This window comes from Stenotrophomonas sp. IS26, from assembly GCF_054188265.1.
The window spans coordinates 1-57671 of record NZ_JBSZJV010000006.1 but is presented as its reverse complement, the minus strand read 5'-3'; the positions used below and the strand labels follow the sequence as shown (position 1 = coordinate 57671).

Annotated in this window: 44 protein-coding genes (1 of these 44 running past the window's edge); 26 read left to right on the top strand and 18 right to left on the bottom strand. The window is 68.0% G+C overall.

The genetic code is table 11. The annotated features are described in order from the left end of the window. From ACW6W5_RS07525 to ACW6W5_RS07510, 4 genes are all read left to right on the top strand, one after another. Positions 1-272: the final stretch of a hybrid sensor histidine kinase/response regulator gene (locus ACW6W5_RS07525; RefSeq protein WP_152151964.1), read on the top strand. The gene continues 3277 nt to the left of window position 1, outside the view; the window shows 272 of its 3549 coding nt (coding positions 3278-3549); its start codon lies off the left edge, out of view; it ends in the stop codon at positions 270-272. Positions 273-491: 219 nt separating this feature from the next. Next, positions 492-3968, top strand: coding sequence for an ATP-binding protein (locus tag ACW6W5_RS07520; protein WP_193222765.1), 3477 nt, complete (start codon positions 492-494; stop codon positions 3966-3968). After that, positions 3965-7489: a two-component regulator propeller domain-containing protein gene (locus tag ACW6W5_RS07515; RefSeq protein ID WP_193222766.1), complete on the top strand. Its 3525-nt coding sequence runs from the start codon at positions 3965-3967 to the stop codon at positions 7487-7489. The genes ACW6W5_RS07520 and ACW6W5_RS07515 overlap by 4 nt, the downstream gene beginning before the upstream one ends. Before the next feature lie 26 nt (positions 7490-7515). Beyond that, positions 7516-11046 (top strand): hybrid sensor histidine kinase/response regulator, encoded by a 3531-nt coding sequence (locus ACW6W5_RS07510; RefSeq protein WP_226956604.1) that lies wholly within the window; start codon positions 7516-7518, stop codon positions 11044-11046. Between the two features lie 50 nt (positions 11047-11096). On the opposite strand, the gene mdtD is transcribed toward ACW6W5_RS07510, so the two are convergent. The 6 genes from mdtD to ACW6W5_RS07480 all read right to left on the bottom strand — a co-directional run bounded on the left by mdtD (position 11097) and on the right by ACW6W5_RS07480 (position 16142). Next, positions 11097-12500: a multidrug transporter subunit MdtD gene (gene mdtD / locus ACW6W5_RS07505; protein ID WP_152151972.1), complete on the bottom strand. Its 1404-nt coding sequence runs from the start codon at positions 12498-12500 to the stop codon at positions 11097-11099. Between the two features lie 57 nt (positions 12501-12557). Then, positions 12558-12797 (bottom strand): hypothetical protein, encoded by a 240-nt coding sequence (locus ACW6W5_RS07500; RefSeq protein WP_458233637.1) that lies wholly within the window; start codon positions 12795-12797, stop codon positions 12558-12560. Between the two features lie 239 nt (positions 12798-13036). Next, entirely contained in the window at positions 13037-14110 is a 1074-nt protein-coding gene (gene hemE / locus ACW6W5_RS07495; RefSeq protein ID WP_152151974.1) for a uroporphyrinogen decarboxylase, read from the bottom strand. Between the two features lie 61 nt (positions 14111-14171). After that, positions 14172-14423 carry a WGR domain-containing protein gene (locus ACW6W5_RS07490; RefSeq protein ID WP_121038917.1) on the bottom strand — a complete coding sequence of 84 codons (252 nt, stop codon included), beginning with the start codon at positions 14421-14423 and terminating at the stop codon, positions 14172-14174. Positions 14424-14493: 70 nt separating this feature from the next. After that, the gene (gene aroB, locus ACW6W5_RS07485; protein WP_152151976.1) at positions 14494-15603 is read right to left on the bottom strand and encodes a 3-dehydroquinate synthase; all 1110 of its coding nucleotides are present in this window, start codon (positions 15601-15603) and stop codon (positions 14494-14496) included. Then, positions 15600-16142, bottom strand: coding sequence for a shikimate kinase (locus tag ACW6W5_RS07480; protein ID WP_121038911.1), 543 nt, complete (start codon positions 16140-16142; stop codon positions 15600-15602). Before ACW6W5_RS07480 ends, aroB begins: the two co-directional genes overlap by 4 nt. Positions 16143-16237: 95 nt before the next feature. Between ACW6W5_RS07480 and ACW6W5_RS07475 the strand changes: the two genes are divergently transcribed. Beyond that, positions 16238-16441 (top strand): dodecin family protein, encoded by a 204-nt coding sequence (locus ACW6W5_RS07475; protein ID WP_123730473.1) that lies wholly within the window; start codon positions 16238-16240, stop codon positions 16439-16441. Positions 16442-16468: 27 nt separating this feature from the next. On the opposite strand, the gene ACW6W5_RS07470 is transcribed toward ACW6W5_RS07475, so the two are convergent. Beyond that, positions 16469-17296, bottom strand: a complete 828-nt coding sequence (locus ACW6W5_RS07470) for a kinase (protein WP_152151978.1) — start codon at positions 17294-17296, stop codon at positions 16469-16471. 41 nt (positions 17297-17337) lie between these two features. On the opposite strand from ACW6W5_RS07470, the gene pdxH reads away from it, so the two are divergent. After that, positions 17338-17937 carry a pyridoxamine 5'-phosphate oxidase gene (gene pdxH, locus ACW6W5_RS07465; RefSeq protein WP_121038902.1) on the top strand — a complete coding sequence of 200 codons (600 nt, stop codon included), beginning with the start codon at positions 17338-17340 and terminating at the stop codon, positions 17935-17937. A 1-nt stretch (position 17938) separates the two neighbouring features. On the opposite strand, the gene prpR is transcribed toward pdxH, so the two are convergent. After that, positions 17939-19555, bottom strand: coding sequence for a propionate catabolism operon regulatory protein PrpR (prpR, locus tag ACW6W5_RS07460; protein ID WP_428999822.1), 1617 nt, complete (start codon positions 19553-19555; stop codon positions 17939-17941). A 163-nt stretch (positions 19556-19718) separates the two neighbouring features. Here prpR and prpB point away from each other — a divergent pair, with 163 nt between their 5' ends. The 7 genes from prpB to pbpC all read left to right on the top strand — a co-directional run bounded on the left by prpB (position 19719) and on the right by pbpC (position 34743). Next, positions 19719-20609 carry a methylisocitrate lyase gene (gene prpB / locus ACW6W5_RS07455; RefSeq protein ID WP_123730476.1) on the top strand — a complete coding sequence of 297 codons (891 nt, stop codon included), beginning with the start codon at positions 19719-19721 and terminating at the stop codon, positions 20607-20609. A 27-nt stretch (positions 20610-20636) separates the two neighbouring features. Next, positions 20637-21794, top strand: coding sequence for a bifunctional 2-methylcitrate synthase/citrate synthase (gene prpC, locus ACW6W5_RS07450; protein ID WP_088432970.1), 1158 nt, complete (start codon positions 20637-20639; stop codon positions 21792-21794). Positions 21795-21933: 139 nt separating this feature from the next. After that, complete coding sequence (gene acnD / locus ACW6W5_RS07445) at positions 21934-24549, top strand: Fe/S-dependent 2-methylisocitrate dehydratase AcnD (RefSeq protein WP_152151982.1); 2616 nt, start codon at positions 21934-21936, stop codon at positions 24547-24549. 56 nt (positions 24550-24605) lie between these two features. Next, complete coding sequence (gene prpF / locus ACW6W5_RS07440; protein ID WP_152151984.1) at positions 24606-25790, top strand: 2-methylaconitate cis-trans isomerase PrpF; 1185 nt, start codon at positions 24606-24608, stop codon at positions 25788-25790. A 20-nt stretch (positions 25791-25810) separates the two neighbouring features. After that, positions 25811-27268 (top strand): bifunctional 2-methylcitrate dehydratase/aconitate hydratase, encoded by a 1458-nt coding sequence (locus ACW6W5_RS07435; protein WP_152151986.1) that lies wholly within the window; start codon positions 25811-25813, stop codon positions 27266-27268. 130 nt (positions 27269-27398) lie between these two features. Further along, entirely contained in the window at positions 27399-32315 is a 4917-nt protein-coding gene (locus tag ACW6W5_RS07430; protein ID WP_152151989.1) for an alpha-2-macroglobulin family protein, read from the top strand. Positions 32316-32367: 52 nt separating this feature from the next. Continuing rightward, positions 32368-34743 carry a penicillin-binding protein 1C gene (pbpC, locus tag ACW6W5_RS07425; RefSeq protein ID WP_152151991.1) on the top strand — a complete coding sequence of 792 codons (2376 nt, stop codon included), beginning with the start codon at positions 32368-32370 and terminating at the stop codon, positions 34741-34743. 57 nt (positions 34744-34800) lie between these two features. On the opposite strand, the gene ACW6W5_RS07420 is transcribed toward pbpC, so the two are convergent. Beyond that, positions 34801-35385 (bottom strand): ferritin-like domain-containing protein, encoded by a 585-nt coding sequence (locus ACW6W5_RS07420; RefSeq protein ID WP_152151993.1) that lies wholly within the window; start codon positions 35383-35385, stop codon positions 34801-34803. A 29-nt stretch (positions 35386-35414) separates the two neighbouring features. After that, complete coding sequence (locus ACW6W5_RS07415; RefSeq protein WP_121038878.1) at positions 35415-35897, bottom strand: peroxiredoxin; 483 nt, start codon at positions 35895-35897, stop codon at positions 35415-35417. A gap of 250 nt (positions 35898-36147) precedes the next feature. On the opposite strand from ACW6W5_RS07415, the gene ACW6W5_RS07410 reads away from it, so the two are divergent. Continuing rightward, the gene (locus ACW6W5_RS07410; RefSeq protein ID WP_121038875.1) at positions 36148-37044 is read left to right on the top strand and encodes a DnaJ C-terminal domain-containing protein; all 897 of its coding nucleotides are present in this window, start codon (positions 36148-36150) and stop codon (positions 37042-37044) included. A 123-nt stretch (positions 37045-37167) separates the two neighbouring features. Here ACW6W5_RS07410 and pilH read toward each other — a convergent pair whose 3' ends face one another. Together pilH and ACW6W5_RS07400 are read right to left on the bottom strand one after the other, a co-directional pair. Beyond that, positions 37168-37551, bottom strand: a complete 384-nt coding sequence (gene pilH, locus ACW6W5_RS07405; protein WP_121038872.1) for a twitching motility response regulator PilH — start codon at positions 37549-37551, stop codon at positions 37168-37170. Positions 37552-37640: 89 nt separating this feature from the next. Beyond that, positions 37641-38636, bottom strand: coding sequence for a YhdH/YhfP family quinone oxidoreductase (locus ACW6W5_RS07400; protein ID WP_152151995.1), 996 nt, complete (start codon positions 38634-38636; stop codon positions 37641-37643). Positions 38637-38857: 221 nt separating this feature from the next. Here ACW6W5_RS07400 and hflK point away from each other — a divergent pair, with 221 nt between their 5' ends. From hflK to ACW6W5_RS07380, 4 genes are all read left to right on the top strand, one after another. Further along, positions 38858-39979, top strand: coding sequence for an FtsH protease activity modulator HflK (hflK, locus tag ACW6W5_RS07395; RefSeq protein WP_121038866.1), 1122 nt, complete (start codon positions 38858-38860; stop codon positions 39977-39979). Further along, positions 39976-40839 carry a protease modulator HflC gene (gene hflC / locus ACW6W5_RS07390; protein ID WP_019186091.1) on the top strand — a complete coding sequence of 288 codons (864 nt, stop codon included), beginning with the start codon at positions 39976-39978 and terminating at the stop codon, positions 40837-40839. The genes hflK and hflC overlap by 4 nt, the downstream gene beginning before the upstream one ends. 69 nt (positions 40840-40908) lie before the next feature. After that, a complete protein-coding gene (locus tag ACW6W5_RS07385; RefSeq protein WP_121038863.1) occupies positions 40909-41094 on the top strand; it encodes a DUF2065 domain-containing protein in 186 nt (61 codons plus the stop codon). Between the two features lie 339 nt (positions 41095-41433). Next, complete coding sequence (locus tag ACW6W5_RS07380) at positions 41434-42726, top strand: adenylosuccinate synthase (RefSeq protein ID WP_038686937.1); 1293 nt, start codon at positions 41434-41436, stop codon at positions 42724-42726. A 106-nt stretch (positions 42727-42832) separates the two neighbouring features. Here the strand turns inward: ACW6W5_RS07380 and ACW6W5_RS07375 are convergent, their stop codons facing one another. Further along, positions 42833-43246, bottom strand: a complete 414-nt coding sequence (locus tag ACW6W5_RS07375; RefSeq protein ID WP_121038860.1) for an EF-hand domain-containing protein — start codon at positions 43244-43246, stop codon at positions 42833-42835. A gap of 207 nt (positions 43247-43453) precedes the next feature. Between ACW6W5_RS07375 and ACW6W5_RS07370 the strand changes: the two genes are divergently transcribed. Beyond that, positions 43454-43849, top strand: a complete 396-nt coding sequence (locus ACW6W5_RS07370; protein WP_152151997.1) for a DUF6966 domain-containing protein — start codon at positions 43454-43456, stop codon at positions 43847-43849. Here the strand turns inward: ACW6W5_RS07370 and ACW6W5_RS07365 are convergent. Together ACW6W5_RS07365 and ACW6W5_RS07360 are read right to left on the bottom strand one after the other, a co-directional pair. Further along, on the bottom strand, positions 43809-44504 hold the full coding sequence (locus ACW6W5_RS07365) for a M23 family metallopeptidase (protein ID WP_121038854.1): 696 nt from the start codon (positions 44502-44504) through the stop codon (positions 43809-43811). The genes ACW6W5_RS07370 and ACW6W5_RS07365 overlap by 41 nt on opposite strands. A 3-nt stretch (positions 44505-44507) precedes the next feature. After that, complete coding sequence (locus tag ACW6W5_RS07360; protein ID WP_152151999.1) at positions 44508-45485, bottom strand: L,D-transpeptidase family protein; 978 nt, start codon at positions 45483-45485, stop codon at positions 44508-44510. Positions 45486-45688: 203 nt separating this feature from the next. Between ACW6W5_RS07360 and ACW6W5_RS07355 the strand changes: the two genes are divergently transcribed. Then, positions 45689-47821 (top strand): methyl-accepting chemotaxis protein, encoded by a 2133-nt coding sequence (locus tag ACW6W5_RS07355; RefSeq protein WP_121038848.1) that lies wholly within the window; start codon positions 45689-45691, stop codon positions 47819-47821. A gap of 94 nt (positions 47822-47915) precedes the next feature. Here the strand turns inward: ACW6W5_RS07355 and ACW6W5_RS07350 are convergent, their stop codons facing one another. Next, entirely contained in the window at positions 47916-48776 is an 861-nt protein-coding gene (locus ACW6W5_RS07350) for a PA4780 family RIO1-like protein kinase (protein ID WP_121038845.1), read from the bottom strand. Positions 48777-48967: 191 nt separating this feature from the next. Here ACW6W5_RS07350 and ACW6W5_RS07345 point away from each other — a divergent pair, with 191 nt between their 5' ends. The 4 genes from ACW6W5_RS07345 to ACW6W5_RS07330 all read left to right on the top strand — a co-directional run bounded on the left by ACW6W5_RS07345 (position 48968) and on the right by ACW6W5_RS07330 (position 52941). Further along, complete coding sequence (locus ACW6W5_RS07345) at positions 48968-50095, top strand: type 1 glutamine amidotransferase domain-containing protein (protein WP_152152000.1); 1128 nt, start codon at positions 48968-48970, stop codon at positions 50093-50095. 4 nt (positions 50096-50099) lie between these two features. Continuing rightward, positions 50100-50786: a response regulator transcription factor gene (locus ACW6W5_RS07340; RefSeq protein ID WP_121038839.1), complete on the top strand. Its 687-nt coding sequence runs from the start codon at positions 50100-50102 to the stop codon at positions 50784-50786. Then, on the top strand, positions 50783-52048 hold the full coding sequence (locus ACW6W5_RS07335) for a sensor histidine kinase (protein WP_152152002.1): 1266 nt from the start codon (positions 50783-50785) through the stop codon (positions 52046-52048). The genes ACW6W5_RS07340 and ACW6W5_RS07335 overlap by 4 nt, the downstream gene beginning before the upstream one ends. A gap of 104 nt (positions 52049-52152) precedes the next feature. Further along, positions 52153-52941, top strand: coding sequence for a hypothetical protein (locus tag ACW6W5_RS07330; RefSeq protein ID WP_152152004.1), 789 nt, complete (start codon positions 52153-52155; stop codon positions 52939-52941). A gap of 74 nt (positions 52942-53015) precedes the next feature. Here ACW6W5_RS07330 and ACW6W5_RS07325 read toward each other — a convergent pair whose 3' ends face one another. Together ACW6W5_RS07325 and ACW6W5_RS07320 are read right to left on the bottom strand one after the other, a co-directional pair. Further along, positions 53016-53456: a HupB gene (locus ACW6W5_RS07325; protein WP_193222767.1), complete on the bottom strand. Its 441-nt coding sequence runs from the start codon at positions 53454-53456 to the stop codon at positions 53016-53018. Positions 53457-53492: 36 nt separating this feature from the next. Beyond that, entirely contained in the window at positions 53493-55583 is a 2091-nt protein-coding gene (locus tag ACW6W5_RS07320; RefSeq protein WP_152152009.1) for a catalase, read from the bottom strand. A 182-nt stretch (positions 55584-55765) separates the two neighbouring features. On the opposite strand from ACW6W5_RS07320, the gene ACW6W5_RS07315 reads away from it, so the two are divergent. Beyond that, positions 55766-56476 carry an AraC family transcriptional regulator gene (locus ACW6W5_RS07315; protein ID WP_121038827.1) on the top strand — a complete coding sequence of 237 codons (711 nt, stop codon included), beginning with the start codon at positions 55766-55768 and terminating at the stop codon, positions 56474-56476. A gap of 81 nt (positions 56477-56557) precedes the next feature. Beyond that, positions 56558-57671 (top strand): amino acid permease (locus tag ACW6W5_RS07310; protein WP_152152011.1); only part of this gene is annotated, 1114 nt, incomplete at its 3' end.

Below are 57671 nucleotides of genomic sequence, written 5' to 3'. Positions count from 1 at the left end.
TGGGGGCATTGTCAGAAGTAGCGGCAGGCAGCTTCGATGTAGGTCTGCTCGATCTGGACCTGCCGGCGCTGGATGGCATTGCGATTGCCGCGCAGCTGCGCGCGATGGGCTATGAGCTGCCCCTGATCGCGGTGACTGCGCGCTCGGATGCTTACGCCGAGCAGCAGGTGCTGGCCGCCGGATTCAATGGCTTCCTGCGCAAGCCGGTGACCGGCGACATGCTGGTGGATGCGATCGTGCAGGCGCGCGCGGGCAAGTCACTCCGGTACTGAGTGCTCGCGGTTCCGCGGCCACGATTGTCGCGATGTTTCGCAATTGCTCTATTGATCGAAAAGTTCATTCATCGACCTGTGACGCGGTACCGGCCTGATCGGCTTCGTTCCGATGGCTTCGGCCTATCGTGCGGTTCACGCTGCGAAGGATGGTCGGGGTAGGGAGTGTCAGAGGGCCGATCCGGACAGGGGGGCGGGCGCTGGGCAGGCCGGATGCTGGTGGTCCTGCTCTGGCTGCCGATGGTTGCCGCGGCGGGTACGCTTGTCACGTTGCCGTGGCCACGCCCACTCGGTCCGGCCGACGCGCTGCCGACCCCGGTGATCCGTGCGGTCGACGAAGACCGGGAAGGCTACCTCTGGTTCGCCAGCGATGATGGTCTGCTGCGCTTCGATGGCCATCGCTTCCGCGCATGGCGACGGGAACAGGGCCTGCTCGATCTGGACCTGCGCGCGCTGCATGTCGATGCGCAGGATCGGCTCTGGCTGGCCACCGCCTCCCAGGGGCTGGTGAAGCTGTCCGCTGATCGAAGCGTGTTCCAGAGCATGCCCGGGGATGCGGCCGCGGTACTGCCGCGCACTGGCATTGTGCAGGTGACCAGTACGCCTGATGGCACGCTCTGGGTGGGCACTGTCGCGGACGGTTTGTTTGCACGGCAGGCCGATGGCCGTTGGTGCGCCGTCCCCTTACCGCACCCGTTCGGACGCGCGCTGCGGGTGAATGCCTTGGCCGTCGACCGCGACGGCAGCCTGTGGGTCGGCACCTCGCACGGGGTGTTGCGTCGTGCAGGCACGCACTTCGTCGCCGTGCCGTTGCGGCGCGGTGGGCGGGTGGATGTCCAGTCGCTCTGGCCCGATCCGGACGGCGGTGTGTGGGCCGCCACCCGCAGCGGCGTGCACCGCTGGGATGCCGTTGGCACACCGCGGGTGCCGACGGCGCCCGGCATGCCGGTACTGCGCAGCCGCGAAGGCGAATTGTGGACCACCGATGCAACCGGCCTGGTACGGCACCCTCACGGACGCGCACCGCAGCCAGTGCCGCTGCGCGACCTCGACGGCACGATCCGCAGGCCCGCAGGGGTGAGTCATGCCTTGCAGGACCGGGTCGGTGGGGTGTGGTGGATCGGGCAGGGGCGGGGACTGTGGCATCTTCCTGCGCGCTGGCGCCAGTTCACCCTGCTGCCCGCGGCCCGGGATGGCTGGCCCGGCCTGGATGCGCACTACGTGCTGGCCTTGGCAGCGTCCGCCGGCGAACGGGTGTGGATCGCCGGTGACAATGGGCGTGTGCAGCGCGTGGATGTGCGGACCGGACAGAGCGATGCCGGATTCCACTACCGGCCCGAACGGCTGCACCCCGAGGCAGTGGGCATGGCCGAAGATCGTCACGGGCGGCTCTGGTTGACCAGCGGCAACACCCTGTCTCGATACACGCCCGGCACAGGCCAGTTGCGGCATTGGTTGCTGGGTTGGGAGGGCAGTACGGGCGCGGTCGATCTGGAGTCCTGCCGCGACGGCTCGCTGTGGCTGGCGCGTGTTGACCGGATCCAGCGACGTGATGCCGACGGCGCGCTGCAGTTGTCCGCTGTTCCACAGGCACTTGGCCTGATGCCCCCGGCGAACGGCCCGCAACTGCTGTGTACCGACGACGGCGTGCTGTGGGCAACCGATCGCACCGGGCTCAAACGCTGGCTGCCAGCGCAGGAGCGTTTCGCGGCGGTCGACGGTGCCCCGCAGGACGACGTGGGCGCAATCGCGCGGGGTGCGGATGGCGACTACTGGATCAGCAGTCCAGGCGTGTTACGGCGTTACCGGTGGGATGGGCAGCGGCTGCGCAAGACACACAGCTTCGGCGTGGTACACGGTTATCCGCACCTGCTGGCACGGGCGCTGGTGGTGGACGTGCGTGGCGTGGCGTGGGCCGGTGGCACCCGTGGCCTGATCCGGGTCGACCCGCATGGCGGCGGCATACGCCAGTTCGGCAGCGACGATGGCCTGCCCGGACATGACGTGTTGCCGCGCCGGATGGTACGCACCGCCGGGGATCATGTGGTCGCTGCCGTACACGAAGGCGGTGTGCTGCTGTTCGATCCGGCCACGATCGTGCGCCCGGCGGGGCATGCCGGGCTCGTGGTCCACGCAATCACCGCGCGGCGCGGCAACGTGCAGGTCACCCTGCCGGTCGGCGTTGCGCCGGTGCCGCTGTCCGGCGGCGATCGGCACGTGCGCGTATCCGCGCGCCTGTTGTCCGGCGGCGAACCCTCGCGCGTGCGCTACCGGTTCCGGTTGCAGGGGCACGACGCGGACTGGCAGGAGAACGGTGCTGCGGGGCAGCGCGTGTTCGAGCGCTTGCCGGTGGGTCTGCAGACGGTGGAGGTCCAGGCGCGGCAAGGCGATGGGGATTGGTCGCCGATTCGCCGCATTGCGCTGCAGGTGGTTCCGGCCTGGTGGCAGACGCGGACCGCGCGGTACGCGGCGGTGGCCGGTGGAACGGCGGCGCTGTGGCTTGGGGCCTGGGGCGGGCTGGCGCGGCGCCGGCGGCAACGCCGCTGGCGCCGGCTGCATGCGCGGCAGCACCGCGCCGAGCGGGCGTCCCTGCAGCGCACCCGTTTCCTGGGGACGTTGGGCGCCCGCATACGCGTCCCGATGACCGTGGTGCTGGGCTGGAGCGAGCTGCTGCAGCGTACGCAGCTCACACCGGCGGAGCGGAGCCAGGTCGACAGCCTGCACTACGCCGGCGCACATCTCCTGCGGCTGGTGGATGACGCCCTGGACATGGCCAGCATCGAATCCGGTCAGCTGCAGTTGCAGCCGGGCCCCTTTCTGCTGCAACGGTTGATCGAAGAGGTGCACGCGCTGTTGCTCCCGGTAGCGCAGGGCAAGTCGCTCGCGCTGGTGTGGCACAGCACGCTGCCGGCGACGGCGGTTTTCATAGGCGACGCCCCGCGCCTGCGCCAGATCCTGCTCAATCTGCTGGGCAACGCACTGAAGTTCACCGCACAGGGAGAGGTGCGACTGCAGGTACAGTGCGCAGGCCAGGACCAGGACGTGCTGCTGCGGGTTGTCGATACCGGCCCGGGCATGACCGCAGCGCAGTGCCAGCGCCTGTTCCAGCGTTTCGAACAGGCCGACGGGGCACAGACGGCCGCGCGTTACGGTGGCAGCGGCCTGGGGCTGTCCATTTCCCGCGACCTGGCCCTGGCGATGGGCGGTGACATCACGGTGACCAGCCGTCCGGGCGACGGCGCCTGCTTCCAGGTGCGATTGCCGTTGCCGCGCAGCGATGCCATTCCCAGCGATGCACCATCGTGCGCACCACAGGATGCGAACGGCGTCGGCGAGCTGCGGGTGCTCGTGGTGTATCCGGCCACGAGTGTGACCGATGTTCTGCGCGCTCTGCTCGGCTCGCTCGGCCATGTGGGGCTGTGCGTGCCCGGGCTGGAGGCCATGCCCAAGGCACTGAGGGAGCACGGGCGCTGGGATGTCATCGTGGTTGACCCGGTCCTGTGCGTAGGCGGCGAGCGGGCGGGCGCATGGTTATCGCGCCGCTGGCCGGGGATCCCCAGGGTGGCCCTGACACCGCGCGCGGACATCGGCGCCGAGCGTGAGGCGATTGCGGCGGGGTTCGACCTGTTCCTGCGGCTGCCGGTGAGCCGGGCGACTCTGACGGCGTGTCTGGCCCGATGCCGGCGCGGCGCATGAGCCGGGGCGGCATGCTGCGGTGTCTGTTCGCGCTGCTGTGCTGCCTGCTGCCGGCCGCCGTGCTGGCGTTCCCGAGTCCCGCAGTACGCATCACGACCGTGGATGGGTTGCCATCAAATGTGGTGCATCAGATCGTGGAGGACCGGCAGGGCTACCTCTGGTTCGCCACCGGCGATGGCCTGGCCCGCTATGACGGCAGTGGTTTCCGCGTCTGGCGGATGGAGCATGGGCTGGCCGACAACGAGGTCCGCAGCATCGCGCTGGATGCCTGCGATCAGCTCTGGATAGGCACGGCCAACGGCTACTTACAGCGCCTGTCGGCCGATCGCCAACAGTTTGCGCGGTGGGCAGGGCCGTCCGCCCCGGCGATGGCGGCCAGTCCGGTGCTGGCAATCCAGCCGATGGTCGACGGCAGCGTCTGGTTCGGCACCCGGGATGCCGGGCTGTTCCGCCTCACCCGCGATCGTCGCCTGCACCAGTACCTGCCCGCGACCGATGGCCGCGGCCTGCCATCGGCCCGGGTGGAGCACCTGGTTGCCGATGCCCAGGGCGCTGTGTGGATCGGCAGCGCTGCGGGCCTGGCCCGCTGGCAGGAGGGCCGGTTCCAGTCACCGACGACGCTGGGGGCATCGTCCGCGGCGGTGACCGCCCTGGGCCTGGACGCGCAGGGGCGGTTGTGGTCGAGCACCGCAGAAGGCACCGTGCGGCGGCAGTTGCCGGCGTGGCAGATACAGCGCGAGGGGCGCGAACGCGGACGCTGGCTCGGCCATAGCCGCGCAGGCGGGGACTGGTTCGCTGACGGGTCGACGCTGTGGTGGCAGGACTGGCAGGGGCAGCATCGTCACGCGCTCACTCTGCCGAGATTGCAGGGGCCCAATGAGCCGCGCATCGTGCGCGTGCTGGAGGATCGCCAGGGACGGGTCTGGCTGCTGGGCACTCATCAGGGGGTCTGGCGGCTCGGCGCGCAGTGGCGCCACCTGGAGCGCTTCGCCGCGCCCCTTGCCCACGCCTCCACCGCACCGGGCGGGCTGGCCCCTGCCGCCGACGGGCAGGCGTGGTGGGTGCGCGATGGATGGTTGACACGCATTTCGCCGGAGCACGGATTCAACCGGCCGCGATGGGCCTATGCGCATGCACCCGAGCGCCCGGATCGCCATGTGGTGAGCGACGACGGTCACGGCGGCGTCTGGGTGTTCGCTGCGCCGTGGCTGACCCGTATCGATCCCGTGCGGGGACGGCAGCGGCGCTGGCGGGTGGGGTCCACCGGTGGCCCGGTGGCGTCGCCGCACGCCGCATTGCAGCAGTGTGGCGATCGGCTGTGGCTTGCCGGGAATGGCCGGTTGGAACAGCGCGCAGGTGATGGGCGCCTGCTGGGCAGTGCCACGTACGAGTCAGTGGGGCTGCGTCCCGGCACCGCGGCATTCGCCCTGCACTGTGACATCGCCGGGCAGGTGTGGCTGGGCGACCGCGACGGACTCAAGCAGTGGCAGCCCGCGGCCGGCCGTTTCGATCCCGTGCCGGGCGGCCCGCGACGGGAGGTCAGTGCCTTGCACCTGGATGCCGACGGCCGGCTATGGGTTGCTGATGTGGAGGGATGGACGGTATTCCGGAGCGACGCAGGTCGCCTGCATCCCACGCTGCGCCTGGATGCAGCGCACGGCCTGCCCGTGGCGCTTGCGCGGGGACTGGCCGGCGCCAGCGACGGGGCGGTCTGGGCGACTACCGCGCGCGGCGTGGTGCGTCTGGCGTTGGACGGTCGCAGTGCCAGGCTCTACACGGCCGACGATGGACTGCCGGTGATGGCATTGGACGACAGCCTGGTGGCAGCCGGCGGCCATCTGCTGGCGATGGATCAGACCGGCAACGTGCTTGCGCTGGATCCGGCCGGGATGTTGACGGCGACGGTGCTTCCCACCTTGGTCATCGACCGTGTGAAAGTGCGCCGCCAGCGGCGCTGGATCGAGTTGCCGGCCGCCGAGCCGCTGCGCCTGAACGCCGATGATCGCGACATCCAGCTGTCAGCGCGCCTGCTCAGCAGCAGCCAGGGGGGGGCCGTCGACTATCGATTCCGGCTGCGTGGCGAAGACCCGGAGTGGGTCCGTGCCGGACAACGCGGTACGCGCGGCTTTCCGCGCCTGCCCGCGGGCGAACATGTACTGGAATTCCAGGCGCGTGGCGAGGATGGGCGTTGGTCGCCGGTCCAGCAGACGCATCTGCAGGTGGCCTACAGCGGCTGGGCGCATCCCGGGGCTTGGGCGCTGCTGTGGATGGGCGCGCTCGCAGGGGCGGTGCTGGCAACCTGGGGATTGCGGCGTCACCGCGGACGTACAAACGCGTGGCGGGCGGCCACGCGCCGGCAGGCGCGGGCCGAACAGGCCGCGCAGGCCAAGGCGCGTTATCTGGCCACGCTGGGCCATGAAGTGCGGACGCCGCTGACCGGTGTGCTGGGCATGAGCGAGCTGCTGTTGGAGGCGCCGCTGCCCGCGGACGCGCGCGAACAGGTATTGCACATCCAACAGGGCGGACGTGCATTGCTGCAAGTGGTCGATGAAGCGTTGGAGAACGCCAGGCTGCAGGCCGGCAAGGTGACCTTGCAGCGGCGGCGTTTTGCCCTCGGGCCATGGTGGCTCGACGTGCATGCCGCGGTGGCGTGCGGTCTGGCGGTGTCCGGTTGCCAGCTGTCATCGGCACATCCACTGCCGGCCGACGCCTGTGTCGAGGGCGATCCGGACCGGTTGCGGGAGGCAGTGCAATGGCTGTCCTGCGGACTCGCCGCGCAGAGCGGTGCCACCCTGGTGACTCTGCGCATGGCCTGGCGACCAGGACGCACCGGTCTGCTGCTGGATGTCATGGCCGAGCCGGGCGCCTGTCCGTCTCCTCGGCTGTCCCGGGTGCGCGAGGCACTGGCCGATGTCGATGTGCTGGCTGATGCGATGCAGGGGCGGTTGTGTGTCCTGCAGCTGCCCGATCGTCGCTGGCAGGCCACATTGAGCGTCCCATTGGACCGTTGCCCATCGCTGCTGGCGGGTCAGGACGCGCAGGACATCGACGATGACATCGATGGTCTGCGGGTGTTGCTGGTGGAAGATGATCCTCTCGTTGCGCAGGTGGTCACGGGTCTGCTGCAGGTACGCGGCCACGTTGTCGTCCATGCGGAGCACGCGCTGGCTGCGCTGACTGCGCTGGCCCGCCCCGGCACGCAACTGATGCTGTTGGACCTGGACCTGCCGGGCATGGATGGACTGTCATTGCTGCGCCTGCTGCGTCAGCAGGGGCACCGCCTGCCGGTACTGGTGCTCACGGCGCGTCGGGATCCGGATCTTGAAGCGCAGGTCGTGGCCGCCGGGGGCGACGGCCTGGTGCACAAGCCGCTGCAGGGCGATGCGCTGCGGGCTGCGATGCAGCGGATGGGGCCGCCGGGTGTGGATCGTGCCGGTGCGGGGAACGGTTTACTATGCGGGGCGTTGCCCGACGACCGGGGTGGTCAGGGGCGGCAGGCCCGTTCCGGGCGGCGGCGGTGAATGAACGGATAGACCCGGGAGAGCCATTGGTGTTGCGAGTGCTGTGGCCGTTGCTTATCGGTCTGTGTGTGCTCTGGCCGACGCTTGCGTCGGCCCAGCCGGTACCGCCGACGCCGCGGCAACTCACCGTGTTCGATGGTCTGCCATCCAACACCGTCAACCGCATGGCCGAAGATCGCTACGGCTATCTGTGGATCGCCACCAACGATGGCCTGGCCCGCTACGACGGCCGGAATTACCGCATCTGGCGTGCCGAGGACGGCCTGCGCGACAACCACGTCTGGAGTGTGCACGTGGATGCGCGCAATCAGTTGTGGATCGGTACGGAGAATGCCGGCCTGGCGATGATGTCGGCCGATCGCCGCGAGATCCGCTTCTACGACCGTGACAGCCACCCGGAGATCGGCAGCAACACGATCTGGAGCGTGGCGTCCACGCCGGATGGAGCGATCTGGTTCGGGACCTACCAGGGCGGCCTGCATCGGCTGGAGCGCGACGGTACGCTCACGCGCTTCATGCCCGAGCCCGGCAATCCACGCAGTCTGCCGGCCGCATCGGTCGGCTCATTGGCCACCACGCTCGATGGCACGTTGTGGATCGGCTCGCAGGCCGGGCTGGCGCGCTGGACCGGACACGATTTCGACCTGATGCCCAGCGCGCAGCTGCCGGCGCGTGTCATCAATGGGCTCACCGCCGAGGCGGATGGCAGTCTGTGGATCAACAGCAATGCCGGGGTCACGGTGCGTCGGCCGGACGGTCGCTTCGAACCGGCGCCCTGGGCGGTGGCCGAAGGCGATCAGATCCTGGGCATGATGCTGCGCGACGAACAGGGCGGGTATTGGCTCGATACCCGCTCCGGCCTGGGCCGCGCCATGGACGGTCAGTTCCAGCAGGTGCCGCTGTACAGCGCGATCGCGCGTGGGCAGGTGCGCCCGAACTGGACCGGTGCCTATGAAGATCGCGAGGGCGGCATCTGGTTGGCCAGCACCAACGGCGGCCTGTGGCATCTGCTGCCGCGTTGGTGGCAGTTCTCGGTGCTGTCGCGGCTGGAAGATGATCCGGCCTCGCTGCGCAACGCGTATGTGCTGGGCATGGGCGCGGCCGCCGACGGGGGCGTGTGGACGGTCGGCACGCATGGTGCGCTGGACAAGTTCGATCCGGTGAGCGGGCGGGTCGAGCAGCACCGGACCTGGGTGGACGGCACGCAGTGGCTGCAGTCGGTGCTCGAAGATCCGCGCGGCCAGGTCTGGATCGGCTCCTGGGATGCGCTGTTGCGTTACGACCCCGGGCAGAAGCGCATACGGCGCTGGGGGCGCGATGCCGCGGTCGATGCGGCGATGGACGGCGCGATCGAATCCCTGGCGATCTGCGACGGCCAGCGCTTGTGGACCGCATCGGCCAATGGCCTGCAGCAGCGCGACCTGGAGGGACGCGTGCTGCACCGGGTGGCACTGGGCCATGCCGGGCTGAGCACGGGGCAGAACGTGCTGGATATCCGGTGCGGCCCGCAGGATCGGCTGTGGGTGGCCACCGGCCAGGGCCTGCTGCAGTGGGTGGCGGCGCGTTCGCGGTTCGAACCCCTGCCGGGTGGCCCTGCGGCAGGGGTCTACGCCATGGCGCTGGCCGGCGATGACACGGTGTGGCTGTCCGAGGACAGCAAACTCTCGCACTATGCCTGGCAGGGTGATCGGCTGACCCTGCAGGAAGTGATCGGCAGCAGTGCGGGCTACCCGGCGATCAACGCGACCGGGCTGGTGGTGGATCGGCAGGGCGTGGTGTGGGCAGCCAATGCACGCGGGCTGGTGCGGGTCGATCCGGAGGCCGGTAGTGTGCGCCAGTACGGCGTGCACGATGGCCTGCCCAGCCAGGAGTTCCGCCGCCGCACCCTGACGTTGACGCCGAGCGGACGCATCGTTGGCGGCACACCAGCCGGGGTGGTGGTGTTCGATCCGGCGCTGGTCAAGCCGGCGACCCGCCGTGCACCGCTGGTGATCGAACGGGTGGAGGTGCGCCGCGGCGAGCGCGTGCTGGACCTGACCCATGCGGTGCCGCTGGACATCGCCGACGGTGATCGCGACCTGCGGATCGTGGCGCGGCTGCTGTCCTTCGCCGATTCCACCTCCAACAACTATCGTTACCGCCTGGCCGGCTACGATCCGGACTGGGTTGAAGTGGGGCCGGGCGGTGAGCGCCTGTTCTCCCGTCTGCCACCGGGCCGTTACCGGTTGGAGGTGCAGGCACGCTCGGCCGACCATATCTGGTCGCGGGTACAGGTACTGGAGTTCCGCGTGCTGCCACCGTGGTGGCGCAGCCTGTCCGGACTGTTGCTGCTGACCTCGGCGGTGCTGTTGCTGCTCAGCCTGTTCGCCTGGTTGTACCGGCGCCGGCTGCAGCGCCGGCATGCCTATCAGCTGGCGCTGCAGAAGCAGGAGCTCGCCGAGCAGGCCTCGATGGCCAAGACGCGCTTTCTGGCCAATCTGGGGCACGAAGTACGCACGCCGATGACCGGGGTGCTGGGCATGAGCGAGCTCTTGCTGTCCTCGCCGTTGAACGCGCAGCAGCGCGGCTACACCGAGTCGATCCGGCATGCCGGCGAGCATCTGCTGCACCTGGTCAACGATGCGCTCGACCTGGCCCGGATCGAATCGGGGCGGCTGGAACTGCAGGCGCAGTCCTTCCAGCTGCAGCGGCCGATCGGCGATGTCTGTGCGCTGATGGCGGCACTGGCCGAACAGAAAGGGCTGCGGTTCGTGGTCGACAACACGGTATCGCCCGGCACGCGCACCATCGGCGATGAACTGCGTGTGCGTCAGATCCTGCTCAATCTGCTGGGCAACGCGGTCAAGTTCACCAGCCACGGCGAAGTACGCCTGACGCTGCGGGCGATCACGCCTGGCCGCGGGTTGCACATCGAAGTATCCGATACCGGACCGGGCATCAGCGCTGATCAGCAGGAGCGCTTGTTCCGTCGCTTCGAGCAGGCCGATGGCGCCCGCACCGCCGCGCAGTACGGGGGCAGCGGGCTGGGCCTGGCGATCTGTCGCGAACTGGCACTGGCCATGCAGGGGCAGATTGGCGTCCAGAGCCAGCTCGGCGTGGGCACGCGCTTCACGGTGACACTGCCGTTGCCGCTGGAGGCCGGGACGACCAACGCGAGCGGAACGGCCGAAGGTGGGCAATGGGTATTGCCACCGTTGCGTATCCTGCTGGTGGAGGACGATCTGACCGTGGCCGAGGTGGTCAGCGGGTTGTTGTCGGCGCGCGGGCATGAGGTGGTACACGCCGAGCACGCGCTGTCGGCGTTGCGCGAGGTCAGCGAGGCGCCGTTCGAGGTGTTGCTGATGGACCTGGATCTGCCCGGGCTGGGTGGCATCGCGCTGGCCGAGCATCTGCGCAGCCAGGGATTCGAGATGCCGTTGATCGCGGTGACGGCGCGGACGGATCCGTCGATCGAGCAGCAGGCACGCCAGGCCGGCTTCGATGCGTTCCTGCGCAAGCCGGTGACCGGCGATCTGCTGGTGGAGGCAATCGCGCGCGTATTGCACGCCACCCGGTAGCAGCGGACCGTTGGTCCGCTGACGGTGTGCCTGCCGTCACGTGCCTGTCGTTACTCGGCGACTTCTTCGACATCCCGCGGCGACGGCCGGGTATCGGGCAGCTGCCAGAAGATCAGCGTGGACGTCAGCGTGATAGCGCCGACGCAGACGAAGGTGGCGTGCAGCGCGGCGGTCGCGCCGTGCGAGGCATCGAGGTGATTGAAGGCCGCGAGCAGACTGCCCGCCGCCGCGGCACCGAAGCCGGTGGCGAGCATCATCACCATCGAGAGCAGGCTGTTGCCGGCACTGGCGAAGTCGCGATCCAGATCGCGCAGGGTGACGGTGTTCATGACGGTGAACTGCAGCGAGTTGACCGCGCCGAACAGCGCCAGCTGCACGATGCGGATCCACAGGTGCTGGCCGGGTGTCATGAAGATGAAACTGGCCATCGCCAGGCCGACAAGAACGGTATTGACCATCAGCACGCGGCGGTAGCCGAAGCGCTCGACGAGTTTGACCGCGTAGCGCTTGGAGACCATGCCGGCGGCGGCGACCGGGATCATCAACAGGCCGGCGTTCATCGGGCTCATGCCCATGCCGACCTGCAGCAGCAGTGGAATCAGCAGCGGCATGGCGCTGCTGCCGATGCGCGAGAACAGGTTGCCGAGGATGCCGATGCGGTAGCTGGGCACATGGAACAGCGCGAGCGAGAACAGCGGCGCCGTGGAGTTGGCCGCATGCAGCCAGTAGCCGACAAGCGCGGCGAGGCCGGCGACGGTCATGAGCATGACCAAGGCATGGGGCGTGGCCATGCCGGAGATACCGTCCAGCGCGAGAGAGAGCACGACCATGCCGAAGGCCAGCATCAGGTAGCCGGCCATATCGAAGCGGGTGCGGTGCTCAGCGTAGTGGTCGGGCATGATTTTCATGGCCGCGACATAGCCGATGATGCCGATCGGGAGGTTGATCAGGAACACCCAGTGCCAGGAGGCGACTTCGACCAGCCAGCCACCCAGGGTGGGGCCGATCAGCGGGCCGATCAGGGCAGGAATGGCGATGAAGCTCATGGCGCGCAGGAATTCTTCGCGCGAGACCGAGCGCATGACGGCGAGGCGGCCGACCGGCAGCAGCATGGCGCCGCCGATGCCCTGCAGGACGCGTGCACCGACGAGCTGGTGCAGGGTCTGGGCGAGGGCGCAGGCGAGCGAGCCCAGGGTGAACAGGATGATGGCGACGAGGAAGGTGCGCCGTGTGCCGAAGCGGTCGGCGATCCAGCCGGAGGCGGGGATGAAGGTGGCGACGGCGAGGGCGTAGCTGAAGACGACGGACTGCATCTGCAGGGGGCTTTCGCCGAGGCTGCGGGCCATGGCGGGCAGGGCGGTGTTGACGATGGTGGAGTCCAGCATCTGCATGAAGATGGCCAGCGATACGAGCCACAACAGGGGCCGGATCGAGGCGTAGCTGCTGGTCGTCATGGTGCGGGCCTTCGTCAACGAGGGCGATATGATCGCCGATGTGGGATCAGGGTGTGGTCAAGAGACGAAGCCGAAGCCGAAGCCGAAGCCGAAGCCGAAGCCGAAGCCGAAGCCGAAGCCGAAGCATTGGTGCGGTCGGTGTCCCGGAGAGGCTGCGGCACGGGTGGGTCGGCGGGACACGCCGTAAATCCGTCCATGGAGGCTCATGTCGCGCCATCCATGGCGCTCATGGTCCCGCCAACCCACCCGTGCCACACCCATGACAATTGGTTGGCTGCCACGGAAAATGCAGGCCATCACACGCTCGTCTTGATGGCCGGGAATGGACGTGATGCCGGGAATGAGATGGGTAGATCCACGCAATGCGTGGATGGCCGCGCGCCGCGCGGCAATGATCGGCGCCGATCAACTGCTGACGGCATGCGTCGTCCGTCTCGAGGGTGGAAACGAAAGCACGCGTTCTGGATGCAGAACGCGCGCGTCGTCGGCCATGCCCGGGTAGTGCCGGCCGCTGGCCGGCTATCCACCAGCGGCGATCAGCGCCGGCTCAAGCGGTGGACGGCTTCCACCAGGACCTGCACGTGCTCGGGATTCATGTCCGGGGACATGCCGTGGCCGAGGTTGAAGACGTGGCCTTCGCGGGAGCCGCCGTTGCCTTGGGCGTAGCTGTCGAGCACTTGGCCGGCAGTGCGTTCGATGGCGGCGGGATTGCCGTAGAGGGTGGTGGGGTCGAGGTTGCCCTGCAGGGCGACGCGGCCGCCGGTGCGGGCGACGGCATCGGCGAGGTCCAGGGTCCAGTCAACGCCGAGGGCATCGGCGCCGGTGTCGGCAAGAGCGCCGAGGTGCAGGCCGGTGCCTTTGCCGAACAGGATCAGCGGGGTGCGGTCGGCCCCTTCACCGCGTTCGAGTTCCTGCGCGATGCGGGTCAGGTAGCGCAGGGAGAATTCGCGGTACATGGTGGGGCTGAGTACGCCGCCCCAGGTGTCGAACACCTGCAGCACCTGGGCGCCGGCCGCGCGCTGGGCGGCAAGGTAGGCGATCACCGCGTCGGTGACGACCGAGAGCAGCTGGTGCAGGGCGGCCGGTTCGTTCAGGGCCATCGCCTTGATGCGGGCGAAGTCCTTGCTGCCGCCGCCTTCCACCATGTAGCAGGCCAACGTCCACGGGCTGCCGGAGAAGCCGATCAGGGGCACGCTGCCATCCAGTTCGCGACGGATCACACGCACCGCGTCCATCACGTAGCGCAGTTCGGTTTCCATGTCCGGCACGGCCAGCTTGGCGATGGCGGCCGCGTCGCGGACCGGGTGGCGGAACTTCGGGCCTTCGCCTTCGACGAAGTACAGCTCCAGGCCCATCGCGTCGGGGATGGTGAGGATGTCCGAGAACAGGATGGCGGCATCAAGGTCGAAGCGGCGCAGCGGCTGCAGGGTGACTTCGCAGGCGATATCCGGGTTCTTGGCCATCGCCAGGAAGCTGCCGGCCTTGGCGCGGGTGGCGCGGTACTCGGGCAGGTAGCGGCCGGCCTGGCGCATCAGCCAGACGGGGGTGCAGTCCACCGGTTCGCGGCGCAGGGCGCGCAGCAGGCGATCATGGCGGGAGGGGATGGTCACGGAACGCTTCCTTGGGATCTGGTGGCGCGGGGCCGAATGGGGGCAGGGCGGTGGGGGCCGCTCAGTGCGGCGGATCGCCACTGGTATAGGTCACTTCGTAGCCGCGGTGCAGGTGCGCATCGCGTGCCTTCTCGAACGCGGCCAGCGCCAGGTCTTCCTGCAGGTATTGCTCGCGGCGCAGCTGCCCGCGCCCGCCGATGGGCCCGGACTCGAGCAGTAGCTCCCAGCCACCGAACAGGTCCGGTTGCAGGGTGAGCTGGAGATAGCGGGCCGGATCGGCACCGCGGGCGTGGTGGTGCAGGAAGACGCGCATGCCCCGATTGTAGCCGTGAACGCCGCAGGCGGCCGTCAGCGACGGGCAGGTGCGGCGTAACGTCGCAGGCTCAGCCGGCGGCGAGCACGCGCAGCACGTCGGCCTCGTCGACATCGGCGACCACTTCGGCCCGGCCGATCCCGCGCCACAGCACCAGGCGCAGCCGGCCGGCGACGTTCTTCTTGTCCAGCCGCATCCGGGCCAGCAGCGCCTCGGGCTGCAGGCCGGCCGGAATGGCGACCGGCAGTTCGTAGCGCAGCAGCAGCTCGCGCAGCTGGTTCGTGTCGGCGTCCCCGCTCATGCCCAGCTGGGCCGACAGGCGCGCGGCCAGGACCATGCCGACCGCGACGGCTTCGCCGTGGTTGAGGTTGTCGTTGCCGGGTGCGCCGTAGCCCTGTTCGGTTTCGATCGCGTGGCCGAAGGTGTGGCCGAGGTTGAGCAGGGCGCGCTCGCCTTTTTCCAGCGGATCGCGCGCCACGATCTCGGCCTTGTGCTCGCAGCTGCGCGCGATGGCCTGGGCCAGCGCGGTGTCATCGCCGGCCAGCAGCGCGGCATGTTCGGCCTGCAGCCACTGGAAGAACAGCGGGTCGCGGATCGCACCGTACTTGATCACCTCGGCCAGGCCGGCCCGCAGCTCGCGCGGGGGCAGGGTACGCAGGGCGGCGGTATCGGCGATGACGGCGCGCGGCGGGTGGAAGGCGCCGACCAGGTTCTTGCCTTCGGGGATGTCTACCGCGGTCTTGCCGCCGACCGAGGAATCGACCATCGCCAGCAGCGAGGTCGGCAACTGCACGCAGTCGACACCGCGCATCCAGCAGGCGGCCGCGAAGCCGGCCAGATCGCCGGCGACGCCGCCACCGAGCGCCATCACGCAGGCATCGCGGGTGGCACCGAGGGCGGCCAGTGCGGTGATCGCATCGCCGAAGTGGGCCAGGGTCTTGGAGGCCTCGCCGGCCGGCAGCACCAACTCACCGATCAGCAGGTCCGGGCGCACGGCCAGCAGCGCCGATGTCACCCCGGCCAGATACAGCGGGGCGACCGAGGAATCGCTGAGCAGCAGCACATGGCGACCGCGCACATGGCGGGCCAGCAGCTCGCCCTGGCCGAGCAGGCCCGGGCCGATGTGGATGGTGTAGGGGGTGTCGCCGCTGACGGCAACGGTGCGCGGGGAGGGGGTCATTCGGGTGTTTCCTGTCGCTGCCACTGCGCGGCCAGGCGCAGCACCAACTGCGCGGTGGCCTCGGCGGGCGTGTAGAGATCGGTATCCAGGGTGAGGTCGGCCAGGCCCTGGTACAGCGGGTCACGGGCGGCGGCCATGTCGTGCAGTACCTGTTCGCGGTCCGGGCGCTGCAGCAATGGGCGGCCGCGGTCACGGGCCAGCCGCTCCAGCTGGGCCGGCACGCTGACACGCAGGTAGACCACGAAACCACGGCGGGCGATCGCCGCGCGGTTGACCGGATCCAGCACCGCGCCACCGCCGGTGGAGATCAGTTGACCGTGGCCGTCCAGCAGGGCGTGCAGGACCTGCCGCTCGTGCTGGCGGAAGCCGGCCTCCCCGGAGTGCTCGAAGATCGCCGGAATGCTGGCCCCGGTGCTGTCCACGATGGCCTGGTCGGCATCCACGAAGTCCAGCGTGAAGCGCTCGGCCAGCCGGCGCCCGATGCAGGTTTTGCCGGCGCCCATCGGGCCAATCAGGATGAGGTTCGGAGCGGGGTTCATTACCCTCGATCCTAACATCTCCGTGCCATCGCCTTTACGCGCCGGCCCCCATGGTGGGCCGGCGCGGACTGTCCCGCGCGCTACCGGAGCGCCCCATGTCCGTCGCCAAAATCATCGAGATCAACGCGTCCTCCAAAACCAGCGTGGAAGACGCCGTACGCAGTGGCCTGAAGAAGGTGGCCGAAACGGTCAAAGGCATCCAGGGCGCCTGGATCAATGAAACCAAGGTGGTGACCGATGGCGAGGGCAATATCACCGAATGGCGCGTGAATCTGCGGGTGACCTTCCTGGTCGGTTGATCCCCGCGCACCTTCTGGTGGCCGTGGTCAGCGCGTCGGAATGATCCGGCGCTGCTCGTCGAGCGCAATGACGGTGTCTGCCAACGCGGGCAAGGTACGCAGTGCCTGCCGGCTGACCCGTTCGTAATACTGGACGAAGCGCTCCAGCTGGGCGCGGCTCATGCTGCTTCGGTCGGGCTGGGCCGCCTGCAGGTTCTGCTCCTGCTGCCAGCGCCAGCGCGGGATCACCGAGAAATCCGGCGGCTGCAGGAACCACAGCCGGTCGCAGCGCTGCCAGAGCGCGGGGTAGTCGGTGGCGAGGGCGTGATTGCACCAGCGCCGCCAGCGGCCGTCCGCGTCGGCCTCGCGCTCGAGTGCGTTGAGCGGTGGGTCCAGATCGGTCTCGTCCTGCGCCGGGGTCCCGAGGAACCAGCCTTCGAACACCAGCAGGTCAAGCGGGCCGTCGATGCGCGGCCAGTCCGTTTCGGCTTGGCGCTCATCGGCTAGTTTGTCGAAGCGGGGCAGTGCGACCGGGCCGCCGGCCGCAACGGCATCCAGCGTGGCATGGGCCAAGGCCAGGTCGTGGGTGCCCGGCGGACCGCGGGTCAGCAGCAGCGGATGCACCTGCCGTGCCAGACGTTGGCGTTGGGCACGGGTGAGGTACACATCGTCGATGGAGAGCATGGCCGCGCGCAGGCCGCGCGATGCCGCCAATGCGACCACCTGGGCCGCCAGCGTCGATTTGCCACTCCCCTGCAGGCCGCTGATCGCCAATACTGGAACCGCCGCGCCGCAGCCCAGCGCGTCGTCCAGCGCCTGCGCGACCAGTGCATCCGGAAAACCTTTCGTCGGGGGCATGTACGCAGGTGCAGGCATGCAGCGACAATAAACCCAAACCGCGTGACAAGAAAACCGCCATGACCGATCTGTATGCCGAAGCGCTATCCACCTTTGCCGGGCTGTTCGAGGAAGCCAAGGCCAGCCGCGAAGTTGAACCCAATGCGATGACCGTCGCCACGGCCGACCAGAACGGCCAGCCCTCCGCGCGGACGGTGTTGTTGAAGGCGTTCGATGAGCGCGGCTTCGTGTTCTACACCCACCTGGACAGTCACAAGGGCCGTGAGCTGCAGGCCAATCCGCAGGCGGCGCTGCTGTTGCTGTGGCGCAGTCTGCGCGAGGCCGGCATCCAGGTGCGTATCGAAGGCCGCGTGGAGCAGGTCAGCGATGCCGAGGCCGATGCGTATTTCGCCTCGCGGCCGCGCATGAGCCAGATCGGTGCGTGGGCGTCGCTGCAGTCCAGGACGCTGACCTCGCGCGAGGAATTCGATGCGCGCGTGGCCGCCACCGAAGCCAGCTTCGACGGCCGCGACGTGCCTCGCCCGGAAGGGTGGAGCGGGCTGCGCGTGGTGCCGCAGCGGATCGAGTTCTGGTACGGCGCGCAGTTCCGCCTGCATGAGCGTTGGTGCTATGAGATCGGCGCGGACGGGCAGTGGAGCAAGCGGATGCTGTTCCCCTGATCTAGGCAGGCGTTGCCTCGCGCAGCCAACGCCACAGCGTCGTCCGCGAGACCCCCAACTGCGCGCAGGCCTGCTCGCGGTTGCCGCCGCAGTCGGCCAGCAACTGCTGCAGCGCGGCCGCATCCGGTCGCGCCGGCGAGGCAGCGGTGAGCGCTGCCGGGCCGCCGGGGCCTGGCAGCCCCCCTGGGCGCTGCACCGCATGCAGCTCCGGCAACCACTGCAGCATCTGCGGCAGCGACAAGGTGCCCGGCTGCTGCTGCCAGTGGATGCGCAGGCGGTCGACCATGTTGCGCAGTTCGCGCACATTGCCCGGCCATGCGTAGTCGCGCAGTCGCGCCATCGCCTCGGCGGACAAGGGTGCGTCCATGCCGGCGAGCTGCCGGAAGAAGTGGCTCACCAGCACGGGGACATCCTCGCGCCGTTCGTGCAGCGTGGGCAGCGCGATGCGCAGCGCGGCCAGACGGTAGTACAGATCGCGGCGGAAGCGTTGTGTGTCCACCAGCGATTCCAGCGTCTGCAGCGTTGCAGCGACCACGCGTACGTCCACCGGCGTCGGCTCGGTGGCGCCCACGCGCAGCACTTCGCGCTCTTCCAGGACACGCAGCAGCCGGGTCTGGAGCGGCAGCGGCAGTTCGCCGATTTCATCGAGGAACAGGGTGCCGCCCTCGGCCGCTTCCACCAGACCGACACGGCCGCCACGACGTGCGCCGGTGAACGCGCCTTCGGTGTAACCGAACAGCTCGGCTTCCAGCAGCGACTCGCTGATCGCCCCACAGTTCAGCGCGACGAAACGACCCCGGCGGCCGCTGGCGGCATGCAGTTGCCGCGCCACCAGTTCCTTGCCGGTGCCGGTCGCGCCGGTCACCAGCACGGTGCTGTCGTACGGGGCGTACAGCGCAATGTGCTCGCGCACCTGCTGCATCGGCGTGCTGTCGCCGAGCAGGGCGTGGTCCGCCTCCCGGCGCTTGGCCGGTACCCGCCGCCGCAGTGACGATGCCCCGGAACGGGCCAGGGTCTGGGTCAGCTCCAAGGCATGTTCGAACGCTTGCCGCACCGAGTCCGCCGAGTACAGCAGCACCCCGGGCAGCCCGACCTGCTCGGCATGGTCGATCGCCATGCCGGTGCCGACGATCACCTCGATCCCGTTGGCACGCAGATCGGCGATGCAGTCGCGCGCATCCTCACGGGTCACGAAGCGGCGGTGCTCGATGTCCAGCCCGAAGCTGTGCTGGAAGCTGCCGAAGGTCGGCACATCGGTGGCATGGGTGACCAGACCGATCCGCGGGGCGATCCGGCGTGCGCGCGCCAGCGCTTCCATCAGGTCGAAGCCGTTGGCCTGGATAGGCACCAGCGGTACCTCCAGCCGGCTGCGCAGGTAGGCGGCATTGGAGCCGCCGGCGATGACCACGTCGCAGTGTTCGCGCCGCAGGCGCTGACCGATCACATCCACCGCCTCCTCGAAGCCGAGGTTGATCGGCACGATGCGGGCGCGGCGGTCGAACTCCGGAATCACATCGCCGAGCAGGCCGGTCAGGCGCGACACGCTGACCGTCCAGATCACGGGCAGTTGGCCGGCATCCGGATCGGACAGGCGGGAACGGTGTCGGGGCAGGCTGATCGACATGGGCATGTTTCGATGTTTCAGTTCCATCCATGTTACAGATGTTTCAATAGTTCAAGGTGAAACGCTGCAGTCATCGCGCTGCCTCAATGAAATCAGACACTTGCCAGCTGGCACGGCCCTTGCGCTTATGTACAGGTCAACCACGATGGAATGCCGCATGAGCACCCCTGTTTCCTCCGCTGGCGCCCGTTTCCGCGCCGCACTGGCCGCCGAATCGCCGTTGCAGGTGATCGGCGCGATCAACGCCAACCACGCGCTGCTGGCCAAGCGCGCCGGCTACCGGGCGATCTACCTCTCCGGCGGCGGCGTCGCGGCCGGCTCGCTGGGCCTGCCGGACCTGGGCATCAACACACTGGAAGACGTGCTGATCGACGTGCGCCGCATCACCGATGTGTGCGACCTGCCACTGATGGTGGATATCGACACCGGGTTCGGCCCGAGCGCGTTCAACATCGCGCGTACGGTCAAGTCGCTGATCAAGGCCGGCGCGGCCGCCTGCCATATCGAAGACCAGGTCGGCGCCAAGCGCTGCGGTCACCGCCCGGGCAAGGAGATCGTGTCGCAGGGTGAGATGGTGGACCGGGTCAAGGCCGCCGCCGATGCCAAGACCGATCCGGACTTCTTCCTGATCGCGCGCACCGATGCCATCCAGGTCGATGGCGTGGATGCGGCGATCGAACGGGCCATCGCCTGCGTCGAGGCCGGTGCCGATGGCATCTTCGCCGAGGCCGCCTACGATCTTGAGACCTACCGCCGCTTCGTCGATGCGGTGAAGGTGCCGGTGCTGGCCAACATCACCGAGTTCGGCGCCACGCCGCTGTTCAGCCGCGATGAGCTGGCCTCGGCCGGCGTCGCCATCCAGCTGTTCCCGCTGTCGGCGTTCCGCGCGGCCAACAAGGCGGCAGAGAACGTGTATGAGACCATCCGCCGCGAGGGCCACCAGCGTAATGTGGTGGAGGCGATGCAGACGCGCGAAGAGCTGTACGACCGTATCGGTTACCACGCCTTCGAGCAGCAGCTCGATGCGTTGTTCGCCGCCAAGAAGTAAGACCGCACACTGTTTTCTGGAGGGATCATGAGCGACACCACTACCGCCCCCGGCTTCAAGCCGAAGAAATCCGTCGCCCTGTCGGGCACCGCTGCCGGCAACACCGCGCTGTGCACCGTCGGCCGCAGCGGCAACGACCTGCACTACCGCGGGTATGACATCGCCGATCTGGCCAACACCAGCGAGTTCGAGGAAATCGCGCATCTGCTGGTCCACGGCAAGCTGCCGACCCGCGCCGAGCTGGTGGCGTACAAGACCAAGCTGAAGTCGCTGCGTGGCATCCCGGCCGCGGTCAAGGCCGCGCTGGAAGAACTGCCGCCGTCGGCGCACCCGATGGACGTGATGCGCACCGGCGTATCCGTGCTCGGCTGCGTGTCGCCGGAGAAGGACGACCACAATCATCCGGGCGCGCGCGACATCGCCGACAAGCTGATGGCCTGCCTGGGCTCGATGCTGCTGTACTGGTATCACTGGAGCCACAACGGCCGCGCGATCGACGTGGAGACCGACGACGACTCCATCGGTGGCCACTTCCTGCACCTGCTGCACGGTGAGAAGCCGCAGGATTCGTGGGTCAAGGCGATGCACACCTCGCTGATCCTGTACGCCGAGCACGAGTTCAACGCCTCGACCTTCGCGTGCCGCGTCATCGCCGGCACCGGCAGCGACATGTACAGCGCGATCACCGGCGGTATCGGCGCCCTGCGCGGTCCCAAGCACGGCGGCGCCAATGAAGTGGCCTTCGAAGTGCAGAAGCGCTACGACAGTCCGGACGATGCCGAGGCCGACATCAAGGCCCGCGTGGAGCGCAAGGAAGTCGTGATCGGTTTCGGCCACCCGGTGTACACCGTCAGCGATCCGCGCAACAGCATCATCAAGGACGTGGCGCGCGACCTGTCCGCCGAGCAGCAGAACGTCAAGATGTACGACATCGCCGAGCGTCTGGAGTCGGTGATGTGGGACATCAAGAAGATGTTCCCGAACCTGGATTGGTTCAGCGCGGTCAGCTACCACATGATGGGCGTGCCGACGGCGATGTTCACCCCGTTGTTCGTGATCGCCCGCACCTCCGGTTGGAGCGCGCACATCATCGAGCAGCGCATCGATGGCAAGATCATCCGCCCGAGCGCGAACTACACCGGCCCGGAAGACCAGGCCTTCGTGCCGATCGACCAGCGCAAGTAAGACAGACGTACCGCACCCGTTCGCGGGTGCATTGCGGAGCAGGCCGGCGCGATGCCGGTCTGCTCCGTTGCGGCGTCGCTACTCCTTCTTCGCCGGTGTCACCACGCCCCGGCCCGCCAACAAGCAGCTATCGCCAGCCATGAATACTCAGTACCGCAAGAATCTCCCCGGCACCGCGCTGGACTATTTCGATACCCGTGCCGCGATCGACGCGCTCCAGCCCGGTGCCTATGCCACGCTGCCGTATACCTCGCGCGTGCTGGCCGAAAACCTGGTGCGCCGCTGCGATCCGGCCACGCTGGAGCCCTCGCTGCGTCAGCTGATCGAGCGCCGCCAGGACCTGGATTTCCCGTGGTTCCCGGCCCGCGTGGTGTGCCATGACATTCTCGGCCAGACCGCCCTGGTCGATCTGGCCGGCCTGCGCGACGCCATCGCCGATGCCGGCGGTGACCCGGCGCAGATCAACCCGGTGGTGCCGACCCAGCTGATCGTGGATCACTCGCTGGCGGTGGAATTCCCGGGCTTCGACAAGGCCGCGTTCGAGAAGAACCGCGCCGTTGAAGACCGCCGCAATGAAGACCGGTTCCATTTCATCAACTGGACCAAGAAGGCCTTCAAGAACGTCGACGTGATTCCGCCGGGCAACGGGATCATGCACCAGATCAACCTGGAGAAGATGTCGCCGGTCGTGCAGGTGCGCGATGGCGTGGCCTTCCCGGATACCTGCGTGGGAACCGACAGCCATACCCCGCATGTGGACGCGCTGGGCGTGATCGCGATCGGCGTGGGTGGCCTGGAAGCGGAGAGCGTGATGCTCGGCCGCGCCTCCTGGATGCGCCTGCCCGACATCATCGGCGTGGAGCTGACCGGCCGCCCGCAGCCGGGCATCACCTGCACCGACGTGGTGCTGGCGCTGACCGAGTTCCTGCGCAAGGAACGTGTGGTCGGCGCGTGGATCGAGTTCTACGGCGAGGGCGCCAATGCGCTGACCATCGGTGACCGCGCCACCATTTCCAACATGACGCCGGAGTTCGGCGCCACCGCGGCGATGTTCTACATCGACCAGCAGACCCTGGACTACCTGCGCCTGACCGGCCGCGAGGATGCCCAGGTCGCGCTGGTGGAAACCTACGCCAAGGCCACCGGCCTGTGGGCCGACGATCTGGTCACCGCGCAGTACGAGCGCGTGCTGCAGTTCGACCTGTCCACCGTGGTGCGCAACATGGCCGGCCCGTCCAACCCGCACAAGCGTGTGGCGACGACCGATCTGGCGGCGCGCGGCATCGCCGATGAAGGCAAGCTGGCCTCGGGCAAGCTCGAACAGGCTGACGGGCTGATGCCCGATGGCGCGGTGATCATCGCCGCGATCACCAGCTGCACCAACACCAGCAACCCGCGCAACGTGATCTCCGCGGCCTTGCTGGCGCGCAACGCCAACCGCGCCGGCCTGACCCGCAAGCCGTGGGTGAAGAGCTCGCTGGCGCCCGGTTCCAAGGCGGTGCAGCTGTATCTGGAAGAAGCCGGGCTGCTGACCGAACTGGAGCAGATGGGCTTTGGCATCGTGGCGTTTGCCTGCACCACCTGTAACGGGATGAGCGGCGCGCTGGACCCGAAGATCCAGCAGGAAGTGATCGATCGCGATCTGTATGCCACCGCCGTGCTCTCGGGCAACCGCAACTTCGACGGCCGCATCCACCCGTACGCCAAGCAGGCCTTCCTGGCCTCGCCGCCGCTGGTGGTGGCCTATGCGATCGCCGGTACGGTGCGCTTCGATATCGAGAAGGACGCGCTCGGCCATGATGCCGACGGCAACCCGATCACGCTGAAGGATCTGTGGCCGAGCGATGCCGAGATCGACGCGGTGGTCAAGGCCAGCGTCAAGCCGGAACAGTTCCGCAAGGTCTACGACCCGATGTTCACCTTCAAGGTGGAGCACGGCGCCCCGATCAGCCCGCTGTACGATTGGCGCCCGCAGAGCACCTACATCCGCCGCCCGCCGTACTGGGAAGGCGCGCTGGCCGGTGCCCGCAGCCTGACCGGCATGCGCCCGCTGGCCGTGCTCGGCGACAACATCACCACCGATCACCTGTCGCCGTCGAATGCGATCATGGCCAGCAGCGCGGCCGGTGAGTACCTGGCCAAGATGGGCCTGCCCGAGGAAGACTTCAATTCCTACGCGACCCATCGTGGCGACCACCTCACCGCGCAGCGCGCGACGTTTGCCAACCCGAAGCTGATCAATGAAATGGCCGTGGTCGATGGCCAGGTCACGCAGGGCTCGCTGGCGCGCGTGGAGCCGGAAGGCCAGGTCACCCGCATGTGGGAAGCGATCGAAACCTACATGGGCCGCAAGCAGCCGCTGATCATCATCGCCGGTGCCGACTACGGCCAGGGCAGCTCGCGTGACTGGGCCGCCAAGGGCGTGCGCCTGGCCGGCGTGGAAGCCATTGCCGCCGAAGGCTTCGAGCGCATCCATCGCACCAATCTGATCGGCATGGGCGTGCTGCCGCTGGAGTTCAAGGAAGGTGTCAACCGCAAGACCCTGGGCATCGATGGCACCGAAACCTTCGACGTGCTGGGCGAGCGTGTGCCGCGTGCCGAGCTGACCCTGGTCATCCATCGCCGCAATGGTGAACAGCTGCGGGTGCCGGTCACCTGCCGGCTGGATACCGCCGAAGAGGTCTCCATCTACGAGGCCGGTGGCGTGCTGCAGCGGTTCGCGCAGGACTTCCTGGAATCGGCGCAGGTCGCCTGATCCCACCCGCATCACGACGGCCCGGCAACGGGCCGTCGTTCCATCAGGACTTCGATATGGCGTTTCTTCCCCAGCTCCGCATTCCCGCCACCTACCTGCGCGGTGGCACCAGCAAGGGCGTGTTCTTCAAACTGACCGACCTGCCCGCCGCCGCACAGGTGCCCGGCCCGGCGCGCGATGCGCTGCTGATGCGCGTGATCGGCTCGCCTGATCCGTATGCCAAGCACACAGATGGCATGGGCGGCGCGACCTCCAGCACCAGCAAGTGCGTGATCATCTCCGCGCCGTCGGTACCGGACCACGACGTGGATTATCTGTACGGCCAGGTGGCGATCGAGACCGCGTTTGTCGACTGGAGCGGCAACTGCGGCAACCTCAGCACCGCGGTGGGCCCGTTCGCGATCAGTAACGGATTGATGGATCCGGCGCGGATTCCGCACAACGGCCTGTGCACCGTGCGGATCTGGCAGGCCAACATCGGCAAGACCATCCTGGCGCACGTGCCGATCGTGGAGGGCCAGGTGCAGGAGGACGGCGATTTCGAACTCGATGGCGTGACCTTCCCGGCTGCGGAGATCCAGCTGGAGTTCCTGGATCCCTCCGATGATGGCGAGGGCGGGGCGATGTTCCCGACCGGCAACCTGGTCGACACGCTCGACGTGCCGGGCGTGGGCAGCTTCCAGGTCACGATGATCACCGCCGGCATTCCGACCATCTTCCTCAACGCGGCTGACCTGGGCTACACGGGCACCGAACTGCAGCCGGCGATCAACGAGGACAAGGTGGCTCTGGCGCGTTTCGAAGCGATCCGCGCGCACGGCGCGGTGCGCATGGGGCTGATCGAGACCATTGAACAGGCCGCGACCCGCCAGCACACGCCCAAGGTCGCCTTCGTCGCCCCCGCGCAGGACTACGTGTCCTCCAGCGGCAAGCAGATCGCCGCCGGGGATATCGATCTGCACGCGCGCGCGCTGTCCATGGGCAAGCTGCACCACGCGATGATGGGCACCGCCGCGGTCGCCATCGGCACCGCCGCCGCCATCCCGGGCACGCTGGTGAACCTGGCCGCCGGTGGCGGTGAGCGTGAATCGGTGAACTTCGGTCATCCCTCCGGCACGCTGCGCGTGGGCGCGCAGGCGGCACGCGTTGACGGTCAGTGGACGGTCACCAAGGCCATCATGAGCCGCAGTGCCCGCGTATTGATGGACGGTGCGGTACGGGTGCCTGCCACCACGCTGTAACGCCTAACAGGAGAATCGCGATGTCCGGTCATGACAGCCACAGCAATCAGCGCCCCGCCTGGGACACGGTCCTGACCGACATCGTCGATTATGTCCGCGATTACCAGGTCAGCTCGCCGCTGGCGTACACCACCGCGCGGCACTGCCTGATCGATACGCTGGGCTGCGGGTTGGCGGCGCTTTCGTTCCCGGCCTGCAGCAAGCTGCTCGGGCCGCTGGTGCCCGGCATGCAGGTGATCAACGGTGCGCGGGTGCCCGGTACCCGGTTCGAGCTTGATCCGGTGCAGGGCGCGTTCAACATCGGCGCGATGATCCGCTGGCTGGATTTCAACGACACCTGGCTGGCGGCGGAGTGGGGGCATCCGTCCGATAACCTCGGTGGCATCCTCGCCACCGCCGATTGGCTCAGCCGCAATGCCGAGGCGCTGCGGCGGGCACCGCTGACCATGCGCGATGTGCTGGAGGCGATGGTCAAGGCGCATGAAATCCAGGGCTGCCTGGCGCTGGAGAATGCCTTCAACCGGGTCGGGTTGGACCACGTGGTGCTGGTCAAGGTCGCCTCCACAGCGGTGGTGTCGCACATGCTTGGCCTGGATCGCGAGCGCATGCTCAATGCCTTGTCGCTGGCCTGGGTGGATGGACAGTCGCTGCGCACCTACCGGCACGCGCCCAACACCGGCTCGCGCAAGAGCTGGGCGGCGGGCGATGCCACCAGCCGTGCGGTGCGCCTGTCGCTGATGGCCGCGGCCGGTGAGATGGGCTATCCCAGCGCGCTGACCGCGCCGACCTGGGGCTTCTACGATGTCTCCTTCGGCGGGCAGCCGTTCCGCTTCCAGCGGCCGTACGGCAGCTACGTGATGGAGAACGTGCTGTTCAAGATCAGCTATCCGGCCGAGTTCCATGGCCAGACCGCTGTCGAAGCGGCGATGCAGGTGCACGCGCAGATGCGCGCCAGCGGCAAACGCAGCGAAGACATCGCGCAGATCACCCTGCGCACCCAGCAGGCCTGCCTGCGCATCATCGACAAACCCGGTCCGCTGCATAACCCGGCCGACCGTGACCACTGCGTGCAGTACATGGTGGCGATCGGGCTGATCTTCGGCCGGCTGGTTGCCGAGGACTATGAGGACGACGTCGCTGCCGATCCGCGCATCGATCCGCTGCGGGCGAAGATCACCTGCGTGGAAGCGCCGCAGTTCACGGCCGACTACCTGGACCCGGACAAGCGCAGCATCGCCAACGCGCTGCATGTGACCTTCGCCGATGGCAGCACGATGGAGGCCGTGGTCGAGTACCCGCTGGGCCACGCCCGGCGCCGGGCCGAGGGCATCCCGCTGCTGGAGGACAAGTTCCGCCGTCACCTGGCCGGGGTGTTCCCGACCGTGCAGCAGCGCCGGATCCTCGAGGCCTCGCTGGACCCGGTCGCGCTGGAAGCGATGCCGGTGCACGAGTACGTGGACCTCTACGTCGCCGGGTAGAGCCGACCGTTGGTCGGCTGTCCTTGGCGGTGGCCCTGCCGGCCACCCATGACGCCCGGATCGCCCGGGGTCGCCCGCGAACGAGCGGGGACGGCCCGTATACTGGCCGCCTTGTTCAAGGAGTGACGTCATGGCTAGCCGCAGTCGGTTCGGGCAGTGGAGCTGGAAGGGAATCGCGGGCCTGGCGCTGGTCGCCGGCCTGGCCATCGGCGTCGGGGGCTGCAAGCGCAACGACAGCGGCCAGCTGCCCGCCCCATCCGGCGCACCGATCGCGGCCAAGGCCGAGGCCGTCACCGAGTTCACCCTGGTCCGGGCCTACCCGGATCAGAAGAGCGATGGCCTGTCGCTGGCGCTGGAGTTCTCGCGACCGCTGGTCGGCACCCAGGATTTCGACGCGCTGGTCCGCTTTGCCGAGAAGGTCGGCACCGAGGACAGCAGCTGGTCGCTGTCCGATGACGGCAAGACCCTGCGCTATCCGTTCGTGGAGGCGGCCAAGGAATACTCCCTGATCGTCTCGCCCGACCTGCTCGCCGCCGATGGCAGCCGGATCGGCAAGGAGCTGCGCCAGAATGTCTTCACCGGCGAGCTCAAGCCGGTGGCCGGGTTCGCCTCGCAGGGAAGCGTGCTGCCGGCCAAGGACAGCCGTGGCCTGCCGGTGGTGTCGGTCAACGTGCCGGAAGTGGACGTGGAGTTCCTGCGCGTGCGCGAGAAGGAACTGCCGGCCTTCTTCAGCCAGTACCAGCGCGGCGGCCGCCGCGGCAGCTGGGAGCTGGAGAGCGAGTACGGCGAGACGCCGATGTCGCAGTTGGCCGAGCCGGTGTACGTCAACCGCTTCGTGATCGGCGGCAAGCAGAACGAGCGCGTGCTCACCTACCTGCCCACGCAGGACATCAAGGAGCTGCAGCAGCCCGGCCTGTATTTCGCGGTGATGAAGCGCAGCGGCTCGTTCGAAGGCGAGTACGACACCGCTTTCTTCACCGTCAGCGACATCGGCCTGCATACGCGTGCCTATAAGGACACGCTGTTCGTGCACACCGCCTCGCTGCAGAGCGGGGCGTCGCTGAAGAAGATCGAGCTGCGCATCCTGGATGGCAAGGGTGAGGTGGTGCTCAAGGGGGCGACCGACGGCAACGGCAATGCGCTGCTCAATTACACCCTTGATGCCAGCCATGTGCTGATCGCCAGCAGTGGCGGCGATACCTCGATGCTGCCGTTCAACCAGCCCGCGCTGGACCTGAGCGAGTTCGCCGTGGCCGGCCGCGACAACGCCTGGTTCGACGTGTTCACCTGGTCGGGTCGCGACCTGTACCGCCCCGGCGAGACCGTGCGCATCTCGGCCCTGCTGCGCGACAACGACGGCAAGCCGGTGAAGCCACAGCCCGTCTTCCTGCGCCTGAAGCAGCCGGACGGCAAGACCTTCCGCGAGACCCGCCTGACCCCCGGCGAGCAGGGCTACTTCAGCTTCGAGCAGCTGATCCCGGCCGAGGCCCCGACCGGGCGCTGGCAGGTGGAGTTCCGCACCAACCCGGCCAGCAAGGAAGCGATCCAGGGCATGACCCTGCGCATCGAGGAGTTCCTGCCCGAGCGCATGAAGCTGGACCTGGACAGCGTGCAGAAGACGCTCAAGCCGGGCGAGCCGCTCAAGCTGCAGGCCGATGCGGCGTATCTGTACGGTGCGCCGGCGGACGGCAACCGCTTCACCGCGCGATTGGCCGTAGCGGCTGAGCAGTCGCCGGTCGAGTCGCTGCCGGGCTACTTCTTCGGCGACCCGACCACCGCGCTGCCGCGCGAGGCGCGCGACGTCATCGATACCGAGTTCCCGGCCGACGGCAAACTTCGCCAGGACGTGGAGCTGCCGGCCGAGGTCAAGCCAACCGCACCGATCGCCGTGGTGCTCTCCGGCAGCGTGTATGAAACCGGTGGCCGCACCGTGACCCGCACGCTGAAGCGGGTGATGTGGCCGGCCGCGGCGCTGGTCGGTGTGCGCCCGCTGTTCGATCCCAAGGACGGCGCGGATGCCAACAGCAACGCGCGCTTCGAAGTGATGCGCGTGGACGCGGCGGGCAAGCCGCAGCCGGCCAAGGGCCTGAAGGTCACGCTGGTGCGCGAGCTGCGCGATTACCACTGGACCTTCAACGACAACCGCTGGGATTACGACTTCACCCGCCGCTTCGAGAACAAGGACACCCGCACCGTCGATGCCGGCAGTGCGGCGGTCGGCGTTGATTTCCCGGTGGAGTGGGGCGAGTACCGGCTGGACGTGTTCGATCCGGCCACCGGGCTGACCAGCCGCTATCCCTTCAATGCTGGCTGGAGCTGGAACGACGACAACCGCGGCCTGGATGCGCGCCCGGACAAGGTCAAGCTGGCATTGGACAAGACTGGCTACAAGGCCGGCGACACGGTGCGCGTCACCGTGACCCCGCCGCATGCCGGCAAGGGTGTGCTGATGGTCGAGAGCGACAAGATGCTCTACGTCCAGGATATCGACGCCAAGCCGGGCAGCACCTACGACATTCCGGTCACCGCCGAATGGGAACGTCACGACGTCTACATCACCGCGCTGGTGTTCCGTGGCGGCAGTGCCCCGAGCAAGATCACCCCGGCCCGTGCGGTCGGCGTGGTGCATGTGCAGATGGACCGCAGGGCGCGGCAGATCGCCGTCGGCCTGGTGGCCCCCAAGCAGATGCGCCCGGAGCAGACGCTGCCGGTCACCGTGAGTGCCCCGCAGCTGGCCGGCAAGGTCGCGCATGTGACCGTCTCGGCCGTGGATGTGGGCATCCTCAACATCACCCGCTTCCCGGTGCCCGATGCCGCCGCGCACTTCTTCGCGCAGCGTCGCCTGGGTGTGGATGCGTATGACATCTACAGCCGCGTGATCGAGAGCTTCGACGGCAGCAGCGGCAAGCTGAAGTTCGGTGGCGACATGGCGCTGGCGGCGATGCCGCAGGCCAAGCGCCCGACCGCGCGCGTGCAGACGGTGGACCTGTTCTCCGGCCCGGTGAAGCTCGATGCCAAGGGCATCGCGCGGATCGCGCTGAAGGTGCCGGATTTCAACGGCACGCTGCGCGTGTCGGCGCTGGTGTATGCCGACGACCAGTACGGCAAGCGTGACGTGGAAACCGTGGTGCGCGCGCCGATCCTGGCCGAAGCCAGCATGCCGCGCGTGATGGCGCCCGGGGATACCAGTACAGTCACCCTGGACGTGCAGAACTTCACCGGCACGCCGGGCGAGTTCAAGGTGCAGGTGGATGGCATCGGCCCGCTGACTCTGGGCGAGTCCAGCCGCACGCTCAAGCTCAACGCCGATGCGAAGAGCACGCTGAGCTTCCCGCTGACCGCGCGCGAGGGCTATACCGTGGCCAAGGTGCGCGTGCGCGTGGATGGCAACGGCTTCAAGGTTGATCGCCGTTATGACCTGCCGGTGCGCGCGGCGTGGCCGCAGGTGCTGCGCGCGCAGACCCGCACGCTGGATCCGCTGGCCGCCGTCACGATGGAAGCCGGCCTGGCCGATGGCCTGATGAACGACTCGGTGACCGCACGCATGCTGGTCAGCGCGCTGCCGCCGATTCCGTTCGCCAGTGCCTTGAACGGTGCACTCAACTATCCGTATGGCTGCGCCGAGCAGACCACCAGCAAGGGCTACGCCGCGCTGATGCTGGATGAGGCGACCTCGGCCATGCTCGGTGCGGACGGGCTGGATGCCAAGACCCGCCGCGAGCGCATGGAAGGTGCCTTCGGCCGCCTGGCCTCGATGCAGGTGGCCAACGGCAACTTCTCGATGTGGGGCGACGACGGCTACATCAATCCGTGGCTGACGCCGTACATCGCCGAGTTCCTGCTCGACGCCAAGGACGCCGGCTTCGCGGTGCCGGACAACGTGCTGCAGAAAGCGCTGAACCGTTTGAGCGAAGATCTGCTCTCCGGTGGCAACCAGTTCTATGGCGAGGATCGCCGCGAGAACCTGAAATTCGCCAACCAGGCCTATTCGGGCTACGTGCTGGCGCGCGTCAACCGCGCGCCACTGGGTACCCTGCGTGCGCTGTACGACAACGAGCGCAGCAAGTCGCTGACCGGCCTGTCGCTGGTGCACCTGGGCATCGCGCTGTCCCTGCAGGGCGATCACAAGCGCGGCGATGCGGCCATTGCCGCCGGCTTTGCCAAGAGCGCGGCTGACCGTCCGGCATACTTCGGCGATTACGGCAGCGCGGTGCGCGACGACGCGCTGATGATCGCGCTGCTGCACGAGCGCAAGTTGTCCAAGCCCGCCTACGATGCACGCGCGGTCGATCTCGGCCGCGCGCTGGATGCCCGCCGCAACAGTGGCTGGATGTGGCTGAGCACCCAGGAGCAGGTGGCGCTGGCCCGCATGGGCAAGGCGTTGTCGGCCAACCAGAAGAAACTGGTCTCCGGCGAACTGGTGGTGGGTGGCGAGAGCGAGAGCATCCCGGCACGGCGCATGTTCGGCCGCAGCTTCGACTACGCCGCGCTGGCCAAGGGTGTGCGCTTCACCCCGCAGGGGGAGCCGCCGATGTTCGCCAGCCTGGAAGTGGCCGGCATTCCGCGCAACCCGCCGGAACCGGACAGCCGAACGCTCGGCGTGGAGCGCAGCTGGTACACCACTGATGGCAAGCCGTGGACGCCGCGTCCGCTGAAGGAAGGCGAGGCCCTGATCGTGCGGGTCAGCGTCACCCCGAACGTGGACATGCCCGATGCGCTGCTGACCGATCTGCTGCCGGCCGGGCTGGAGATCGAGAACTTCAACCTTGGCGATGCCAAGCAGTGGGCCGATGTGGTGGTCGACGGATTGAGCGTCAACGACCGGGCCGATGCGGCCAACATCAAGCACGAGGAGTTCCGCGACGACCGCTACGTGGCCGCGCTGAAACTCTCGCGTGGCAGCACTGCCAAGGTGTTCTATCTGGTGCGTGCGGTCACGCCGGGTACGTATCGCGTGCCGCCGCCGCTGGTGGAGGACATGTACCGTCCCGACCTGCGCGGGGTGGGGCGCAGCCTCCCCGCGTCGCTGACCGTGGTGCAGCCCTGATCGCAGGCGGGCCGTCCCGGTGACGGCCCGCCTGCCTCGCTGCTGAATCGACATGACGTCTCTTTTTTCCAAACGGTGGTGGGCGTCGGTGCTGCGCGGCGTGCTGCCGTACCTGCGATGGGGCACGGCCGCGGTGCTCGCGTTGCTGCTGGCGCTGGACCTCGCGTTCCCGCCACCGCTGCCCAGGCAGCGCGACACCAGCACCCTGGTGGTTGCGCGCGATGGCACGCCACTGCGCGCCTTCGCCGATGCCGACGGGGTGTGGCGCTACCCGGCCTCGGCCGACAGCGTCTCGCCGCTGTATCTGCAGGCCCTGCTGAACTACGAAGACCGCTGGTTCTGGCGGCATCCCGGCATCAACCCGTGGGGCCTGCTGCGCGCCGGCAAGCAATGGCTGTTCGCGCAGCGGATCGTCTCCGGCGGTTCAACGCTGACCATGCAGGTGGCGCGGATCCTCGATCCGCATACGCGCACGCCGTGGGGCAAAGCCAAGCAGCTGCTGCGCGCGGTGCAGCTGGAACTGCACCTGAGCAAGGCGCAGATCCTGGCGCTGTATCTGGAACGCGCGCCCTATGGCGGCACCATCGAAGGTGTGGAGGCGGCGAGCTGGGCCTATCTGGGCAAGCCGGCCTCGCAGTTGTCGCATGCCGAGGCGGCGTTGCTGGCGGTGCTGCCGCAGTCGCCCAGCCGGTTGCGTCCGGACCGTCATCCGGAGGCGGCACAGCGGGCGCGTGACAAGGTGCTCGAACGCATGGTGTCACTCGGTGTGTGGTCACGCGAGGAGGTCGACGATGCGCGCATCGAACCGGTGGTCACCCGCGCCCTGCAGCCCCCGCTGCATGCGGCGCTGCTCGCCCAGCGCCTGCGCTCGGCCCAGTCGCGGGCGGCGCGGATCGAGAGCACGCTGGATATCGGCCTGCAGCGCACGCTGGAAGAGCGTGTGTCGTCCTACTTTTCGCAGCTGCCCGGGCGCACCTCGGCGGCGTTGCTGGTGGTGGACAACCGCACGCTGGAGGCACGCGCCTACGTCGGTTCGGTGGCGTTCGGCGACAAGCAGCGGCTCGGCCATGTGGACATGGTGCAGGCGTGGCGCTCACCGGGTTCCACGCTCAAACCGTTCCTGTATGGCATGGCGCTGGATGATGGCCTGATCCATTCGGAAAGCCTGATGGTGGATGCGCCACAGAGCTTCGGCGGGTACCGGCCGGGCAACTTCGATGCGGCCTTCAACGGGCCGGTCAGTGCCGCCACGGCCCTGCGGTTGTCGCTCAACGTGCCGGCGGTGGACCTGCTGGATCGGGTCGGCTCGGCGCGTTTTGCCGCACGCCTGTCGCATGCAGGCATCAACCTGCGCTTTCCGCATGGCAGTGCGCCCAATCTCTCGCTGATTCTCGGCGGCACCGGCGCGCGGCTGGAGGATCTGGTCGGCACCTTCGCCGCGTTCAACCGCAACGGCATCGCGGGGCGGGTGCGTTACACCGCCGAGGATGCGGTGATCGAACGGCGCCTGATGTCCCCCGGCGCGGCGTGGATCACCCGCGAGGTGCTCGAGTCCAATCCCCGCCCGGGCTACGGCACCGGCACCTTCGATGTCACCGGCCGCCCGCGTGTGGCCTGGAAGACCGGCACCAGTTACGGCTATCGCGATGCCTGGGCGATCGGCACCACGCGGCATTACACGGTGGGCGTCTGGGTGGGGCGTCCGGACGGCACGCCGCTGCCCGGGCAGTACGGCGCGGTGACGGCCCTGCCGCTGATGTTCGAAGTGATCGACAGCCTGCCGCGCCAAGCCGGCGATGCCAGTGCAGCGCCGATGCCGGCGAGCGTGGCGCAGGCCGATATCTGCTGGCCGACCGGCGGCTTGGCCGAACAGACGGCGCCACCGCTGTGCCAACGCCGGATGCCGGCCTTCGTGCTGGACGGGGTCGTGCCACCGACCTTCGCCGAACGCGAGGCGCGGCTGTGGCAGCCGGGTCTGCAGCGGTTCCAGGTGGATGCTCGCACGGGGCTGCGGCTGTCGCCGGAGTGCAGCCGGCCGCATGCGGCGGAGCCGCGTGAGATCGCACGCTGGCCGGCGCTGTTGTCGCCGTGGCTGCCGCAGGCGCAGCGTCAGGCCTCGCAGCTGCCAGCACTGTCACCCGATTGCAGCGCCGACGGCCGCGAGAGCGGCGGGACGCTGCATATCGAGGGGCTCAACGACCGCGCCACCCTCGCACGCGCCCCGAATGCCGAGCACGGCGTGCGCCTGCAACTGCGTGCGCTGGGCAACGAAACAACAGTGGATTGGCTGCTGGATGACCGCTGGATTGCCCGCACCGAAGGGGCGCGACTGTTCCAGCGTGATTTCGATGAAGTGGGCGAGCACACATTGACGGCATTGGCCGCCGATGGCGCGTGGACGCAGGTGCGGTTCCGGATCCTGCGCTGATCATGCGGTGCGCAGGGTCTGGCAGTGCCGGCCACGGGCCGGCACTGCCGTCCAACATTACTCCCCGATCCAGCCGTCCAGCAGGTCGGCGAATTCGTCGGCGTGTTCTTCTTCCTGCGCCAGGATCTCTTCGAGGATGCGCTTGGTCGTGGTGTCCTTGTCGCCCACGAAGTTGATCATCTCGCGGTAGCTGTCGATCGCGATGCGCTCGGCAATCAGGTTCTCGCGGACCATGTCGCGCAGGTCGCTGCCTTCCTTGTACTCGGCATGCGAGCGCGCAGTGAGCGTATCCGGGTTGAGATCGGGCTCGCCGCCAAGCTGCACGATGCGTTCGGCCAGCTTGCCGGCGTGCGCCTGTTCCTGCTGTGCGTGTTCCAGGAACTCGGCCTTGATCGAATCGGCGAGCATGCCCTTGGCCATGAAGTAATGGCGGTAGTAGCGCAGCACGCAGACGTACTCGGTGGCGAGCGCATCGTTGAGCAGCTTGATCACCGCTTCGCGGTCGGCGCTGTAACTGTCGGTGATCGCGCCGTCTTCGATGCCCTTGCGGGCCTTGGCCCGCAGGGTGGCGGTGTCGCTGATGCCCGGCGGGCGGGCGTTGTCCGGGGCGGTGTTGGGGGTGTTCTTGGCTGGCTTTGACATGGCTGGCCGGGTTCCTCTGTTGCGTGGGTCTAGCGGGGGAGATGCTCCAGCACGTACTGCGCCGAAGACACGTCGAATTTTCCGGGTTCCTCGATGAAGGTCTCGCGCACGACACCGTCTTCGACGTACAGCGCGAAGCGGCGCGAGCGGATGCCCATGCCCGAGCTGCTGGCATCCATTTCCAGGCCGAGCGCACGGGTGAACTCCCCATTGCCGTCAGACAGCAGCTGCAGGCCGTCGGGCACCTGCTGGCTCTCGCCCCAGGCCTTCATCACGAACGGATCGTTGACCGCCATGCAGAACACCTCGATCCCGCGGTGGCGGAATTCGGGGAACTGCTCGATGTAGCCGGGCAGGTGCCGGGCCGAGCAGGTCGGGGTGAATGCGCCGGGCACGCCGAACAGCACCGCTTTGCGCGAATCGAACAGGGCATGGGTATCGATGGTCTCCATGCCCTCGCGGATGCGCTTGAGGGTGACTTCGGGAATGCGGTCGCCAACGTGGATGGTCATGCGGACTCCTTGGACACAGGCAGGGTAGTGAGGGGCATGGGATGGCCATGTCAACACGTTGAAAAGCAGCCGTGCAGACCCATCTGTAGCGGGAAAGGCAGGCCACGGGGGCAGCGTAGCCCTCCGGGAGGTCGGCCGCATTGCGCAGGATCATTCGCGCCCGGCGTCACGGTGGGCCGGTCCGCAGCGGCTAGAATTGCGCGGACGGTGCCCGCCCACGCGGGTGGCCGAACTTAGTCGAGGTGTTTGGATGGAATTCAAGGATTACTACGCCACGCTCGGGGTGGAACCCACCGCGGGCGATGCTGAGATCAAGACCGCTTACCGCCGGCTGGCGCGCAAGTACCACCCGGATGTGAGCAAGGAAGCCGGGGCCGAGGACAAATTCAAGGCGGTCAACGAGGCTTACGAGGCGCTGCGCGATCCGCAGAAGCGCGCGGCCTATGACCAGCTCAAGGCGCAGGGCTACCGGCCCGGCGAGGAGTTCCATACCCCGCCGAACTACGGCGGTGGCCAGGGCTATGACTTCGAAGAGGTGTTCGGAGGCGGCGCCGGTGGCGGCGGCTTCAGCGATTTCTTCGAGAGCCTGTTCGCGCGTCAGCGCGGCGGTGGCGGTGGCCGCGCCAGTGGCTTCGGCGGTGCCAGCCAGGGCCCGCAGCCGACCCGCGATACCCGCGCCAAGCTGTCGGTGCCGCTGGAAGCGGCCTATCAGGGCGACAGCCTGCGCATCAACGTGGGCGGCAAGCAGCTGGATGTGCGCGTGCCCAAGGGCATCCGTCCGGGCCAGGTGATCCGGCTGACCGGGCAGGGTACCGGTGGCGGCAACCTGCTGCTGGAAGTGGAATACGCCGAACACCCGCAGTTCGAGGTGGATGGCCGCAACATTCTGTACACCCTGCAGGTGACCCCGTGGCAGGCCGCACTGGGCACCAGCATCAGCGTGCCGACCCTGGGCGGTGCGGTGGAACTGAAGGTGCCGGCCGAGTCCGATGCTGGCCGCAAGCTGCGCCTGCGTGGCCGCGGGCTGCCGGGCAATCCGGATGGCGATCAGATCGTGGAGCTGGAGATCATCGCGCCGGCGCCCACCGATGAGGCGCAGAAGAAGGCCTACAAGGCGCTGGCCAAGGCATTCGGCGAGAAGGTGTGATGCAGGCGGTGCGCGGTGTCCGGGTCATCGTTGCGCACTGACCAACGGGCGGTGTCTACCGGGCCGGCCGCGATTGCCTTCGCGGTAGCAGCCGACCGTTGGTCGGCTCACCGTGCCATCGGCTCACGCCGTCGGCGGTTCCTGGTGGCTGAAAACGCGCTCCAGCACCTCGGACAGTTCGTCTTCTGAAAACGGCTTGGTGATATAGGCCTTGGCGCCCTGGCGCATGCCCCACATGCGGTCGGTGTCCTGGTCCTTGGTGGTCACCAGGATCACCGGAATGTGCTTGGTCGCCGCGTCGCGTGCCAGCGTGCGGGTCGCCTGGAAGCCATTGAGGTTGGGCATGACCACGTCCATCAGCACCAGATCGGGCAGCTCGGCCTTGGCCGTTTCCACCCCGGCGGCGCCATCGGTGGCGGTCAGGATCTGGTGCCCGAGTTTTTCGACGATCCGCTGTATCCCCAGCAGCTGCGACGGTGAATCGTCGACGATCAGAATGCGTGCCATGGTGTTCCCCGTGTGATGCCCGCAGTGTAGTGCGGGCCTCGCACCGTCGTGAAGCGCCGGGCGTGCCGTCTGTCGCCCGGCTGCTACGCTCAGTCGATTCGTACCACCGTGCGGCCGTGGTTGCCGCCCGCGAGCAGGCTGTCGAACGCCGCGGGCAGGCCATCCAGCCCCACTTCGCCGGTACAGATCGTCTCCAGATGCGCCGGCTTCCACGCGCCGCCCAGCTTGTCCCAGACCGCTTCGCGCAGATCACGCGGTGCGCTGGAGGAGGAGATCCCCAGCAACGACACGCCGCGGATGATGAAGGGCATCACCGTCATCTCCAGCGCGGGGCTGGCGGCCAGGCCGGCACTGACCACCGAACCGTAGGGCACGGTCTGGGCCAGCAGGCTGGTCAGCATCGCGCCGCCGGCATTGTCCAGGCCACCGCCGAAGCGGGCCGATTCCATCGGGCGGGAGGTCGCCAGCACATCACGCGGCAGAACCTCGCGGGCTCCCAGGTTCCGCAGATAGCCGGCCTGGTCGGCCTTGCCGCTGATCGCGTGCACCTCGAAACCGGCCCGGGTGAAGATATCCACTGCCAGCGAGCCGACCCCGCCGGTGGCCCCGGTTACGGCCAGCGGCCCGTGGGCGGGGGTCTGCCGGTTGTCCAGCATCCGCACCAGGGCCAGTGCAGCGGTGAAGCCGGCCGTACCCAGGATCATCGCCTCGCGTGGGGTCAGCCCGGCGGGCTGCGGGATCACCGCGCTGGCGGCCAGGCGCACATACGGGCTGTACCCGCCATCGCGGGTCTCGCTCAGCCCGCACCCGGTGGCGAGCACCGCATCGCCTTCGCGGTAGGCCGGGTCGGTCGAAGCGACCACCGTGCCGGCCACGTCGATGCCGCCGACGAGTGGGAAGCGCCGCAGGATCCTGCCCTTGCCGGTACCGGCCAACGCATCTTTATAGTTGACCGAGGACCAGTGCGCGCGGAGGACCACCTCGCCAGGGTTGAGCTGGTCCAGGCCGATCGGTTCCAGCCCGGCGTGGTAGCCGGTATCGTCCTGGTGGATGCGGAAAGCGTTGAACCGGTCGGGAATTGCCATGAAGATGCCTGACGGGGGAAAGCACCACCTTACCCGCTGCTCCGGCGCGCGGGGACCCTCACGGACCTTCGCGGATGCGGTTATGAATCGTTCCCCGAGATGGGTGACCCCTTCCAATCCTGTCGATCTGCCCCATCTAGTAGAATCGACAGCGATTTAACGTTTTAACGGTTGACGGTGCGGGAATGGCCCGCAGGCAACCTTACCTTGATGGAGCGTGCATGGCCTGGAATACACCCGGCGGCAACAAGGGCGGACAAGGCCCCGACGAGAATCGACGTGGGCCGTTCGGTCCTCGCGGTGGCGGCAATGGCGGCGGTTGGGGCGGTTTGCCCGGTCCGCTGAAAGACCTGTTCGATGGCGGCATCCTGCGGTGGGTTGCAGTGGCGGCGGTGTTGCTGTTGCTGTTCTCCAGCTTCCAGCTGATCGGCGAACAGCAACGCGGCGTCGTGCTGCGCTTCGGTCAGTTCCATCGCATCCTGCAGCCTGGCCCGAACTTCAAGCTGCCGTGGCCGCTGGAATCGGTCACCAAGGTCAATGCCACCGAGATCAAGACGTTCAGCAGCCAGGTGCCGGTCCTGACCCGCGACGAGAACATCGTCAACGTCTCGCTCAACGTCCAGTACCGCATCGACGATCCGCGCCTGTACCTGTTCGGCTCGGTCGATGCCGACCAGGTGCTGGAACAGACCGCGCAGAGCGCCGTGCGTGAGCAGGTCGGTCGTGCCGACCTCAACAACGTGCTGAACAACCGTGGCCCGCTGGCCGTGGCCGCCGAAGAGCGCCTGCAGGCCTCGCTCGGCAGCTACCGCACCGGTCTGTCGGTGACCGGCCTGACCCTGCCCGATGCCCGCCCGCCCGAGGAGGTCAAGCCGGCCTTCGACGAGGTCAACGGTGCCCAGCAGGTCAAGGAACGTCTGATCAACGAAGCCCAGGCCTACGCGGCCAAGGTGGTTCCGGAAGCGCGCGGCCAGGCCTCGCGGGCCCGGACCACCGCCGAAGGCTACAAGCAGGCCGTGGTCGCCAAGGCCGAGGGTGATGCCTCGCGCTTCAGCCTGCTGCAGGTCCAGTACAAGGACGCCCCGGAAGTCACGCGCAAGCGCCTGTGGCTGGAAACGGTGCAGAAGGTGCTCTCGGAGAACCGCAAGATCATCGGTGGCGATGGCCGCCAGCTGATCTACGTGCCGATGCCGGGCGACAACCGCACCAGCACCAATGCCGCTCCGGCGGTGACCCCGGAAGTCATGCTGCCGTCGCTGCCTGCCAGCACGGCGGTGGATGGCGTTCGCAATGCGGAGCGTCCGACGACGCGCCCGACCGGTCGTGAGGAGGGCAGCCGATGAGAAGTTCACTGTGGATTGGTCTGGCCGTAGCGGTCCTGCTCGGCCTGTTGGGTTCGGTCTACGTGGTCCGTGAGGACCAGACTGCGATGGTGCTGAACCTGGGCAAGGTGGTCCGTGCGGACATCAAGCCGGGCCTGCACTTCAAGGTGCCGCTGGTGGAAACGGTGCGCGTGTTCGATCGTCGCTTCCAGGTGCTCGATACCGCCCCGGCGCGTTACTTCACTGCCGAGCAGAAGGACGTCAGCGTCGACTTCTTCGCCATCGGTTACATCTCCGACGTGCGCGCGTACTTCCGTGCGACCGGCGGCGATGCCCGCGTGGCCAATGCCCGTCTGGCCCCGATCATCACCGACTCCCTGCGCAACCAGATCAACTCGCGTTCGTTGCAGCAGCTGGTGTCGGGGGATCGCAGCGAACTGATCGCCAACCAGCTGACCGGCATCAACGAGTCGGTCAAGGCGCTGGGCATGCAGATCATCGACCTGCGCATCAAGCAGATCGACCTGCCGACCGACAGCCAGGTGATCAACGATGTGTACGAGCGCATGCGCGCCCAGCGTAAGCAGGAAGCGGCCAAGCTGCGCGCCGAGGGTGAAGAGCAGTCGCTGACCATCCGTGCCCAGGCTGACCGCGAGAGCACCGTGATCGTGGCCGAAGCCGAGCGCGACGCCCAGCAGCTGCGCGGTGCCGGCGATGCCGATGCCGCCCGCATCTACGGCAAGGCCGGCTCGGCCGACCCGTCGTTCTACGCCTTCTACCGCAGCCTGGAGGCCTACCGCGGCTCCATGACCGACGGCAACGGCGTGATCGTGCTCGACAAGAACGACCCGTTCCTGCAGTACCTCAAGAGCGATCGCTGAGGCCGCAGGCGGTAGTCATCCACGGGGACCCGGTGCAGACCGGGTCCCCGTTTTGTTTGTGGAGATGTCATGAAAGATCTGTTCTCGGCCCTGTGCCTGGTCGCCGTGCTCGAAGGCCTGTTCCTGTTCGCCGCCCCGTTGGCCTGGAAGCGGATGGCCGAGCAGCTGCTGATGCTGCGCAGCAGCGCCCTGCGCACCTGGGGCGGAGTGATCCTGCTGGCCGGGCTGACCACCCTGTGGTGGCTCAAGCACTGAGCGGGTTACCGCCATGCGCTGGTTGGTAGTGCCGGCCGCTGGCCGGCTCCATGCCATCCCGCGAGCCGGCCAGTGGCCGGCACCTGCCGCGGCGGTCCTGACCGGCCGGTGAAGTCCACCGGCCCCCGGGGTGGCAGCGGCCACCGGAAACCCGGATAATGCACAAAAGCCGGACGGGCACTCTGTTTCAGAGTCACTCGTCCGGCTTTTTCCGTGTCTGGGTACCCCAGCGTCGGCGCGCTCCCCGCTGGAGCCCGCCACCCAGCGCTGCGCGGCGACCCCGGCATGGTCCCAAACCCGCGGCCCCGATGGCCGCACAAAAACCAGGAGTTACCCGTCATGGGTCAGTCAGTTGTCGTGTTGGGTGCCCAGTGGGGCGATGAAGGCAAGGGCAAGATCGTCGATCTGCTCACCGAGGAAATCGGCGCTGTCGTGCGCTTCCAGGGCGGCCACAATGCCGGCCACACGCTGGTCATCAATGGCAAGAAGACCGTGCTGCATCTGATTCCATCCGGCATCCTGCGTGCAGACGCGCTGTGCCTGATCGGCAACGGCGTGGTGATCTCGCCGGCCGCGCTGCAGAAGGAAATCGCCGAGCTGGAAACCTCCGGCGTGGAAGTGCGTTCGCGCCTGAAGATCTCCCCGGCCGCGCCGCTGATCATGCCGTACCACATCGCCCTGGACCAGGCGCGCGAACGCGCCGCCGGCGGCAAGGCGATCGGCACCACCGGCCGTGGCATCGGCCCGGCGTATGAAGACAAGGTGGCACGTCGCGGCATCCGCATCGCCGACCTGCATTACCCGGCCCAGCTGGAAGAACTCCTGCGCACCGCGCTGGATTACCACAACTTCGTGCTGACCAATTACCTCAAGACCGACGCGGTCGATTTCCAGAAGACCTACGACGAAGCACTGGCCTTCGGCGAATACGTCGAGCCGATGAAGTCCGACGTTGCCGGCATCCTGCATGACCTGCGCAAGCAGGGTAAGCGCGTGCTGTTCGAAGGCGCCCAGGGCGCCCTGCTGGACATCGACCACGGCACCTACCCGTACGTCACCAGCTCCAACACCACCGTCGGTGGCGCATTGGCCGGGGCCGGCGTCGGCGCCGATGCGATCGACTACGTGCTGGGTATCGCCAAGGCCTACGCGACCCGCGTCGGCGGTGGCCCGTTCCCGACCGAGCTGGACGATGAAGTCGGCCAGGGCATCCGTGACCGCGGTGCGGAGTACGGCGCCTCGACCGGCCGCCCGCGTCGTTGCGGCTGGATGGACATCGTCGCGCTCAAGCGCGCGGTGGCCATCAACGGCATCAGCGGCCTGTGCATCACCAAGCTCGACGTGCTCGACGGCATGGAAAAGCTCAAGGTCTGCATCGCGTACGAATACCGCGGCAAGCGTACCGAGTACGCCCCGCTGGACGCGCAGGGCTGGGAAGAATGCACGCCGGTGTACCTGGAGTTCCCGGGCTGGACCGAGAACACCCACGGCATCACCAACTGGGATGACCTGCCGCCGGCCGCCCGCGCTTACCTGCGCGCGCTGGAAGAGCTGGCCGGTTGCCCGGTGAGCATCGTCTCGACCGGCCCCGACCGCGACCACACCATGGTCCTGCAGGATCCGTTCGCCTGATCAGGCGCGTAGTGCCGGGCCATGCCCGGCATTGCGTGACTGTGTAAGGTGCAAGGTGTGAAACGAAGCCCCGCGCAAGCGGGGCTTTTTCGTTGCCTCGCCCCCTTCAGCGCCGGCCGACGCCCATCTGCAGTTCCGACAGTTCAAGGTTCTCATCGTGGTTGGCATCCAGGCTCTGGAAGCGCATCTGCGAGGAGCGACGCATCTCCTCGGCACTCAATTCGCCATCGCCGTTGAGGTCGGCGATGCGTACCCATTCCGCCGCCGAGAACTCGCCATCGCGTTGCGGGCCGAGCACCGCCTGCACTTCATCCACGCTCACCCGGTAATTGTGATCCGCATCGACCAGGCGGAAAAAAGCATCCCCGTCGTACTCATCGCGACTGACCTTGCCGTCGCCATTGCGGTCCAGCATCGCGAAACGATCCGGCGCGGTGGCGGGCAGGTCCTGCGCCGCGGCGGCGCTTGCGGCGACAGCGCCGCAGAGAAGGAGCAGGGCAACGCGGTGCGCGAGCATCATCACAGTTGTCTCCAAGACCGCAGGGGGAGGGGGGCATGCCTTCAGCACGCAGTGTCCGCCGCGTCGATGCCCGGGGCAACGGCAATTTCCCGCATTCGCGACAGTAGTTTTACTGGTTGCCCGCGCCCATCGGACCGGCGTGACCACGTCCGCCAGCGCGGGGCCATGGCATGCTGTGCAGCCTCACCAATCAGCAGGGGCGACAGGGTGTCTGAAGATCACGTGGCCACCGGCATGAGCAGCGCGGACCGCGCGTTGCATGCGGTGGTGTCCGAGCTTGAAGCGTTGCTGCGCAGCGACGGGGAAACCCACTGGGCCGACTGGATGCAGCGGGTCATCACCCAGCTTGAGCAGGGCGATCCAGGCGCGCCGGAGAGCGTGCTGCGCGCCTATGGCGGCATGGGGTCGTTCAATGATGTTGCGTTGGGCCTGGATTACAGCAACGGCCACTTCCAGTGGCGCGCAGACGCGGGTGAACTCAATGAGCGCCTGGATGCACTGCGCGGTCGCGCCTGGCAACTGGCGCGGGCGATCCGGGACGCCCCCCCCCGGTACGCGTTGATCAAAGGGCCTGCTGCCCCTTCAACACCGGATAAGGATTGATCGATTCGCCTTTCCACCACTGCTTTTCCGGACCCAGTACATGGATCTCGAAATGCAGGTGGGGCGCCTCGGGACTGGCGTTGCCGGTGCTGCCGACATAGCCGATCACCTCACCGCGCTTGATCGTCTTCTTCTCGGCCAGCCCATCGGCGTAGCGGTCCAGATGCGCGTAGTAGTAGCAGTAGCGACCGCTTGGCTCGAACTGGTACACCGTCAGTCCGCCCCGCACACTGTCGAACAGTTTCTCCACCGTCCCATCCGCGACGGCCAGCACCGGCGTCCCGTTCGGCGCCAGGATGTCGATCGCATCATGCACGCGGCCTTCGCTGCGCGCATCGGTGAAGGTGTCCTGCAGCTGATCGGCCCCGATGCCCTGCACGGGCAGCAGCAGCGCGCCCGCCGCGCCGCTTGTCGGTGCGGGTGTCGAACCGCCCGCGTCCGGCGCGGGCGGTGTGGCTGACGTGTCGGCAGGCACCGGGTTCGTGGCCGGCGTCGTCGGCGGCGGGGCATCAAGCGCTGCGCGGGCCGAACTGGTGGCCGATCCCACCTTGGCCGGTTCGGCGGCGCCGAGCCGGGCGGAGGGGCCGGGCCCCAGCAGCCAGTAGCCGACCACGCCGATCACCAGTCCCACTGCCAGCAGTCGAAAGGTCTTCATGGCTTACTCCTGCATCACGACCGGCACCGAGGCATCGACCGCAGCGGCGACCTGCAGCGCATCCCAGTTGGTCATGCGCACACAACCGTGCGATTCGGTCTTGCCGACATGGCCGGGTTCGGGCGTGCCGTGCAGGCCGTAGTGGGGCTTGGAGATGTCGATCCAGACCACGCCGACCGGATTGTTCGGGCCCGGCGGCAGGACCGCCTTGCTGTCGCCCGCCTTGGCATCCCAGAACAGCTTGGGGTTGTAGTGGAAGGTGGGATCGCGGGAGATGCCCAGGATCTTCCATTTCCCGATCGGCAGCGGGTCATGCTTGCTGCCCGAGGACACCGGAAACTGCGCGTAGACCTTGCCGTCCGCATCGAACAGCCGCAGCGTGGAGTCGGATTTGTCGATCACCAGCTTGCTGGCCTTCGGCAGCGGGGCGGCCGCGATGTTCGGCACCTGGATCACGCTGCCGGCCTTGCCCAGGTCCACGCCCGGATTGAGCGTCTTCAACAGCTCGGGGGAGGCGTGGAAGCGCTCGCCCAGCGCTTCTTCGATCGAACCGAAGCCCAGGGTTTTCAGCTTGGCCTGCGCGGCCGGACCCTTGGGCACCGGCTGGAACGGACCGGCCACGTCTTCCGCGGTGAGCGTGTAGCGCACCAGCGGCGGGGCGGCATCCGGCTGCAGCGCCTGCCAGGTGGCATCGTCCAGTTCGCCGCTGACCTTCAGCCCGCGTGCGGCCTGGAAGCCGGACACGGCGCGCTTCTGGTTGGAGCCGCGCTCCCCATCGATCTGGCCGGGGGAGAAGTGCGCGCGGTCCAGCAGCACCTGCGCATGCAGATCCGAGCGTGGCCCGGTCGCCAGCGGCGTCGCGTCGGCGTCCGGGATCGCGGCGGGCGCGGGTGCCGTCTGTGCGACCGCCCAACCGGAGGAGGCCCCCAGGGCGAGGGAGAGCGCGGTGAGGCGGGCGAGACGGTGCAGGCGAAGGGACATCGGCAACTCCAGCGGGAACGTGTTTCCACCATGCCTGCCGGGCGTGCGCACTTGCCGTGAAAAGCCTGACGGAGGGCTGAGCGGCGATGCGGGGGCAACGCCAGGGTTATGTGAATCCATTCACAGCGGGCTCACGGCCGTCGGTCAAGGCGCTGCGTCTGGCGCCGATACCAGCCCACCCCCCCACGTTTTTCGGATGTCTCATGGAATTTTTGCGGAACGTCAGCGTTGTCTGGCGTCTAGGCATGGGCTTTGGCCTGTTGTTGCTGCTGGTCGCGGCCGTCGTCGCCACCGGCGCCACCGGGAGTGCGGTACAGAAGCGCGCGATGCAGCAGGTGGTCGAGGTCAACGTGGCCAAGGTGCGGCTGCTCTCGGACATGCTCGATGCCAACAACCAGATGATGGTCGTGCGCCGGGAGATGCTGATCCGCCAGGGCGACGGTCTGGCCGAGGATGAGGCGCGCATCGCCGCGCTGGTCGCGCGCTATGAAGCCAGCTGGGCCGGCTACCAGGCCTTGCCCGCACAGCCGGAAGACAAGGCCGTCGGAGACGCCATCGCGGCCGCCCGCGCGGTGGCGCGTCCGCTCAACAAGCAGATGAGCGAACAGCTGCAGCAGGGCGATTTTGCCGCTGCCACGGCCCTCACCCTGGGCGCCGTGCAGGCCGCTGCCAATGGCTGGAACCAGGCGCTCAGCGATGGCGTGGTCTACGAGGAAAAGGAAAGCCGCGAGGCCGCTGCCGAAGCGATCCGGCTGGGCGAGCGGACCCTGCTGCAGCTGCTGGTGCTGGGCGCGATCGCGCTGGTGGTCGGCATCGCCGCCTCCGTGCTGATCGGCCGCAGCCTGACCGGTCCGCTGGCCCGCGCCGTCGGCCTGGCCACCCGGATGGCCAAGGGTGATCTGGCCCATGACGTCCATCTGGGCGGTCGCGATGAGATCACCCAGCTCGGCAACGCCATGGCCACGGTCCGCCAGGGCGTCCAGGGCGCGATCACCGCGCAGTTGGACATGGCCCGCCAGCATGAGGCCGGTGCCATCAGCCATCGCATGGACGAAACGGCCTTCCCGGGCGATTTCGGCCGGATGATCCGGGCCACCAACGAATTGGTCGGTTCGCACGTGGCCGTCGAGTTCCACATGGTCGAGGTGATGCAGCGCTACGCCATCGGCGACCTGAGCCGTGATCTGGACAGCTACCCGGGCGAGAAGGCCGTGCTGACCACCACCATGGCCACCGTCAAGGCCAGCCTGATGGCGATCAACCAGCAGATCGAGACACTGGCCTCGGCCGCACGTGCCGGCGACTTCTCCGTGCGCGGCGACGAGCCGGCGTTCCAGTTCCAGTTCCGCGCGATGGTCGCCCAGCTCAACGGGATGATGGCCAGCTCGCAGGCCAGCATCGCCGACCTGTCGCAGGTACTGCGCGCGATTTCCACCGGCGACCTGACCTCGCGCATGGACGGCCGGTACGAAGGTGTCTTTGCGCAGATGCGCGACGATGCCAACGCCACCGCGGTGCAGCTGACCGGCATCGTGCAGCAGATCCAGGGCGCGGCCGGCAGCATCAACGATGCCGCGCAGGAACTGGCGGCCGGCCACAATGACCTGTCGCGCCGTACTGAGCAGCAGGCAGCCAACCTGGAAGAAGCGGCGGCCTCGATGGAGGAGCTGACCTCCACGGTCCGGCAGAACGCCGAGCTGGCCAACCAGGCCGACCATGAAGCCCATGCGGCGGGTGCGGCGGTCAAGGCGACCGAGCAGGCGATCGCGCAGATGGCCGCGGTGATGAGCGAGATCGACCAGTCCTCGGCGCGTATCTCCGAGATTTCCTCGGTGATCGACGGCATCGCCTTCCAGACCAACATCCTCGCCCTGAACGCGGCCGTCGAAGCGGCCCGTGCCGGTGAGAACGGACGCGGCTTCGCGGTGGTGGCCACCGAGGTACGCACGTTGGCGCAGCGCGCCGGCACGGCGGCCAAGGAGATCAAGGACCTGATCGATGAGTCCAGCAGCAAGGTCAAGACCGGGCTGAGCGTCACCGTGCAGTCCGAAGCGGCGATCGCCCGCCTGACCCAGGCCAGCTCGCGCACCAATCAGCTGATGAGCGACATTGCCGCCGCGACCAAGGAACAGGCCGCCGGCATCGAGCAGGTCAACCAGGTGGTCGTGCAGATGGACCAGGTGACCCAGCAGAACGCGGCGCTGGTGGAAGAAGCCACCGCCGCCAGCCGCGCGCTGGAGCAGCAGGCGCACGCACTGACCGAATCGGTGGCGGTGTTCACGCTGGAGGACCCCTCTGCAGGCCTGCGCCGCCCGGCGTCACTGCAGGCCGCGTGACGGCACCCGCGCGCTGAGTTGGACGGAAAAGCCCCGCATCGGCGGGGCTTTTTTTCATGCCGATCCAGCCGCCCGGCGCAACGGCGCGCCCGGCTCAGTCCTCGTTCTCTTCCGCTGCTTCGCGACCCTGCTGGCGGATCAGCGCTTCTTCGCGCGCATCGTTGATCGCATGGCGCACGCCATCCAGATCGATGCTGCTTTCATCCTGTTCGAACTCGCCCGTCAGCACGCTGTCCGGGAGCAGATCGCCGGCCTCGAACAGCGCCCACATCTCCTCGCCGTACCAGGTCTCCAGCAGCTCCGGCGCCCAGCGGCCCAGGTACGCGGTGAGGTTGTTGACGTCGCGCAGCAGCATCGTGCGCGCGGCATTGTTGCCCGCCGCACTGACCACCTGGGGGAAATCGATCACCACCGGGCCTTCCGGGCCGACCAGCACGTTGTACGGCGACAGATCGCCGTGGATCAGGCCGCAGCACAGCATCCGCACGACCTGGCGGACCAGGATCTGGTGGAACTCGCGGGCCTGTTCCGGACTGAGTTCGACCTCGCCCAGGCGCGCGGCGGAATACCCCTCGGCATCGGTCACCAGCTCCATCACCAGCACGCCGTGGAAGTAGCCGTACGGCTCGGGTACGCGCACGCCGGCATCGCGCAGCTGGTACAGCGCCTCCACTTCGGTGTTCTTCCAGGCCGCTTCCTGCTGCTTGCGGCCGTAATTGCTGGCCTTGCCCACGGCGCGCGCTTCGCGGCTGCCACGGACCTTGCGGCCTTCCTGGTACTGCACGCGCTGCTGGAAGCTGCGCTGCGCCATGTCTTTGTAGACCTTCGCGCAGCGCACATCGTCGCCGCTGCGGACCACGTATACCGCTGCTTCCTTGCCGCTCTTGAGCGGGCGGAGCACTTCATCGATCACGCCGTCGTCGATCAGCGCCTGCAAGCCTTGGGGGGTCTTCACGGTATCTCGGGAATCGGCTGGCGCGGGGCCTGCCCTGGAGGGGGAGGGATTTTCGCATCTTCGGGCCGATGGAGCCATCGACACGGCGCTCGGCGGCCCGGTTGTTCAGCTGCGTGCACGTCCACGCGGGCTTGAACTCTGATTCACATCCGGCCTGCAGGCTGACGTCACTTTCCCAAGGAGTGCCGCCCATGATGCTGTCCCTGTTGCGCCATACCGGTGCCGTGCTGGCCTTGTTGCTGGCCGTTCCCTTGCTCCATGCCCGCCCTTCGGCGGGCGATACGGTGCTCATCGTGGTCAGCGGCGAGGGCCGTGACCAGGGCAAGACCCGCCCCGGGTTCGAGATGGACGAATTCGCCCAGGCTTACCTGATCTTCCGCGACAACGGCCTGGCCGTGCAGGTGGCCAGCCCACGCGGCGGGCCGGTGGAGGCCGACAAGTTCGATGCCAAGGAGCCCTTCAATGCACGCGTCCTCGCCGATCCGGCCGCGGCCGCGTTGCTGGCCGATACCCGCGCCACCGCCACCCTCCGGGCGGCCGACTATGCGGCCGTCTACGTGGTCGGGGGCAAGGGGGCGATGTTCGATCTGCCCGCCGATGCCGCACTGCGCGGTCTGCTGGGCGCGATGCACGATCGCGGCGCGGTGGTCGCGGCGGTCTGTCACGGCCCGGCTGCGCTGGTGGACGTGCGGCTGGCGGACGGATCGCTGCTGGTGGCCGGGCGGCGCGTGACCGGCTTCACCAATGCAGAGGAGGGCGTGTTCGGCAAGCGCTGGGCGAAGGAATTCCCGTTCCTGCTGGAAACGGCGCTGCGCGAGCGCGGCGCGCGCTGGGAACAGGCGCCGCTGATGATGCCCAGACTGGTGGTGGACGGTCGCCTGATCACCGGGCAGAACCCGTATTCGACACCGGCCGTCGCCGAGGCGATCGTGCGCGCCACCGGTCGCACCCCGGTCACGCGCACGCCCTGGCGCGATGAGGCCAGCATGGCGCTGGTGCAGCGCCTGCTGGCCGGTGAGGGGGAGGTGGTCAAGCACGAGCTGGCCAGCAACCGTACGGGCTATCACGACCAGCTGATCGGCGTGCTCGGCTACTACCAGCTGCAGGCCGCGCAGGACGATGCTGCCGTACGTGACGCGCTGGCGATCATGCAGCTGGCCGCGCCGTACATGAGCGAACCGCAGCTGCCGCTGGGCATCGCCCAGGCGCATTGGCGGCTGGGCGAGGTGGCACAGGCGCGCACGGTGCTCGGCAAACTGCTGGAAACCCACCCGGACATGGCCGAAGCTAAGCAGCTCAAGGACACGATCGAAGGCTGACACCATGGACGACGGCCTGCACATCCTGGTGATCGAGGACAACCCGGCGCTGCGCGCCGGCATGGCCACGCTGCTGGAGGCCCGCGGCCATCGCGTGGCCTTCGCCGCCGATGGCCGCAGCGGCCTGCAGATGGCGCTGGAAGAGCCGCCGGAGGTGCTGGTGCTGGACCTCACCCTCCCGGGCATGGATGGTCTGCGCGTGTGCAGCCATCTGCGTGAACAGGCCGACCGCCACATCCCGATCCTGATGCTGACCGCGCGCGACACGCTGGCCGACAAGCTGGTCGGCTTCCAGGCCGGTGCCGATGACTATCTGGTCAAACCGTTCGCAGGTGAGGAACTGCTGGCGCGATGCCTGGCTCTGGCCCACCGACACGGCCGACGCGGCGGGCACATGCTGCGTATCGGATCGCTCGGCATCGACCGCCGTAGCGGCGCCGTGTGCCGCGGTGAGCAGGCGATCGAGTTGCCGCAGACCGCCTATCGGCTGCTGGTGCTGCTCGCCGAAGCCTGGCCGCGTACGGTGACCCGCAGCGAGTTGATCCGCCGTCTCTGGGGCGATGAGGCGCCGCCGTCGGATCCGCTGCGCTCGCATCTGTACCTGCTGCGCCAGGCGTTGGACAAACCGTTCGAGCGGCCGATGCTCAAGACCGTGCACGATGTCGGCTTCAAGCTGGAGGCCGACGCATGACGGCACGGGTGCATTGCCTGCGCAACCGGTTGATGCTGGCTTTCGCGGTGTTCGCATTGGTGGTGGCCGGCCTGTTCGGCCTGTACGTGGCGGTATTCGTGTACAGCGTGGAGGATCGCTTCTTCGATGCGATGCTTGAGCAGGAAGCGCAGCAGCAGCTGGATCAGCGGGCCACCCGTGGGACGTGGTCGCCGCCGCGCAATGCGTTCATGACGATCCACGACAGCCCTGCCACGTTCCCGTCCGATCTCAAGGCCACCTTCGATGCCGAGCCCTTGCGCCGCGAGATCGCCGGTACGCAGGGGCGGCACTATCACCTGCGGCCGGTGCAGCCGGAAGGAGCCGCCACGCCAGGGTGGCTGGTCGCCGAGGTCAGCCAGCAGCTGGTGGTGCGGCCGATGCGCAGCCAGATCCTGGCGCTGCTGGCCTGGTCCGGACTGGCCGTGGTGGTGGTCGCCATCCTGGCCGGCGCATGGCTGGCTCGACGTACCACGCGGCCCTTGTCGAAGCTGGCAGCGCTGGTCGATGAGATGGTGCCGGACAGGCTGCCGTTGGGGTTCGCCGGGGGCTTCCCCGATGACGAGGTCGGCGTGCTCGCCCGCGGCCTGGACAATCTGAGCGGGCGCGTGCGTGCCTTCATTGCGCGCGAGCATGCCTTCACCCGTGATGCCAGCCATGAGCTGCGCACGCCATTGGCAGTGATCCGCAGCGCTACCGAACAGCTGGCCAGCGAACCGGGCCTGTCCGAGCGTGGGCGGCAGCAGCTTGAGCATGTGCAGCACTCGGCGCGGCAGCTCGAACAGACCGTCATCACCCTGCTCACGCTGGCCCGCGAAGAGAACGTGGAACAGGACGCGACACCACTGGCGGTGCTGCCGGTACTGGAACAGGTGGTGATCGAGCAGGCCGCGCTGCTGGAGGGCAAGCCGGTGGAAGTGCGGGTCGACGTGCCGGCCGACGTGCGCCTGCCGGTGCCCGGGCCGGTGCTGCACATGCTGCTGGCCAATCTGGTCGGCAATGCATTCGCGCATACCCGTTCGGGTGAGGTGCACATCGAGGTGGCGAGCGGGCGGCTTCGGATCCGCAACACCGCCCTGGCGGGCGATGCCGAGGCGATCATGCGGCCGTTCACCAAGGGCGAGGGCAGTGCCGGGTTCGGGCTCGGCCTGGCGATCGTGCAGCGATTGTGCGCCCGCTTCGTCATCGACCTGCGCATCGAAGGGAGCGAGCACGCCACGGTGGCCAGTTTCAGCGTGCAGTGAGGCGATCCGGCATGGCGGCCGCGGCGACCGGGTGCCATCCGGGGCGGGCCCGCTTCCGTCCATCGCCAAAGTGCGCGATGCTCTGCCGAACGGGGGAGGGGCGCATGGGCAACAGGGACGAGGGCAGCAGTCACGGGGATGTCCCGGCGGAGCAGACGCCGACCGATTGGTCGTTGCTGCCGATCACGCATGGCAACGAAGATTCGATGGTGGCCGTGATCTGGCGCCTGCTGCGGCAGGAGCCGGCGCTGATGGTGAGCGCGGGATATGTGTTCCTCTCCGTGCTGGGGCTGTGGTCGAGCTACTTTTTCTACTTCAAATTCCGGCTGTCGATCCTGGACTACCTGCAGGTCAGTGACTTCCTGGTCGCCGGGCTGCGCGATCCGGCCTACCTGTTGATCCTGTTGCTGGGGGCCCTGCTTGCCGTGGTGCTGGGCTGGCCGGAGACGCTGCGGCGGCGCAATCCTGCCAAGGTGGCACGCCTGCGCGCGAGGCACTGGGGATGGCGGATGCTGTTCTCGGAGTCGCCGTGGATGAACTGGGAATTCTCCGGGCTGCGCCCGCTGACCGGCATGTGCATTGCGGTGGTCTGCTTCATGGCATTCGGCGCGGCGCTGTATGCCCTCAGCTCGGCCGAGAAGATCCGCGATGGCAGGGGCGGTACGTCGGTGCAGGTCGTGCTCGGGGGTGACGCGGTCGCGCTGCCCGGCACTGCGAAACTGCTGGGTTCCAGCAGTGCGTTCGTGTTCCTGTGGTGGCCGGAACAACGGCGTGCCGAAGCCGTGCCGATCGGCTCGATCCGCCGGCTGCAGTCGATGCCGCTGCCGGTGAAACCGGTAGCACCTAGAACGGTCACGCCATCGAAGCCGTCCACCGTGCCAGTGCCGCGGTAAGCGCTGCGCCTGCGCTCTGCCGCGTGCTGCTCCAGGCAGCACGCGGTAGATGCACGGCGGGCCCTGTGCGCAGGTCAGGCCTTGCCGGTCGCTCGCTTTCGGGCGCCGGTCGTTGATGCGGATTTCCGGGTGGCCTGCTTCGCGACGGTCTTCTTCGCCGCTCTTTTTGTCGTCTTTTTGACCGCGGTTTTCGCTGTCGCTTTTTCAGCGGCCTTCTTCGCCGTCTTCGTTACGGTCTTCTTGGTGGCCTTCCCGGCGGCTGCTTTCGGAGCGGCCTTCTTGGCAGCGGTTTTCTTTACCGCTGCCTTCTTCGTCGGCGAGGTCTTCGCGGTCTTGGCGGCCGTGTTGTTCGCACTGCCGCGCTTCTTCCCGCCACCATCCTGCTTGTTGACCGTGGCCCAGGCGATGCGTTCGGCGGTGGCCTCGCTGCGGCCCCGCGCTTTCTCGCTTTCCTCGATGTGCTCGGCTGTGCGCTTCTGCTTGTCGGTATAGCTGGATTTATCACCGCGTGGCATGGTCGTGCTCCTGTCTGGTGACGAAGGTGGCGCCGCTCAGGCGAGCGCGCGCACCTTCGGTTCGCGGGCCCACTGCCGCGTAGCGGCGGCAGCAAGGAAGGCCTTTGCGTCCTCGGCCTCGACCACCCCGGCATCGTTGCCGACCCGGGCGACCTTCAACAGCGCCTGTGCGCCGTCGTCGGCGGCGATCGCCTTGAGGTGGGCCCAGGCATCACTGACGAAATCGATCGCGGCCGATTCCTTGCTCAGTTTCTTGGCGGCATCACTGCTGAGCACCACGGCGACCGCATCGAAGACCACCGACGGCGTGCCGGCCAACTGGCCGTCCGCGGCGAGCGTCTTGCCATCGCTGAGCCTGGCGCCACCGATCTTCGGTGCGACCAGCTTCACGCTGGCCCCGGCCTTGTCGGCGGCCTTGCGCAGGTTGGCGATCAGGGCCGCATCGGAGCCTTCGTCGAACAGGATGCCGATGCAGCGGCCGGTGAGCAGGTCCTTGGTGCGGCCGATGATCCGTACCTCGGGCGCCTTCGGGAAATCCTGCGCCGGGGTCTGCGTGGCGGCCGACTCGGGCAGCGCGGGCATCGCCAGGCCATCGGCGACCCGCTTGGCCAGGGATTCATCGATGTTGCGCAGGTGGCTCACCGTACGCTCGCGCACCTTGACCGTTTCCACCTTGGACAGCTCGAACACCAGTGCGGAGGCGAGGTGCGCCTGCTCCGGGGCTTCCAGGCTGCGGAAGAACATCCGGGCCTGGCTGTAGTGATCGGCAAAGCTCTCCGCGCGCACGCGGCCCTTGCGGCCGTCATCCGGCGCGGTGGCATGGCTGGGGAAGCCATCGGCGGTCTCACGCGGGCTGTCGCCCTGCAGCGAGCTGGGATCGTAAGCGACCCGGCCCTTCGGGATGTTCATCTGCATGTGGCCGTCGCGCTGGTGGTTGGCGAACGGGCACTTGGGCGCGTTGACCGGGATCTGGTGGAAGTTGGGCCCACCCAGGCGGCTGAGCTGGGTATCCAGATAGGAGAACAGGCGGCCCTGCAGCAGCGGATCGTTGCTGAAGTCGATGCCCGGCGGGACGTTGGCCGGGCAATAGGCGACCTGCTCGGTCTCGGCGAAGAAGTTGTCCGGCCAGCGGTCCAGCACCATGCGTCCGATCACGGTCAGCGGCACCAGCGACTCGGGAATGATCTTGGTCGAATCCAGGTGGTCGAACGGGAAGGCCTCGGCCTGTTCCTCGGTGAACAGCTGCACCGCCAGCTCCCACTCGGGGAAATCGCCGGCGGTGATCGCCTCGAACAGGTCGCGGCGGTGGAAGTCGTTGTCCGCGCTCTGCAGCTTGACCGCCTCATCCCACACGGTGGACTGGATACCCAGCTTCGGCCGCCAGTGGAATTTGACGAAGGTCGACTCGCCGGCATCGTTGATCAGCCGGAAGCTGTGGATGCCGAAGCCTTCGATGGTGCGCAGCGAGCGCGGGATCGTGCGGTCGCTCATCGCCCACATGATCATGTGCATCGATTCGGGCATCAGCGACACGAAGTCCCAGAAAGTATCGTGTGCGCTGGCCGCCTGCGGGAAGGCACGGTCCGGCTCCATCTTCACTGCATGGATCAGGTCAGGGAACTTGATCGCGTCCTGGATGAAGAACACCGGGATGTTGTTGCCGACCAGGTCCCAGTTGCCTTCCTTGGTGTAGAACTTCACCGCGAAGCCGCGCACATCGCGCGGGGTATCGACCGAACCGGCGCCGCCGGCCACGGTGGAGAAGCGGGTGAACAGCGGGGTGCGCACGCCCACTTCGCTCAGGATCCGGGCGCGGGTGTACTCACCCAGCGAGCGGGTCAGCTCGAAGTAACCGTGCGCTGCGCTGCCGCGCGCATGCACGATGCGCTCCGGGATGCGCTCATGGTCGAAGTGGGTGATCTTCTCGCGCAGGATGAAGTCTTCCAGCAGGGTCGGCCCGCGCGGGGTGGCCCGCAGCGAGTTCTGGTTGTCACCGATCGGGATGCCCTGGTTGGTGGTCAGCACCGGGTGGCCGTTGCCCGCACGCTGGTGCAGTTCATCCCCCTCGCCGCGGACATCGGTGGCGGGTGCAGGGGCGTTCTTCGTGCTTTTCTTGCTGGCGGCCATGAGGCGACTCCGGGAGCTGGCGGGAAGGGGGATCGCTTCACACTGGCGGCCGGGGCGTTAATCGAGGGTGCGAAAACCGGGCGCTGCTTGCACCCGCGCTTCACATGCGGTGCCCCGGCGCTGGGTGGCGCGCGTGCGGGCAGGTATCCTTGGGCGCGTCTTCCCCTGTTCTCCCCAACCGCATGCGCGTTGAACCCGCCGACATCGAAGCCCTGTTTGATGCGATCCCCGACGTCCTGTTCTTCATGAAGGACTGCGACGGGCGCTACACGCATATCAACCAGACCATGCTGCGCCGGCTGGGCCTGAAGTCGCGCAAGGACGTGATCGGACGCACCGCGGCGGAGATCTATCCGACCGGGCTGGGCGCGGACTACGCCACCCAGGATGAGCAGGTGCTGGCTGGCAAGGTCATCGAAAACCTGATGGAACTGCATCTGTTCGCCAACCGCGAGCCGGGCTGGTGCCTGACCTGCAAGCGGCCGCTGCTGGTGGAGGGGCAGATCCGCGGGCTGATCGGGATCTCGCGCGACCTGGGCCAGAAGGACAGCCTGGGCACCCAGTACGAGCAGCTGCGCCTGGCCCTTGCCCATCTGAATGCGCATTACGCCGAGAACGTGCGCATGCAGACCCTGCTGGACATCACCGGGTTCTCGCTGTCCAAGCTGGAGCGCACCTTCCGCAAGGTGTTCCAGATGACCCCGCAACAGGTGTTGACCCGCTTGCGCATCCAGATGGCGGTGCACCTGCTGCATGGCCCGGACAGCATCGCCAGCATCGGCCAGGCCTGCGGCTTCACCGACCAGAGCGCCTTCACCCGCAAGTTCAAGGCCGAGGTCGGGCTGTCGCCGCGGGCCTACCGTGCCCAGATCGGCGAGCGTGCCGCTGCCTGAGGCGGGGTGGGGCTTCCGGCCTATGCCGTCGCGCGGCCGACAGGGTATGGTGTCGCACTTGTTGCCCGCCAATCGATTCCGATGCCCGCATCCCAGACTCCGGCTCCTGCCACTCCGCCCGCCGATACCCGCCTGGGACACGCGCTCAAGCCCCGCCAGCTGATCATGATGGGCCTGGGCAGCGCGATCGGCGCCGGCCTGTTCCTCGGTTCCGGGGTGGGCGTCCAGGCCGCCGGCCCGGCGGTCCTGCTGTCGTATCTGGTCGCCGGCGCGCTGGTGATCATCGTGATGAACGCGCTCGGCGAAATGGCCGCGGCCAAGCCGACCAGCGGCGCGTTCTCGGTCTACGCCGCCGACGCCATGGGCGCCACCGCCGGCGCCACGGTGGGCTGGCTGTGGTGGGTGCAGCTGGTGATCGTGATCGCCGCTGAAGCGGTCGGTGCGGCCGGCCTGCTCGCCACGGTCTGGCCGGCGATTCCGGTGCCGATGGCGGCGCTGGCCTTCATGCTGTTCTTTACGGCGATCAATCTGCTCGGGGTGAAGAACTTCGGCGAGTTCGAATTCTGGTTCGCGATCCTGAAAGTGGCCGCGATCGTCGGCTTCATCCTGATCGGCGTGGCGTTGCTGATGGGCTGGCTGCCGGACGTGGCCTCGCCGGGCCTGCGCAACTTCACCGAGCACGGTGGCTTCATGCCCAAGGGCCTGGCCGGGATCGGCGCGGCGCTGCTGGTGGTGATATTCGCCTTTGGCGGCACCGAGATCGTGGCGGTGGCCGCGGCCGAAACCGAAGATCCCGAGCGCAGCATCGCCCGTGCGATCCGCACCGTGGCCTGGCGCATCCTGGTGTTCTACATCGGCTCGTTGAGCGTGATCATCGCGGTGGTCCCGTGGACCAGCGAGGCACTCAGGTCGCCGTTCGCGGCGGTGCTGGAAGCGGCCAAGATTCCGGGCGCGGCGACGGCGATCACGCTGATCGCGGTGATCGCGCTGCTGTCGGCGTTGAACGCCAATCTCTACGGTGCGTCGCGGATGATGTATTCGCTGGCGCAGCGCCGCGAGGCGCCGGCGGTGCTGGGCTGGACCGATCCGCGCCAGGTGCCGATCATCGCGGTGCTGGCCAGTGTGCTGTTCGGTTTTGCGGCGACGGTGATGGAGCTGGTGTTCCCGGACAAGGTGTTGCCGGTGCTGCTCAACA

Coding starts and splice junctions, on each gene's coding strand:
- ACW6W5_RS07515 (WP_193222766.1), top strand. CDS start 3,965: ATGAGCCGGGGCGGCATGCTGCGGTGTCTGTTCGCGCTGCTGTGCTGC.
- mdtD (WP_152151972.1), bottom strand. CDS start 12,500: ATGACGACCAGCAGCTACGCCTCGATCCGGCCCCTGTTGTGGCTCGTA.
- ACW6W5_RS07500 (WP_458233637.1), bottom strand. CDS start 12,797: ATGGCCTGCATTTTCCGTGGCAGCCAACCAATTGTCATGGGTGTGGCA.
- ACW6W5_RS07490 (WP_121038917.1), bottom strand. CDS start 14,423: ATGCGCGTCTTCCTGCACCACCACGCCCGCGGTGCCGATCCGGCCCGC.
- aroB (WP_152151976.1), bottom strand. CDS start 15,603: ATGACCCCCTCCCCGCGCACCGTTGCCGTCAGCGGCGACACCCCCTAC.
- ACW6W5_RS07480 (WP_121038911.1), bottom strand. CDS start 16,142: ATGAACCCCGCTCCGAACCTCATCCTGATTGGCCCGATGGGCGCCGGC.
- ACW6W5_RS07475 (WP_123730473.1), top strand. CDS start 16,238: ATGTCCGTCGCCAAAATCATCGAGATCAACGCGTCCTCCAAAACCAGC.
- ACW6W5_RS07470 (WP_152151978.1), bottom strand. CDS start 17,296: ATGCCTGCACCTGCGTACATGCCCCCGACGAAAGGTTTTCCGGATGCA.
- pdxH (WP_121038902.1), top strand. CDS start 17,338: ATGACCGATCTGTATGCCGAAGCGCTATCCACCTTTGCCGGGCTGTTC.
- prpB (WP_123730476.1), top strand. CDS start 19,719: ATGAGCACCCCTGTTTCCTCCGCTGGCGCCCGTTTCCGCGCCGCACTG.
- prpC (WP_088432970.1), top strand. CDS start 20,637: ATGAGCGACACCACTACCGCCCCCGGCTTCAAGCCGAAGAAATCCGTC.
- acnD (WP_152151982.1), top strand. CDS start 21,934: ATGAATACTCAGTACCGCAAGAATCTCCCCGGCACCGCGCTGGACTAT.
- prpF (WP_152151984.1), top strand. CDS start 24,606: ATGGCGTTTCTTCCCCAGCTCCGCATTCCCGCCACCTACCTGCGCGGT.
- ACW6W5_RS07435 (WP_152151986.1), top strand. CDS start 25,811: ATGTCCGGTCATGACAGCCACAGCAATCAGCGCCCCGCCTGGGACACG.
- ACW6W5_RS07430 (WP_152151989.1), top strand. CDS start 27,399: ATGGCTAGCCGCAGTCGGTTCGGGCAGTGGAGCTGGAAGGGAATCGCG.
- pbpC (WP_152151991.1), top strand. CDS start 32,368: ATGACGTCTCTTTTTTCCAAACGGTGGTGGGCGTCGGTGCTGCGCGGC.
- ACW6W5_RS07420 (WP_152151993.1), bottom strand. CDS start 35,385: ATGTCAAAGCCAGCCAAGAACACCCCCAACACCGCCCCGGACAACGCC.
- ACW6W5_RS07415 (WP_121038878.1), bottom strand. CDS start 35,897: ATGACCATCCACGTTGGCGACCGCATTCCCGAAGTCACCCTCAAGCGC.
- ACW6W5_RS07410 (WP_121038875.1), top strand. CDS start 36,148: ATGGAATTCAAGGATTACTACGCCACGCTCGGGGTGGAACCCACCGCG.
- pilH (WP_121038872.1), bottom strand. CDS start 37,551: ATGGCACGCATTCTGATCGTCGACGATTCACCGTCGCAGCTGCTGGGG.
- ACW6W5_RS07400 (WP_152151995.1), bottom strand. CDS start 38,636: ATGGCAATTCCCGACCGGTTCAACGCTTTCCGCATCCACCAGGACGAT.
- hflK (WP_121038866.1), top strand. CDS start 38,858: ATGGCCTGGAATACACCCGGCGGCAACAAGGGCGGACAAGGCCCCGAC.
- hflC (WP_019186091.1), top strand. CDS start 39,976: ATGAGAAGTTCACTGTGGATTGGTCTGGCCGTAGCGGTCCTGCTCGGC.
- ACW6W5_RS07385 (WP_121038863.1), top strand. CDS start 40,909: ATGAAAGATCTGTTCTCGGCCCTGTGCCTGGTCGCCGTGCTCGAAGGC.
- ACW6W5_RS07380 (WP_038686937.1), top strand. CDS start 41,434: ATGGGTCAGTCAGTTGTCGTGTTGGGTGCCCAGTGGGGCGATGAAGGC.
- ACW6W5_RS07375 (WP_121038860.1), bottom strand. CDS start 43,246: ATGATGCTCGCGCACCGCGTTGCCCTGCTCCTTCTCTGCGGCGCTGTC.
- ACW6W5_RS07365 (WP_121038854.1), bottom strand. CDS start 44,504: ATGAAGACCTTTCGACTGCTGGCAGTGGGACTGGTGATCGGCGTGGTC.
- ACW6W5_RS07360 (WP_152151999.1), bottom strand. CDS start 45,485: ATGTCCCTTCGCCTGCACCGTCTCGCCCGCCTCACCGCGCTCTCCCTC.
- ACW6W5_RS07355 (WP_121038848.1), top strand. CDS start 45,689: ATGGAATTTTTGCGGAACGTCAGCGTTGTCTGGCGTCTAGGCATGGGC.
- ACW6W5_RS07345 (WP_152152000.1), top strand. CDS start 48,968: ATGATGCTGTCCCTGTTGCGCCATACCGGTGCCGTGCTGGCCTTGTTG.
- ACW6W5_RS07340 (WP_121038839.1), top strand. CDS start 50,100: ATGGACGACGGCCTGCACATCCTGGTGATCGAGGACAACCCGGCGCTG.
- ACW6W5_RS07335 (WP_152152002.1), top strand. CDS start 50,783: ATGACGGCACGGGTGCATTGCCTGCGCAACCGGTTGATGCTGGCTTTC.
- ACW6W5_RS07330 (WP_152152004.1), top strand. CDS start 52,153: ATGGGCAACAGGGACGAGGGCAGCAGTCACGGGGATGTCCCGGCGGAG.
- ACW6W5_RS07325 (WP_193222767.1), bottom strand. CDS start 53,456: ATGCCACGCGGTGATAAATCCAGCTATACCGACAAGCAGAAGCGCACA.
- ACW6W5_RS07320 (WP_152152009.1), bottom strand. CDS start 55,583: ATGGCCGCCAGCAAGAAAAGCACGAAGAACGCCCCTGCACCCGCCACC.
- ACW6W5_RS07315 (WP_121038827.1), top strand. CDS start 55,766: ATGCGCGTTGAACCCGCCGACATCGAAGCCCTGTTTGATGCGATCCCC.